Below are 52,272 nucleotides of genomic sequence, written 5' to 3'. Positions count from 1 at the left end.
CTAACGTATATTATTCCCAATAAGTGGGGATAATATACATATAGGGTAATATTTAAAATGTCAATAAAACCTATATTTAGACAAAACTAAATAAAATTTAGATTTTGAAAATCACTCATTATTTCCAAGAGGAAAATGAAATATTAAAAAAAGCTATGGCCATATTCAAATAAAAAAGTTTGACTTTTTGTGTCCAAGATATTGATATAAGACCAAAATCAAATAAATAAGTCTGAGATTTAGTAGGACAAACTGCCCAATATTTAAACCTAGAAGCTGATAATATTAAGCTACCAACATTAAAAATAAATTCTTCACCGTTCCTGAAAGAAAACTTTAAATCTTCTTTCCAATCAAACTGTGCTTGCTTTCCAAATGGAGTTTCTGATTTTACAGCATTTCTTTTTTTCTTTGGCTTAAAGTATTCTGCAAAATTTTCATGTTTTAAAATATAATAATTAAAATCGCTCCTAGAGCAATTTAACCCCTTTTCTCTAACCCAATATCTATAAAGATGAGATTTATAATAAAATATTTGCTGTAAAATTTTTAATGCACTGTAAAGAGTTTGGAGTTATAATAGTACTAAAACAAATCGAATGGAGAATGATTATGGGGGAAGATAGATTTTACATTGTAAATGAAAGGTCATTACCAGAGATATTTAAAAAGGTAATTGAGGTAAAGGAGCATATTGAACTTGGCAATGCAAAGGATATAAGTGATGCCATAAAATTAGTTGGAATTAGTAGAAGTACATATTATAAATATAAAGATGATGTATTTCCAATGGCACAAGATATGCAATCTAAGAAGGTAACTTTAATATTATTAATGACACATAAGTCAGGAACTTTATCTAAGGTGTTAGATTGTATTGCATTTTATAAAGGTAATATATTAACAATAAATCAAGATATTCCAATAAATTTATCGGCTAATGTCACTGTTACTATTGATATTTCTCATATGGAGAAAAGTATTAGTCAATTAGCAGCAAGGTTAAACTCTTTACCCAATGTTAGAAGTGTCAAGTTATTAGCAGCAGAATAATAAAAAGTAATCCTAAGATATTATAAGAGGAGATAGGGCTATGAATAAAAATATTTATAAATTAAATAGAGATAATCTTTTAAATAATATTAAAGACAATTCAATTGTAATTTTATTTGCAGGAAAGGCAGTTCAAAAAACTGGAGATCAAACTTATCCATTTACTCCAAATAGAAATTTTTATTATTTAACAGGAATAAAAGAGGAAGAACATATATTGGTTATGTCAAAAATTAATGGAATAAAATCCTCTAAGCTTTATATAAAAGATATTGATTTAGAATTAGAAAAATGGGTTGGAAAAAGCATTAGAAAAGAAGAGGCTATTGAACTTACAGCAGTAGATGAAGTTAAGTTTAAGAGTGAATTTGATGCTGATCTTCATTCAGCAATTGTAATGAAAGAAGAAATAAAGCTTTATTTAGATTTAGAAAAAATGAGTGTAAATAGAGAAGGAACAATCTCACATAGATTTGCTAATGACATAGTAAATAGGTATCCACAAGTTAGAATAAATAATATTTATAGTAAAATTGGTGAATTAAGATTAAAGAAATCACCTGAGGAAATAGAAAAAATTAAAAAGGCTATTGATATAACAAAGAGTGGTATTGAAAGATTAATGACTGAAGCACGTGTTGGAATGAAGGAGTATGAATTAGAAGCATATTTTGATTTTAATTGTAAAGTGAAAGGTGCAACTGGTTTAGCTTTTACAACAATAGCTGCGGCAGGAAAAAATGCTACAACATTACACTATGTTGATAATAATTCAGAACTTAAGGAAAATGATTTGATTCTTTTTGATTTAGGAGCAGAATATAATTGTTACAATGCTGATATATCAAGAACTTTCCCTGTTAATGGTACGTTTACTGAAAGGCAAAAGGAAGTTTATAATTCAGTTTTAAAGGTAAATGAAGAAATTATTAAATTAATTAAGCCTGGTATGAAATATAAAGAGGTGAATGAAAAAGCAACTGATTTAATAGCAGAGGAATGTATAAAATTAGGGCTTATTTATGATAAAAAGGATGTTAGAAAATATTATTATCATAGTATAGGTCATAGTTTAGGAATGGATACACATGATATTGAAACTCCACATAGAGATATAACTTTTGAACCTGGAGTTGTATTTACTGTTGAGCCAGGAATATATATTGAAGAAGAAGGTATAGGAATTAGAATAGAAGACGATATATTAGTAACAGAGGATGGAGTTATTAATTTATCAAGTGATATAATAAAGAGTGTAGATGAAATTGAAGAATTTATGAAGAAGGCACAAAATAAATAAAATTTTATATAAGATAATAGTTAATAAATAAAGTCAGCTTAAGAGCTGACTTTATTTATTAACTATTTATGCGGTGGTGGTGTTATTAGTTTGTTTACTAATATTGAAATTACTATTCCAAGTAGTGTTTCTATTATTCTATTAGTTGCATAAAATAATGGATCACTATAAGCATGGGTTGTAGTAACGCCTAGAAATGCTATACAAGTTATGTTTATTGCTCCTGGTCTTTTAAGAATATTACATAAATAAATCATTAAAATAATTCCTGATGCAATTATAATATATATTACTACTTTTGATATGTATTGATTTGATATATGAGTTTCCAATGATCGAAATAAGAAAAGAAATATTAAACCAAAGCTGGCTCCTAGTATTGTCCCTGCACCTCTATTTATTCCTGTATGAATTGAGTTATAAACAGTATCTTGCAAACAAATTACAGCTGTAAGACAAGCAAAAAAAGGTTCATTAGGTAGAAGCAATAAACATAAGAATACAGCTATACCCGATTTTATTGTTCTAAGTCCAATCTTAGGAAATTTAAAATTCTCCATAATTAAGCCTCCTTTCTCTATGATATTATATCTAATAAATAGTCAAAATTCATTATTCTATATAATATTTTTATATGAAATTATCAAACTTATTGACAGTTTTTACATTTTAGAATATTATAAAACTAATAAATGCATAGAAAAGAAGAGTAATTTAGGAATGTATCTAAAGAGAGCTAGGTTTGGTGAAAACTAGTGATATTGAACTTTATGAAGATGGTCTTGGAGCAGATTATCTGAGCTTTTATAGTTAGGGTAATACGGTAGCAACCGTTATATTGCAAGGTGATGATAGTCACCTAGTGAGATATTTATTGTGAAATAAATATAAAATAGAGTGGTAACGCGTATATAACGTCTCTATATGGGTATATAAGCCTATATAGAGGCTTTTTTAGTTAGTAGGTAAGTTAAAAATTAATCTATAAGCTAATAAGTATAAATTTTTAGCTTGAAGTTACAAAAATAGGAGGAAGAAAAATGACAAAAAAACCATATTATATAACTACGCCAATTTATTATCCATCAACTAAGTTACACATCGGTAACACTTATACAACAGTAGCAGCAGATGCTTTAGCTAGATTTAAAAGATTAAATGGATATGATGTAATGTTCTTAACAGGGACTGATGAGCATGGTCAAAAAATTCAAAGAATAGCTGAGGAAAAAGGAATAACTCCAAAGGAGCATGTTGATGAAATAGTTGCTGGTATTAAAGAGCTATGGGGCATGATGGATATTAGCTATGATAAGTTCATAAGAACAACTGATGACTATCATAAGGCAACTGTTCAAAAAATATTTAAGAAATTATATGATCAAGGAGATATATATAAATCTTCATATGAAGGATTATACTGTACTCCATGTGAATCTTTCTGGACTGAAACTCAATTAGTAAATGGAAATTGTCCGGACTGTGGAAGACCAGTTGAAAAATCAAAGGAAGAAGCTTACTTCTTTAGAATGAGCAAATATGCTGATAGATTAATGGAGTATATTGAAGCTAACCCAGAATTTATTCAACCAGAATCAAGAAAAAATGAAATGGTTAATAACTTCTTAAAGCCAGGATTACAAGATCTTTGTGTATCAAGAACTAGCTTTAATTGGGGAGTTCCTGTAACATTTGATGAAGGTCATGTAGTTTATGTTTGGATAGATGCATTATCAAACTACATATCTGCTTTAGGATATGGTAGCGATAATGATGAATTATACAAAAAGTATTGGCCGGCAGATGTTCACTTAATAGGTAAGGATATATTAAGGTTCCATACTATTTATTGGCCAATTATGCTAATGGCATTAGGTCAAGAGTTACCAAAGCAAGTATTTGGTCACGGATGGTTACTTGTTGATGGTGGAAAGATGTCAAAATCAAAAGGAAATGTTGTTGACCCAGTAGTTTTAGTAGATAAATTTGGTGTTGATGCAGTTAGATATTATTTATTAAGAGAAATTCCATTTGGAGCAGATGGATTATTCAACAATGAAATATTTATAAAGAAGATTAATTCAGATCTTTGTAATGACCTTGGTAACTTATTATCAAGAACAGTAGCAATGATTGAAAAGTACTTTGGTGGAGTAGTACCAGCACCAACAGCTAAAGAAGATATTGATAATGAATTAATAGGTTTAGCTTTAGAAACTCCGGTTAAAGTAACAAAAGCAATAGATAATTTAAGAATTCCAGAAGCTTTAGAAGAGATATTTGCACTTATAGGAAGAGCAAATAAATATATTGATGAAACAACTCCTTGGATACTTGCTAAAGATGAAGAAAAGAAAGAAAGATTAGGTACAGTTTTATATAACTTAGCTGAAAGTTTAAGATTTGCATCTGTATTATTATCTGCTTTCTTACCAAGTACAAGTGAAAAAATTAATACTCAATTAAATATAACTACAACATCTTGGGATTCACTATCTGGATTTGATGGAACAACTCCAGGAACTGAAGTTAAAAAAGGCGAAGCTTTATTCCCAAGAATAGATGTAGCTAAGACTTTAGAAGAGTTAGAAGCTATGAGATTGGCTCAATTAGAAGCTAATAAACCAAAAGAAGAGTATAAAATGCAACCAATTAAAGAAGAAATAACTATTGAAGATTTTGAAAAAATAGATTTAAGAGTAGTTAAAGTATTAGAATGTGAACCAGTTAAAAAGGCTAAAAAATTATTAAAATTAAAAGTTGATTTAAATGGAGAAGAAAGACAGGTTATTTCAGGAATAGCAATGCATTATAAACCTGAAGAATTAGTTGGTAAATATGTAGTTTTAGTTGCTAACTTAAAGCCTGTTACTCTAAGAGGAGAGTTATCACAAGGAATGATTTTAGCTGCAGCTACAGATGATGATAGTGTATTAAAGCTAGTAAATCCAGGAGAGTTACAAACAGGAAGTCAAGTAAGATAAGTGAAGCTCTAAATCTTCGATTTAGTTAGCTGAACTTACACCTACGACTGAAAGGAGTAGCGTGTTTCCTTATAAATTAAGAGTAACAAGCGAAGCAAGTTAAGAGTGACAAGTGTCAAGTGTAAAATTAAGGAATAAAGTCGCCTTAGGGAGACTTTAGAAATTATAGTAAAAAAGTCAGCTATGCTGACTTTTTTACTATAATTTGTTACTTATAACTTGTCACTGATTAAAGGGGGTTTTTTAATGAATATTATTATAGGGAATGCATGGCCATATGCAAATGGTCCGTTGCATTTAGGAAGAATTGCAGTTTTGTTGCCAGGAGATATTTTAGCAAGATATCATAGGATGATGGGAGATGAAGTTGTTTTTCTTTCAGGAACTGACTGTCACGGTACTCCGGTTACTATGAAGGCGAAAGAAGAGGGAATTACACCTTTAGAAGCTGTAGAAAAATATCATGATGAATTTCAAAGGTGTTTTAAATTATTAGGTTTTTCATTTGATATTTTTGCTAAAACTCACTCTCATTACCATGAAGAGAAGGTAAAAGAATTTATCTTAGAGCTATATAAAAAAGGATATATATACGAAAAAGTAATAGAACAAACTTTTTGTGAAAATTGCAATGAATATTTATCAGATAGATATATTATAGGTATATGTCCTGAATGTGGGGAAGAAGCTACGGGTGATGGCTGTGAAAATTGTAATGGAGAGTTTGATTCTAGTGAATTAATAGATATGAGATGTAAAATTTGTAATTCTAAGCCTACATCAAAAGAAACAAAACATTTATTCTTTATGTTATCTAAATTTGAAAATGATATTAAAAGATTATATATAAGGCAGTATGGATGGAGAGAAAATGCACAAAAAATATTAAAAAGATATTTAGATGAAGGTTTAAGGGATAGGGCTGTAACTAGGGATTTTAATTGGGGGGTAGATGTTCCCTTGAATGGATATGAAGATAAAAAAATATTCGTTTGGATTGAAGCTGTTATGGGATATTTAACAGCTAGTATGAAATGCTTAGAAGAACGTGGAGAAGATTATAAGGAATACTGGGAGGGCGAAGATTCAAGAATTTATTTTATTCATGGAAAAGATAATATTCCCTTTCATACTGTAATATTTCCAGCTATACTTGTAGGTCTTGGAATAAAAAATCCAAATCTACGTATAATATCCAGCGAACATTTAAAATTAGAAGGAAAATCATTTTCGACTATTAAAAATTGGGCTTTGTGGGCAGACTATGTTTGTAATAAATATAATGTTGATAGTTTTAGATATTACTTAACTTTAAATTCTCCTGAAGATAAAGATACTGATTTTACATGGAGAGAATATATAAATATACACAATAATGATTTGGTTAATGAATTATCTAGTTTTATAAATAAGGTATTAGTTTTTTCAAGAAAAAACTATTCAAATAGAATACCAAATGGGAAAATTAAGCAAGAATTTAAAAATGATATATTAAATTTATATTTTGATATTGGGGATAAAATAGAAGAAGGTCGCTTTAACGAGAGTTTAGTTGATATAATGAATTTATGTAAAAAAGGAAATAAGTATTTTGAAAATAATAAGGTCTGGAATTTATTAAGTCAAGATCCTTTGAAGTGCAAAGAAGTTATATATAATTGTATTCAAATAATAATTAATCTATCTAATTTACTGTACCCATTTATGCCTAATACATGTAATAAGATAAAAGCTTCTCTAAATTTAGATGAAGGAATTTGGAGTTTTACAGAAAAAAAAGAAGGCGTAATTAGAGAATGCAATATTTTATTTAATAAAATTGATAAAAAGAAAGCTAATGAAGAAGTAATTAGGTTAAAAGAAAAGAAATTTTAGAAAAAAAAACCTAGAGTCATTTCATTTGGGGGACGAATAACTCTAGGAAACCAATTTAAAAAGTAACTTCTTAACCACAATATAGGCTTGAAGCTCTGTTTAAAAGATGGTTTTAGGGGTAAATAATAATGCTTTAACTACTTTACATATATTATAATAAACCTTAATTGTGTCAGTTAGGTGTCAAAAATCTGAAGAAAATCTTAACTATTAATAAAAATTTCCAATTTTAAATTATTTTGTTTTTAGAATAATTCTTATTAAGGTATTCTAAAGACAAAATTTTTTTTATTTTATGTGAACTAATATAAAATTTCAAACGTCTTATTAATGAATATAATTACAGGGGTAAATTAATTCGTTAATAGATTTGGATTTTAAATAGTTAAATTTTTATTTAATTTTAAGGAGCAATAAAGGGGGATAGTTTGGTGGATGAGAAAAGTTTAGTACTTAAGGCTCAAGAAGGTAACAAGCATGCAATGAATAGATTATTACAAGATAATTATAAAGCTTTATATGGATTTACGTTAAAGATGACAGCTAATCAACACTTAACTGAAGATATTGTTCAAGAAGTATGTTTAAAAGCTGTTATAAATATAAAAAAATTAATGGTACATTAAATGTAGAAAATGGATATGGAACAAAGATAGAAATTGAATATATAAATTTTAAGGGGAGCTTTTTCTTTGATTTCTAAATAGATTAAAATGTTTATATTAATAAAAAACTCGGCATAGTCTGAGTTTTTTTGCTTTAATTTGATATAATAAAAAATAAGATTATTTTTTATAAGAGGAGAAAAGTTATGGAATTTAAATATGAAATATTTGACACACATTCACATTATGATGATGAAGCTTTTAATGAAGATAGAGAAGAAGTATTAGCTCAAATAAGAGAAGAAGGGGTAGTTGGTATTTTAAATTGTGCTTGTTCTAAAGCAAGTTTAGAGACTACAAATAAATTAACATTAGATTATAATTTTATATATGGAGCTCTTGGAATTCATCCAAGTGATGCTAATGATTATGATGAAAATGTAAAATCTAGAATAATTGAATTAGTTAAAAGTAATAAAAAAATTATAGCTATAGGAGAGATAGGATTAGATTACTATTGGGATGAAAATCCTGATAAAGAAGTTCAAAAAAGGGTATTTAGAGAGCAAATGAGTTTAGCAGAAGAGTTAGGATTACCAGTAGTAATTCATGATAGAGATGCACATAAGGATACATTAGAAATAATGAAAGAGTTTCCAAATGTTAGAGGAACAGTACATTGCTTTTCCGGAAGTGTAGAGTTTGCTAGAGAGTGCGTAAAATTAGGTTATTACATAGGAATTACTGGAGTAGTTACATTTAAGAATGCAAAGAAAATTTGTGATGTGGTAAGAGAAATTCCACTTGAAAGATTATTAGTAGAAACTGATTGTCCATATATGACTCCATCCCCAAATAGAGGAAAAAGGAATAAATCGGATTATATTAGATATATAATAGAAAAAATAGCTGAGATAAAAGAAATTAGCTCAAAAGAAGTAAATTTAGCTGTAAATGACAATTTCCATAGCTTGATTCACAATAAAAAATAAAGTAAAATTAATATTAACAATTGTAAAAAACTAGAAAAATGTTTTACTCTATATTAACCAAACTTTAAACTGTAAAAAAACGCCATTATTTTTTTAATTTAATTAATATTTATAGTGCAAATAAATGCATTTTAAACAGTTTCATTAAAACAAGAGTTGGAAATTTGACAAAAATAAGAATTATTTATATAATTCAATGGTCACTCTTGCCAGGGGAGGTTAAATGTAGATGATTGAAAAATGGAAAGAAAATTTAAAAAACAATTTTTCTAATAGTCCTAAGGCAAAAATAATGGTAGGTGTTATCGGAGTATTAATAATAGCATTAACGATAACATTTGCATGCATAAGAAAAAACATAGTAGTAAATATAGACGGAAAAGAAGAAGCACTTATAACATATAAAGGGACTGTTAAAGATGTACTTGAGGAAAATGGGATAGAAATAGCTCATAAGGATAAAGTACAACCAGCTTTAAATGAAAAAATATCATCAAATGATGTTATTACAATTAAAAAAGCTGTAGAAGTAGAGGTGGTAGTTGCTAACAAAACAATTGTTATAAAAACTGCTGAAGATACTGTGGAAGATATGATAAAAGCTGAAGAGAATGAATTAAAAGCTGAAGGAGTTGAATTTGTTGAGGGAGTTGATGAAATAACCCCTTCACTAGATACTAAAATATCAGATGATCTTACAATTCAATTAGTTAAAGTTGAGGTATTAAATGAGGTTGCTATAGAAAGTATCGACTATGAAACAATACTTGAGGAAGATGAGAGCCTAGATATTAATACGGAAAATGTAAGACAAGCTGGTGAGGCAGGAGAAAAGGAAATAACTTATAAAGTTATTAAGAAAGATGGAGTTGAAGTATCTAGAGAAATAGTTCAATCTAAGGTTATAAAGGAACCTGTAAATGAAATTATAGCTCAAGGAACTAGAAGAGTATTTGCTAGTAGAGATGGTGAAATGGAATATAGAGATTTAATCTATTGTGAATCTACTGCTTATGCAGGAGATACAATTACTGCTACTGGAACAGTGCCGGTTTACAATCCAGGTGGAATAAGTACAATAGCAGTTGATCCAAGAGTGATACCATTAGGATCGTTAGTTTACGTAGAGAATTACGGGAAAGCAGTTGCTGCAGATACAGGTGGGCTTATAAAAGGAAATATTATAGATGTATTCCTTAATTCAGAATCAGATTGTAGATCATGGGGAAGAAAATATAACGTACCAGTATATATTTTAGCATACCCAGGAGAATGGTAAAGTAAAAAGGGCAATATCAAAACATTAAAGTTTTGATATTGCCCTTTAGTTTTAGCAGATATTAGTTTATAACTAATTAAAGGTTTGACATAATAGAAATATGGGGATAAATTAATAAGAGATAATAGAGGAAAGGAAGAGAAGGCTTTTGATTAAAGAGGTTATAGTTGTTGAAGGAAAAGATGATGTAGCTGCAGTTAAAAAAGCAGTGGATGCGGAAATGATAGCTGTTGGTGGATTTGGAATAAACGCAAAAGTTATTTCAAGAATAAAAGAAGCACAAAAAAGAAAAGGCGTTATAGTTTTAACTGATCCAGATTTTGCTGGGGAGAAAATAAGAAAAATAATAGCAAAGAGAGTACCAGGGATAAAGCATGCATACATTGCTCAAGAAGATGGAATTAAAGATGATGATATAGGTGTAGAAAATGCTACACCAGAAGTTATAATAGAAGCTTTAAAGAGAGCTAAGGTTACTATTGAAGTAAAGGAAAAGACATTTGATGTGCAAGATATGTTTTATTTTAGATTAAACGGAGATCCAAATGCAAAGGAAAGAAGAATAAAGCTTGGAAATAAGTTAGGTATTGGTTATGGCAATGCAAATCAAATGTTATCTAGATTAAATAATTATGGCATTACAAAAGAGGAGTTTATAGAAGCTATTAATTATGTTGATAAAGAATTAGAAGGGAAGAAATAGATGGATATAAAAGATGTAAAAACAGCAGAGTTAGTTAAGAAATATAATTTTAAATTTTCAAAAAGCTTGGGGCAAAACTTTTTAGTTGATGATTCTGTTCCTAGAGATATAGTTTCAGGTGCAGATGTTAATAAGGAAGATTTAGCTATAGAGATAGGACCGGGTGTTGGAACATTAACTGCTCAATTATTAAAAACTGCTAAGAGGGTAGTTGCTATAGAGTTAGATAATGATTTAATTCCTATATTAGAACAAGAATTAGGAGATAATCCTAATTTTACTCTTATACATAATGATGCTTTAAAAGTAGATTTTAATGAAATTATAGGTGATGAGAAGAGTGTAAAGTTAGTTGCAAACTTACCTTATTATGTTACAACACCTATAATAGTTAAATTACTTAAAGAAGGATATAATTTTAAATCATTAACAATAATGATTCAAAAGGAAGTTGCAGAAAGGATGAATGCAGATCCGGGTAATAAAGATTATGGAGCATTATCTTTATTAGTTCAATATTATTGTAACACTAGTATAGTAAGAAGAGTTCCGCCTAATTGTTTTATTCCTAGACCTAAAGTTGATTCAATTGTTATCAGACTTGATAAGTTAGATTCACCAAGAGTTAAGGTTGATAATGAAAAGTTATTCTTTGATATAATAAGAAATTCTTTTAATATGAGAAGAAAAACTTTATGGAACGGAGTTAAGAGTATAGGACCAGCTAAGGAAAAGCTTGAAGAGGCATTTGAAAAAGCTGGGGTTGATCCTAAGAGAAGAGGAGAAACTTTATCTATAGAAGAGTTTGCGACTTTATCTAATTGTATTAACGAAATTTTATAATTTAGATATTATTAAGAATATTTGCCATTAAAAATAATAACATATTTCAATATATAGAACATATAATATATGGAATTAATATAAAGTGGGGGTTCTGGAGAATGGCAAGTAATAATAGGTTGTATAGAAACTTCGTAATATTACAAGAGGATGAACGTGGGTACTCAAATTCCAGTGATAAAACATTATCTGGATATTCTAAGATAGAAGCAAAGGGAGATAAATGTAAAATATCTTTTTATGCTCAAAATCTTAAAAAAGATAATGAAAATTATTATATGATGATTATTTGTTGTAAGAAAGATATGAAGCAAATAATTAATTTGGGCCCAATAGAATTAACTGATACAGGTAAAGCTGAAGCAACAAAGGAATATAATGTATCAAATGTTGGTGGCTTAGATATACAATTTGATAAAATATCTGGTACGGCTATAGCGAAATTTAAAGATGGAATACCTATATTTGTAATGTGTGGTTTCTTAAATGGACAGCAACCATCTGAAAATTGGAAGAATTATACCATAGTTAAAGCTAAGGAAGTTAGGTTAAGGTCAACTGAAAAAGTTGCGGAAAAAGAACATAAAAAAGAACCAAGAAAGCCAGAAATTAAGGTAGAAAAATCTAAAGATAAGCCTATAGAAAAACCTATAGTAGAAGCTAAAGTTGATGAAAATATAGTTATAGAAGATATTAAAAGGGCTGAGGAAGAAAAAGAAGAAGTTTCTAAAGAAGTAGTTAACGAGGTAGTTGAAGAAGTAGTTGAAGTAAAAGAGGTTCAAGAAGTTGAGAATCTTGAAGAAGCTAGAATGAGATATTTTCAAAGAGAAAATTTAAGAGGAAAATTTGAAGATTATGAAGAGGGAATAGAGGCCAGTAAAGAATTTGATCCTGTTAATAGCAAGATAAGAGGTAGCATAGGAGAATATTTTGAATCAATAGTAGAAGGATTCAATAGGGATTATGACAGTATAAATGATTTAAAATATACTAAGTGGTATAAAATACCGGTAAATGATTTGCATGAGATGTGCAATATGTCAAATTATAATAAGTATACATTAGCTTATTATCCAATGTTAAATTACTATCCTTATATAAAGAAGTATGGATATTTTATGCTTGGATATAAGTGTGATTCGAAAGGAAATCTAAAACATATAATTTATGCAATTCCGGGTAAAAAGGATAAGGATGAACAACCTTATGATGGAAGAACTGGCTTTGTTACATGGGTTAGTTTGAATGGTAAAGATAGAGAGGGATGTTGGTTAATGTTTTATGATTTTAAAAATTCTACTGTTGTTGTTCCAATGCAATAGTATAAAGTTAGACAAAAAACATATATTGAACTAAATGAAAATATAAGATAATAGAGAAAGTAAATTGCTAATATTGGAATAAAGTATTATAATTATCTTTATTAGGAGAAGCACAAGCTTCTCCTATTATTAGTATAAAGGTAAAAAGGAGAAACGAATGTTAAGAGTATTAAAAAGATATATCCTACTAGGGTTTTTAATAATAGGTATATTTAATTTCTCTGGATGTACAGTAATAGAAAGTATAGAGAAAAAGTTAGGTTTAAAAAATGATTATTTTGATTATGTAAACTCAAATGATGTAGAGCAAATAAGTATACAGAGCACTAGAGATTTATCATTTAAGTTTATAGTAACAGACGAAAGTGCAATTAATGAGATGGCGAATTTACTATCAAAGTCAAAAATAAGTGAAAATAAGTCTACTTTAGAGCCAGATTATAAGGTTGAATTTGATTTAGGCGATGAGGTAAAAGAGTTTTACTATGTTGTAGGAAGTGATGAAGGAAATTTTTATAATGATGAAAATATATTTTCAGTTTCAAAGAGATTAGATGAGGGAATTATAAAAAATCTTTCAGTTATAAGAAAGCCTAGAGACTTTGATTATATATATTATCAATCTATTTTAGATGTACTACAAACAGCTAATAAAAAGAGTGATATGAGCAATTATAAAGTTGGCATTAATATAAATGGAGATGTAGATTGCTTAAAGTATGTATTTTCTACTGATTTAAATACATTTATAGAAGAAGCAAAGAAAATTGTATCAAATGTAGAAATATCAGATAATAATGAGAGTGATTTTGATGTTGTAGTTACTGTAAAAAATAGAGGATATGATACTACTAATTTTAAAACATTAATTACAGTAACTAATAAGGATAAAAATACAGAAAGTAAATATTATGTTGTTGCAGTTAATGAGTTTAAAGAATGGAATATAGATGTTTCAGAGAGTAAACCTGATAATTGGTAAAATAAAATTTTTTTAACTTACATAACATACTAGAATTTTGTAAATAATAGTATTGAAGTTTGTTAAAGGGGTTGAAGTTATGAATGCATCTGTAGATAAAGATACTTGTATTGGATGTGGATTATGTCCATCAATATGTCCAGAAGTTTTTGAAATGGATGATGATGGTAAAGCAGTAGCTAAAACTAATCCTGTTCCAGATGGAAATGAAGATGATGCAAGAGATGCAGAATCAAGTTGTCCAGTAAATGCAATAAGTCTAGATTAAAAAAATATACCATATAGCATTAAGCTATATGGTATATTTTTTTAACAATTATTAATGAATTACCAGTTTTAAATTCGCTTATCTAAATAAATGATTTAGAATTTACTTATGTTAATGATATATTTGCTTTTAATGTTTTAATTAATTTTTCTATAGGTAAAAATGCTAATAATACTAAGCAGATTAATAGTTCTCCACCTACTGCAAATCCATTTACTGCTAGAGAATATACTATAGGAGACATTCCTGCTGGTGCATAGGAGCCAAAGAATATTACACCAGAAATAAAATGGCATGAAAATCGTAGGAGCATTCCTAATGTAGCACCTAAATATTTATTTTTAAAGAATCCTGCAATTCCAACGGCCATAAAAGGTAAAGGATAATCAAATAAAACTTGAATTGGATTTAGTATATATGGATCAATAATTAATTTAAGTACTCCAAATAGAAATCCTGTAAATAATCCTATTGATGGACCGTAAATAAATGAAATTAACAATATTGGAATCATACTTCCTAATGAAATGCTTCCACCGCCATTTGGTAATGTATAAATTTTTAACATATCCAAAATGAAAGCAAGAGCAATAGCTAGTCCTATTCTAGCCACTAATTTTGAATCAAACTTTAATGATTTAAATTTTATAAAGGCAATTAGTAAAATTGCACAACCTATTAAAGTAATTAGTGTAAGTGGACTGCTAAAAAGTGTTTTAAAATTTTCTCCCATTGTTGCTAGAAAATTTGACATAAAAAAATACCTCCTTATTTTGCGTAAGAGGGTACCGTAGCATGAGAATATAGAAACTCTATTATGGCTTTCCTACGCTGGAATTATCCAGATCAGGTTAAAAGGGTTGATGAAAATTCATCTCTCAGCCTTGGGGCACCCCTAGCAACTAAATATAATTTAATTTTAGGCAAAGATTTACAAAAAGTCAATGCTTTTATTTATCATTTGGCAAGGTTTATAATTTGTATTTGAAGAGTTCTTATATAAATTAGCTAAACTTATGTTACTACCTATTGGCATAAGTGTTTCAAAAGAAGTTAAAGGCATTGTTATAATAGAGTCATCTTCTAATAAAATAAAAGCATCATTGCCAGTATAATCTAGTATCATTCCTTTCATATTTAACACCGTCCTAAGTAAGTTTATATTAGTTTACACATAAATAATGATAAAAATACATCCAAGAAATTTTCTTGGATGTATTTTTTATAAATAAAGATCTTTATAAACTATTTGGAAGACTTTTAATGACTCTTCTATTTTATGTTTAAGCAATTTTTTTCTATTATTAAATTCAACCTCACCTAGAGGAGTTAGAGAATAAAATTTTTGAAACTTCTTCTTAGGATCATCCCATTGACCGATAACTAAACCTTCTTTTTCTAATTTTTTTAATAATGGATATATTCCACCAGTGCTAGGAGTCCATAGTCCATTAGTTCTTTCAGAAATCTTAGTGGAAATTTCATTACCGTTTGTTGGACCGGATTTTAATATATGAAGAACATAAATAGGTAATAATCCTTTTGTAAATACTTGCCCAACTGCTTCTTTTTCTTTTTGAACTTTTTTTAGTTCTGCAAGTTTAGCTTTATATTCATCATATAATCTTTTTTCCTCAGCCTTTAAATCTTCAATATTGTTAAAATCAAAATCGCTCATAAATTATTTAACCATTTTTACAGAAAAACCAATTAATCCAGGACCACCATGAATACCAAGAGCAGGACTTATTTCTGCTATTTTTATAGATATAACATTTGTTAAATCTTTAAGTGAATTCATATATTTAATAGCTTCATCCTCACAACCAGCGTGTAATACAGCAATTTCACATTTACTCTTAGCTAAGTATCCTTTTAATAATTCAGTCATTTTTGATAAAGATTGCTTTCTACCTCTTACTTTTGCAACATTATAATAAACTCCATCTTCATCTGTAGTTATTATAGGTTTAAGATTTAGTAATTCACCAACAGTTCCAGCAAGTCTACCAATTCTTCCTCCTCTTTTTAAATACTCTAATGTATTAATAGTAAAGTATCCAATAACTCTTTTTCTTATTTCAGGTATTTCTTTGATTATTTCTTCATAAGTTTTACCTTCTTTTATAAGTTTAGCAACTTCTAAAACTATTTCTCCTTGTGGATAAGCTAGTATTTTAGAGTCGTAAACAAAAGAAGTAAGTTTTGGGTGATCTTCTAAAGCTAATCGTATTGCATTAAAGCTTCCAGAAAGACCACTAGAAATTGAAATACAAATTACGTGAGTATATCCTTCTTGTTCTAATTTGCTTAAAATTTCCTCAGTTTCTTGAGCACTTGGTAAAGAAGTTTTAGGAACTTCTTTTTCTAAGTTATCATATACTTCTTGAGGGGAAATATCTATTCTATCTCTATAATCACCATTAGAATAAATTATTCTAAGTGGTAATAAATTTATATTATTTTCTCTTAATGTATTTAAATCAAGATCACATGCACTGTCAGTTATTAAAGCAATTTTTTGCATAAAAAATCCTCCGAAAATTTAATTATATAAACTTAGTATATCATATAAGATATCATTATCAATAGTGATAAATAAAAAGTATTATCACTATTGATAATATTTTGTTATTAAAATTTTATCAAAAATTTGAAGGGTAATAAAAGTTTAAATAGAATTATATACTATATATTGTATTTAATACATAAAATATACAATATATAGTGTGAATTTGTAGGAGGCGGTTATTTTGCTATATGTAGTAAAACGAGATGGAAGAGAGGTTGAATTTGATAGTAATAAAATTGTGAATGCAATAAAAAAGGCAAGTGATGAAGTTGGAGAGTCATTAAGAGAAGATCAAATATTAGAATGTATACAAAAGATTATTAAATATATTGAACTTGAACAAAAAGAAAAAGTATCAGTAGAAGAATTACAAAATCTAGTTGAAAAATCTCTAATTGATAGTAACCATAAAAATATTCAAGGAGTGTATTCTTCCTATAGAAGAGAAAGAACTAGAATTAGAGGAATTAAGTCAGATTTAATGAAGGCAATTGAAAAAATAGGAATAGAAACTGATAGGGATAATGCAAATGTTGGAAATAATTTTAGTGCTAAGTTATTAAGAATAGCTTCAGAGTCTAATAAATGGCATAATCTTTATAATATGCCTAAATATTTAGCAAAAGCTCATGAAATAGGTGAAGTTTATTTTCATGATCTAGATTCTTATAACTTAAGTATAAATTGTCTTCATATACCTACGGGAGAGATATTAAAAAGGGGATTTAACACTGGATATGGAACAATAAAGCCACCTAAGCGTATAGAAACAGCTGCAGAATTATCTTGTATATTACTTCAGTCTACGCAAAATGATATGTTTGGTGGACAGTCTCATCCAGATTTTGATAATGATATGGCTGAGTTTATTGAGCCAACAAGGGTAGAAATAAGGGAAGAATTAATTTCTTATGGAATTGAGGGTGAAAAGCTAGAAAAAATAGTAGAAGAAAAATTAAAATCACGAGTACATCAAGCCATGCAAGGAATTGTATATAATTTAAATACTATGCATTCACGTGCAGGTTCTCAAGTACCTTTTTCTTCTATAAATTTAGGTATACCAAACTCTATGGATGCAGCATTAGTATGTGAGATATTTTTAAAAGAATATGAAAAAGGATTAGGAAAAGGTGAGCAGCCAATATTCCCTAATATAATTTTTAGAGTGAAGAAGGGGGTAAATAGAGAAATAGAAGATCCTTATTATTATTTATATAAATTAGCTTGTGAAGTAGCATCAAAAAGAATGAATCCTACATTTATGAATATAGATGCAGACTTTAATAAGGAATATTATGATCAAGGATATATACCAGCAACAATGGGATGCAGAACATATTTAATGAAAAATATTAATGGTGAACCTGGATGCAAAGGAAGAGGAAATATAGCACCTGTAACTATTAATCTGCCTCGTATAGGAATAGAAGCAAATAAAGATATAGATAAATTTTTTGATATATTAGAAAAAAGATTAGTATTAGCAAGAGAGGCTTTACTTCATAGATATAGTGTACTTAAAAATTTAAGAGTTAAAGATTTACCTTTTGTAGCAGGACAGGGACTTATGAAAGGTTCTGAGGGGTTAAAAGCTGAGGATTCAATTGAACCAATACTTAAACAAGGAACATGGGGAGTTGGATTCATTGGATTAGCAGAAACTTTATATTCTTTATTAGGATGTCACCATGGAGAATCAGAAGAAGCTAGGCAATTAGGGTTGAGAATAGTTGGTTTCATAAGAGCGTATGTAGATAGATTAGTAGAGGAAACTAAGCTTAATTGGAGTTGCTATGCAACACCGGCAGAAGGGTTATCAGGAAAATTTATAAAGAATGATAAAAAGATATTTGGAATAATAAAAGGTGTAACAGATAAGGAGTACTATACAAATAGCTTTCATATTCCTGTAAATTATAATATATCAATAAAGGATAAAATCGATATAGAAGCACCTTATCATAAGCTTTGTAATGCAGGGCATATTTCATATATAGAAGTAGATGACTCACCTTCACCTGAAAACATAATGGATATAATAAATTATGCATATAAATACACTAATATAAGCTATATAGGTGTAAACTTTCATATTAGGTATTGTAAAGATTGTGGAGAATCATTAACAAGCAATGAGAGCAAATGTCCTAAGTGTAATAGTAGGGATATACAGGGAATTTCAAGAGTAACTGGATATTTGAGTCTAGACGAAAGATTTGGGCCAGGAAAGTATGAAGAAAGAATTGATAGAAGGTCTCATACAGGAAGTTATAGAAATAATTATGAATTATCATAGATTGATGTGAGGTCTTCATATAAGTTATAGTGATATAACTTATATGAAGATTTACCATATGGAAATGAAGGTATATTAAAAATAGTTGCAAAATTTAAATGTATAATAAGGAAAAGTGTAATTATATCTTGATAAAATGAAATAAAAAATAAAAAACTTGCAATTTTTAGAAAAAATTATTGGTTTTTTATTGAGAAAGTATTATAAATATGATATTATGGTAAAAAAAGGTATAAACAAAATAGAGAGGTACACACACTTACCTCTATTTTTTATAAATCAAATTATAAAAACATTTTAAAGCGATATACAAAAATAAAGGGGGCAAAAAAATGGCTATTAAAAATGTCAATGGGGATAGAAAAATCTATATAGTCGATACAACTCTTAGAGATGGGGAACAAACTGCAGGAGTTGTTTTTGCAAATGAGGAAAAATTAATTATTGCAGATATGCTAAGCGAACTTGGGGTTGATCAACTAGAAGTAGGAATTCCTACTATGGGTGGAGATGAGAAAGAAGCAATTAAGCAAATTGTAAAAAGAAATAATGGTAAAAAAAGTATAATGGCTTGGAATAGGGCTGTTATTAGTGATATTGAAGAATCTATAGATTGTGGAGTGGATGCAGTAGCAATTTCAGTATCAGTATCTGATATTCATATTAAGCATAAGCTTAAGACATCAAGAGAATGGGTATTAGAAAGTATGATTAAATCAGTTGAGTTTGCAAAGAAAAATGGTTTATATGTATCAGTAAATGGCGAAGATGCTTCAAGGGCAGATAATGAATTTTTAATAGAATTTATTGATGAAGCTAAGAAAGCGGGAGCTGATAGGTTTAGATATTGTGATACAGTTGGAATAATGGAGCCATTTTCTATAAGAAAAAATATCGAGGAATTATATAAAAGGACAGGCTTTGATATAGAAATGCATACCCATAATGATTTTGGAATGGCTACAGCAAATGCTATTGCAGGAATATTAGGAGGAGCAAGTCACGTTGGTTTAACTGTAAATGGACTTGGAGAAAGGGCTGGAAATGCTGCATTGGAAGAAGTGTTAATGGCTCTTATATACGTTTATGGATATAAAGCTGATATAAATACAAAGATGTTTAGGGAAGTTTCAGAATATGTTGCACAAGCATCAGGAAGAAAACTTCCTATTTGGAAAGCTATTGTTGGAGATAATATGTTTGCTCATGAGTCAGGGATACATGCTGATGGTGCAATAAAGAATCCAAAAAATTATGAGGCATTTGATCCAGATGTTATTGGATTACAAAGACAAATTGTTATAGGAAAGCATTCAGGGAAAGCTGGGATAATAAATAAGTTTAAGGAGTACAATATTGAATTAAATGATGAAGAGGCAAAAGGAATACTAGAAATGGTAAGAGCTGCTTCTGTTAGATTAAAGAGAACACTATTTGATAAGGAGTTAGTTAAACTTTATCAAGAGTACAAGCGATTAAATAAAGAAAATCATAAGGAGAATTAAAGATGATAAAATTATTTTCAAATGGCGTTTATCTTATTAATAATACCGATATAGTAGAAGATTGTAATGAAATTAATTCAATATTAAAAAATAAACTTGGAGATAATTATCCAAGTAAAGAAAATGCTAAAAAAAATACAATAGCTTACAACATATTAAAGGAACATAATACATCAGAAAATATGGACAAACTAAAAATAAAATTTGATAAATTAGCATCTCATGATATTACTTTTGTAGGAATAATTCAAACAGCAAGGGCATCAGGATTAGAAAAGTTCCCAGTTCCGTATGCTTTAACAAATTGTCATAATAGCCTATGTGCAGTTGGAGGTACAATAAATGAAGATGATCACATGTTTGGACTTTCATGTGCAAAGAAGTATGGGGGAATATATGTACCACCACATCAAGCAGTAATTCACCAATTTGCTAGAGAAATGTTAGCAGGTTGTGGAAAAATGATATTAGGTTCTGATAGTCATACTCGTTATGGTGCTTTAGGAACTATGGCAATTGGAGAAGGTGGACCTGAAATAGTTAAACAATTATTATGCAAAACTTATGATATCAATAGACCAGAGGTAGTAGGTGTATATTTAACAGGTTCACCGCAAAAAGGAGTTGGGCCACAAGACGTTGCTTTAGCTATAATTGGAGCTGTTTTTGCAAATGGATATGTTAATAATAAAGTTATGGAATTTGTAGGTGATGGAATTAATAATTTAAGTGCTGATTTTAGAATTGGTATTGATGTTATGACTACAGAAACAACATGTTTATCATCTATATGGAGAACTGATAATAAGATAAAAGAATTCTATGATATTCATGGAAGAATAGATGAATACAAGGAATTAAATCCAGGAAGCGTAGCTTACTATGATGGAATGATTTATGTTGATTTAGCTAAAGTTAAACCAATGATAGCTATGCCATTCCATCCAAGCAATGTTTATAGTATAGAAGAATTAAATTCAAATCTAAATGATATATTAGCTGATGTTGAAAAGAAAGCGGGAATTAGTTTAGATAATAAAGTTAAATTTACATTAAGAGATAAGATTCATAATGGTAAGCTTTATGTTGAACAAGGTGTAATTGCAGGATGTGCAGGTGGAGGATTTGAAAATATATGCGATGCAGCAGATATTTTAAGAGGAACTTCAATAGGTAGTGATGAATTTTCATTAAGTGTTTATCCAGCATCACAGCCAGTATTTATGGAGCTTGTTAAGAATGGTAGAATTGCAGATATTATGGCTACAGGTGCGACTGTGCGTACAGCTTTCTGTGGACCTTGCTTTGGAGCGGGAGATGTTCCAGCTAATAATGGATTAAGTATACGTCATTCAACAAGAAACTTCCCTAATAGAGAAGGATCAAAGATAACTAATGGACAAATTGCATCAGTTGCATTAATGGATGCTAGATCTATTGCAGCAACAGCTGCTAATAAGGGATATTTAATAGCTGCCACTGATATAGATGTTAACTTTACAAATCCAAAATATTATTTTGATAAGTTTATATATGAAAATCGTGTTTATGATGGTGTAGGAAAAGCAGATTCATCAGTAGAAATTAAATTTGGACCTAATATAGTAGATTGGCCAGAAATGTCAGCTTTAACTGATAATTTATTATTAAAAGTAGTTTCTGTAATTCATGATCCAGTTACTACAACTGATGAACTTATTCCATCAGGTGAAACTTCATCATATCGTTCTAATCCATTAGGTTTAGCCGAATTTACTTTATCACGTAAAGATCCAGCATATGTTGGAAGAGCTAAGGAGATTCAAAAGGCTGAAAAAGCAAGAATAGAAAATGGATCACCAATTGAGGCTGTTAATGAATTAGGTCCTATATTTACTTCAATCAAAGAAATATTTACTGGTGTTAATAATAAAAATACAGGAATAGGAAGCACTATTTATGCTGTTAAGCCAGGTGATGGATCAGCACGTGAGCAAGCTGCATCATGTCAAAAAGTATTAGGTGGATGGGCTAATATAGCTAAAGAATATGCTACAAAAAGATATCGTTCTAATTTAATAAATTGGGGTATGCTACCTTTTGTTCTTAAGGAAGAGATATGCTTTAACAATGGAGACTATTTGTTTGTACCTAATATAATAGAGGAAATTAAAGAAAATAAGACCTCTATAAAGGCATATGTAGTTAATAAATCAATGAAGGAATTTGAATTAAAATTAGGTGAACTTACAGATGATGAAAGAGAAATTATATTAAAGGGATGTTTAATTAATTATTATAAAGCATAAAACTATAATGCTTTTGGAGGTTTGTTAAAAATGAATAAAACTGTGAGGTTAGCAGGAATAGCTTATGAAAGCTTAGCAAATGGACCTGGAATAAGAAGAGTATTTTTTGCACAAGGATGTAAACATAAGTGTGAAGGTTGCTTTAATCCAGAAACGCATAGTTTTGATGATGGTAAAATTATGGATATGGATAAGTTAATAAAGGATGTTTTAGATAATCCTATATTACAAGGAGTAACATTCAGTGGAGGTGATCCAATAGAGCAAGCTCACAGTTTTGCTTATATGGCAAAAGCATTTAAGAATTCTAATTTAAGTGTATGGTGTTATACAGGATATACATTTGAAAAACTTTTAGAAATTATGAAAGTAGATACAGCAATAAGTGAACTTTTAAATAATATAGATGTATTAGTTGATGGAAGATTTGAAATAAATAATAAAAAGGAAGGATTAAGGTTTAGAGGATCTACAAATCAAAGAATAATTAATGTTAAGGAAAGTATTGATAAGAATAAAGTAATAACAATAAACTTTTGATGGCGTAAAAAGCTAGATAATATGGTAATTATATAACTTGGATGGAATTATTATATAAGTATATATCTATAATATTAAGATAAAAATATTATTGTAAAATAAATATTTATCTTAGGAGGAATGAAAAATGTCATCAAATAATAGTAGTTATAATAGAAATTTAGTTCCAGAAGCTAAGCAAGGATTAAACAGATTAAAAAATGAAGTTGCATCTGAAGTTGGATTACAAAATTATGAAAATATAAATAAAGGAGATCTTACTTCAAAGCAAAATGGTAGTGTTGGTGGCGAAATGGTTAAGAGAATGGTTGAAAGCTACGAACAAAGCATAAAATAATAAAAGCTAAACGATAAAAAAGGAAATTATTTTGGTAATTTCCTTTTTTATCGTTATATAGAAATAAAAAAACTGCTTTGTAGACTTTGTGTTTCTACAACTTCTAAAGTTTATCCACAATTCTTTAACAAATATAATTTCCTAAATAATAAAAAAAGCGCTTACGCGCTTTTTAAATAATGGGGGGATGGGAACCTGTGTATTACAGGTTTTATATTTACATTATAATTATGTACTTAATCTTAAACTTTTATTCAGATAAATATAAAAAATTTGAAAATAATTTTAATTAAATAAAGAGCTAGCAAGATTATTTTGCTAACTCTTTTGAAAGTTTTAGAAATCAGATTGCCCAGTAGTTCTTGGGAATGGTATAACATCCCTGATATTTGACATACCAGTGATGTACATTATTAATCTTTCGAATCCTAAACCAAATCCAGCATGTTTAGTTTCTCCATATTTTCTAAGTTCTAAATACCACCAGTAATCTTCTTCTTTAAGATCTAATTCAGCCATTCTAGCTTTTAAAACATCAAGTCTTTCTTCTCTTTGGCTACCACCGATAATTTCACCTATACCAGGAACTAAGCAGTCAGTTGCTGCAACAGTCTTCCCATCATCATTAAGTCTCATATAGAATGCCTTAATATCTTTTGGATAGTCAGTAACGAAGACTGGTCTCTTAAATATTTCTTCAGTTAAATATCTTTCATGTTCAGTTTGAAGATCTATTCCCCACTCAACTGGATATTCGAATGTCTTACCACAGTTCTTTAACATTTCAACTGCTTCAGTATAAGTAACTTTTCCGAAGTCAGATGTTACAATGTGATTTAATTTATCCAATAATCCTTTTTCAACGAATTGGTTGAAGAATGCCATTTCTTCTGGGCATTCATCCATAACGTATTTAATTACGTATTTTAACATTCCTTCTGCTAATTCCATATCATCTTGTAAATCAGCAAATGCTATTTCAGGTTCAACCATCCAGAATTCAGCAGCGTGTCTAGCTGTATTTGAGTTTTCAGCTCTGAAAGTTGGACCAAAAGTATAAACATTTCTAAATGCTAAAGCAAATGTTTCTGCATTTAATTGTCCAGAAACTGTAAGGTTAGTTTCTTTTCCAAAGAAATCTTCTTTATAGTTAACAGCTCCATCTTCAGTTCTTGGAACATTGTCAAAGTCTAAAGTAGTAACTTTGAACATTTCTCCAGCACCTTCACAGTCACTTCCAGTTAAGATTGGTGTATTTGTATATACAAACCCTTGGTCTTGGAAGAATTTGTGAATAGCATAAGCAGCTACAGAACGAACTCTAAATACTGCTGAGAAAGCATTACTTCTTGGTCTTAAGTGAGCAATTGTTCTTAAATATTCAAAAGTATGTCTTTTCTTTTGTAATGGATAATCAGAGTCTGACATACCTTCAATAATAACTTCTTTTGCTTGAATTTCAAATGGTTGCTTAGCTTCTGGTGTTGGAACTAAAGTACCAATAACTTTTATTGATGAGCTAATTGGTAATTTAGAAACATCCTTAAAGTTTTCTAATTTGTTATCAAAAACAACTTGAATATTTTTAAAGAAAGAACCATCATTTACTTCTATAAATCCAAATGCATTAGAAGCTCTTAAAGTTCTTATCCATCCTGAAATTGCAATTTCTTTAGATAAGTATTCATCAGTGTTTCTATAAATTGATTTTACTAAAACTACGTTTTTCATAATAACCTCCTGCTAAAAATATTTTTTATTATTATCAAATTTAAATAAAAACAATAAAAAAACCTTTCATCCCATATAAATGGGACGAAAGGAATTACTTACGTGGTACCACCCAAATTGCCTAATAAAAAAGGCCACTTAGTAAATTAATAACGACATTTAGCCGTCTAAGCCTACTTAAGTGAGGGTCCAAATATAAACTTGGTTAGTCGAACTTACATCTTTACCATGGGAAAAGATGATTTCTTTTCACTTGTTCAGTTAGAAACTCAGAGATGTTCTTCACAATTGATATCGTATAAGGCTTACACCATCCCTTACTCGCTTAAACTACCTTCAAAAGTTACTCTTCTCGTCATAGTCAGTAAATATTTGTGATTTTATTAATACGATTTTACAACACTTTGCTAACATTTGCAACTCAATTTCATAATATATATTTAAAGAATGTTTTTTGGAGGAAATAATGGCTAAAAAAGATTTCTTGCAACAAAAATATTGTGAAATTAACCAGTTAAAAAATTTGTTGCAAACATATCCAAAAGAGTATTGTGAAACAATAATTAAGGTGATGGAAAAGGTATTTGATGAAATAACAGAATACTTAGATGAGGAAAAGAGTAAGTTAAAAACTGCAGTAAAAAAAGTACAGAATAAAAGGGTATTCACAGTAGATGAATTAGCTAAATACAATGGAAAAAATGGAGCAAAGTCATATATTTCAGTTGGTGGGATAGTATATGATGTAACTGGTGTATCAAAATGGAGTGGTGGCAATCATTATGGTATAACAGCTGGAAAGGTACTTGATAAAGAGTTTGCACAAGGTCATGGCAATAGATTATCTATAATGGAATATGCTCCAGCTGTAGGAGTATTAGATGCAAATAATAAACGAGAAGAGTTTAATAGTGATGATAAAAATCCAGAGCTTAATTCTAATATTAGAGAAGAGTTAAGATATTATAGGTTAGAAGATATAAGTAATTTTGATGGAAAAAATGGAAATTTAGCTTATGTAGTTATTAATGGAACTGTATATGATGTTACATCCATGAGACATTGGCTTGATGGAAATCATTATGGATTAAGTGCAGGAAAAGATTTGACAGAATATTTTGAAACATGTCATAAAGATGAAAAAGATATCTTGAAAAAACTACGAATCGTTGGAACAATAATTGAATAATATTGTTCGTCACATGAAGCCGAAAAATTAATGATATAACCTCCAGGAATTGTGTAATTTGCGTTAAGAATTTATTATGTAGCAAAAATGATTAACTATAAGGTGCAGGTTTACAAGTAGTTACGTGGAGATAGAAAAAATGAAATATTAATTTAAAAGGAAATTTTCACGTTTCATGGAAAATTAATATTTCATTTTTTCGCTTCCACGTAAGGCTATTCTTTGCCGGTTTCGTAGGAAGATGTAATGGCTGCTGGGAAGTTTAACATAGTACAATCTTTAACTATTCTTTTAAATTCGTATTCTAAATATCTAAATGTAACTTTAACTTCGCCATTATCTTCAATTTCAATTATTGCATATGTAGGATTAGGTTTTCCTATTTTAGGTTTTCCAACGCTACCAACGTTAATTAGTAATTTATTTCCGTATTTTTTTGCACAAGGTATATGAGTGTGAGCACATACTAAAATATCATCCTCTAATTGATTCATAACTTCTATTGTGTTAGCTGCATCTTCAAATAAATAATCGTTAATTGCATTAGGACTTCCATGGGTAAATAGAAAATTTACTCCATTAAATGTATATTTAAGGGAGGTTGGTAATGAATCTAAAAAGTATTTGTTTGCAACCCTAACCTCGTTACTTGCCCAAGGTAATGCAAATGAGTTTATTGATGTATTTCTAATATAGGTATAGTCACCATCTACTACTGATGCATCATAGTTACCTTTTATACATGGAATTTCACGTCTTTTAATCAATGCTACAACTTCATTTGGGTGAGGACCATATCCAACTAAATCACCCAAGCAAATTATTTTATCAACTTTTTGTTCATCTATATCTTCAAGAGCTTTCATTAATGCATAAATATTTCCGTGAATATCTGATATAACTGCTAATTTCATTTTGCTATCCTCCAATTACTTAAAATTAGACTATTTATATTATTATTAAAAAATAGATATAAATTTTATAAAATAATTATATCATTATAAATAAAAAAAACGATAAAAGTAACAAATTAAATTATGGATAATATGAAAATTTTAAGTTATCATAAAGACAAGAAGATAAAAACAATATACGGAGGTGTTACATATGAAGGATTCTAGAATTAAAAATGTATTAATAAAAATGGAAGAAAATAAAATTCCACAATTAATAGTTACTTCTGCAGAGTCTATATTTTATTTAACAGGAAAGATGATTCATCCTGGTGAAAGATTAATAGCTTTATACTTAGATTCTAAGGGAAATCATAAATTTATAGTAAACAAGTTGTTTCCTATACATGAGTATTTAGGCGTAGAAATAGTTTGGTATGATGATATAGAAAATCCAATAGATAGATTAGCTAATGTAGTAAGAAAAGGTGAAGTATTAGGTGTAGATAAAAATTTACCAGCACATTTTTTAATAGATCTTATGGGGAGAAATGTTGTAAAAGCTTTTGTTAATTCATCACCTATTATAGATACTTTAAGAATGATAAAAGATGAAGAAGAGATTCAAATAATGAGAGAATCTTCTAGAATAAATGATGCAGTAATGTTAAAGCTTTGGAAAAACTTAAAGGCAGGATTCTCAGAAAAGTATTATGCAAATCTTTTACATGAAATTTATGAAGAAGAAGGGGCATCAGGCTTTTCATTTTCACCAATAATAGCAACAAGTCCTAATGGGGCTGATCCACATCATGGAACAGGTAAAGATAAAATAAAAGTTGGAGATAGTGTAGTTTTAGATATTGGGGGAAGGTATAAAAATTACTGCTCAGATATGACTAGAACTGTGTTTATAGGTAAAGAGCCAAGTAAAGAACATGCTGAAGTTTATAATATAGTAAAGAGTGCAAATGAAAAGGCAATTTCTATAATTAAAGAAGGAGTTAAGTTCTCTGATATAGATAAGGCAGCTAGAAATCTAATTACTGATGCTGGATATGGAGAGTATTTTACTCATAGAACGGGTCATAGTATAGGTATTGAATGTCATGACTTTGGAAATGTTAGTTCTGTTAATAATGATGAAGTTAAGGCTGGCATGATATTCTCTGTTGAGCCAGGAATTTACTTAAAGGATAATATAGGGGTTAGAATCGAAGATTTAGTTCTTGTAACTAAAGATGGATGTGAAGTATTAAACTCTGTTACAAAAGAAATCACAGTATTATAGTACTAGAATAATGAAAAGTTAGTGATATAACAAGTAATTTATATATTTAATGATATTAAGTTTTTTAATCAATTTACACTTAATAAATTGATATAAATATAAACACGGTATATATTTTAAAAACATATACTATAATAATTATGATATTTATAGTACTGGAGAGTTTATAGTATGTGTACTGCTATTACATTACAATCTATGCAAGGTGAGAACTTTTTTGGAAGAACCATGGATTTTTCTTATCCAATTGAAGCAGGACTTTATGTAATACCTAAAAATTATGAATGGTATAGTACTGCAACAAAGGAAAATTATACTGATAACTATAGTTTTATCTGTATAGGGCAGGAAATCGATGATATGTTAGGGGTGTTCGATGGGGTAAATGAAATGGGGTTTGCTGCAGCAACTTTATATTTTAAAGGTTATGCTTATTATGATTTACCAATGAAAGATAAAAAAGCAATTAGTTCTTTAGATTTTATACATTATATTTTAGGATGTTGTAGTTCGATAGATGATTTAAGGACATTATTAAAAAATGCAGGTATCATAGGTCAACCAGATCCTGTTACAAACACAGCTGCTCCATTACATTGGATTGCTACAGACAGAAGTGGTAAGTGTGTTGTTATTGAGCAGACCCAAACAGGGCTTAAGATAATTAATAATCCAATAGGAGTTATGACTAATAGTCCTGATTTTTGTTGGCATATGACTAATCTAAGAAATTATATGGATGTATCAGTTCATCAAAAAGAGGAAGTTTATTGGGGTGATGTATCTTTAACTCCTTTTGGTCAAGGTACAGGAAGTATGCCCCTTCCGGGAGGGTTTACATCTCCTGAGCGTTTTGTTCGTACAGCATTTCTAAAAACTCATGCACAAGTTCCCAAAAGTCGTTCAGAAGCAATTATGACATGCTTTCATATTATGAATAGTGTTTCTATTCCAAAGGGGATTGTGGTAACAGATAGAGGAACATATGACTATACGAAATATACTGCTTTTATAAATACTAATACATGTGAATATTATTTTAAAACCTATGAGAACGATCAAATTATAACGGCAAGTCTTGGAGATTATTGTATTAATAATAAAGATATGATATTCATAGGAAGTATTATACGGCTTCCTATATTATTAGAATGTTTTTAGTTAAAAAGCTAAGTATCAAGTATTTAACTTTTATATCAACTGATAATATTATTAAAGCTACACGCCAAAAGTGTGTAGCTTTAACTAGTTTTATATTATTTCAATTACTCTATTCATTAATTTTATAAAATCATTCTTAACTTTCGCAGAAGTTTCAATAACTTCTTCATGGTTTAAAGGTTGATCTAATATTCCAGCAGCCATATTTGTTAAGCAAGAAATACCAACTGTTTTAATACCGCAGTGGTTTGCAACAATTACTTCTGGAACAGTTGACATACCAACAGCATCCCCACCCATAATTTTTGCAAATCTTACTTCAGCAGGAGTTTCGTAAGTAGGCCCAGAGAACATTACATATACTCCTTGTTGTAATTTTATTCCTAATTCCTTACCAGCTTCTAGAACTTTATTTCTAAGTTCTAGGTTGTAAGCTTCAGACATGTCAGGGAACCTAGGTCCAAATTCATCAATGTTATGTCCAAATAAAGGATTTGATCCAGAAAAATTAATATGGTCAGTAATAATCATTAAATCTCCAGCGTTAAAATCTTTATTAACAGCTCCAGCAGCATTTGTAACTACAAGCTTTGAAATTCCTAATAGCTTCATTACTCTTACAGGGAAAGTTACTTTATCTAAAGAATATCCTTCATAGTAATGGAATCTTCCTTGCATAGCAACAACTTGTTTATCTCCAAGTTTACCAATAACTAATCTACCAGCATGACCTTCTACAGTTGATGTAGGGAAATTAGGAATATCAGAATAGTTATAATATTCTGCATCTTCTATAGTATCTGCTAATGAACCTAATCCAGATCCTAGTATTAATCCTATTTCTGGTTTATATTTACTTTGTTTTAAAATAAAATCAGCTGAAGCCTTAATTTGAGTTAATAAATTCATAAAATCACCTCGTTATTTTTCTTTTGCTCTATTTAAAAGTATATCGCCAACTTTAACAACATCTCCAGCACCTACTGTAAGTATTAAATCTTTAGGTTGAACTTTTGATGCTAAGTAATTAGCAACTTCTTCATGGTTATGAAGGTTTATACAACTTAATCCAGTTTTTCTTATGGCATCTCCAAGTTCATTAGAAGACACTAAACCTGTATCTTTTTCCCTTGCAGCATAAATATCCATTAAGATTAATTCATCAGCAGAAGAGAAACAAGTTGTAAACTCATTAAAAAGTGTTTTTGTTCTAGTATAAGTATGTGGTTGGAATACACAATATGTTTTATTGTGTTCAATAAGTTTTGCTGTATCTAATGTTGCTTTTATTTCAACAGGATGATGAGCATAGTCATCTATTATAGTAGTTCCTTTAAACTCTCCTTTATATTCAAATCTTTTATGAGCTCCCTTACATTCAGCTAATCCAGCAATTATAGCCTCTTTAGGAATATTTAATATTAAAGAACTACATATAGTTGCAAGAGCATTAAGTATATTATGCTTTCCGGTTGTGTTTAATGTTACATCAAATAAATTTTCACTATCTTTACAAACTGTAAATTTAGCACAACCTTTATTATTAAAAGAAATATTAGTTGCAGTTACATCACCTTTAGTAAAGCCATAACTCATAGTATTACATTTTGCGTAATTTATAACTTCTAATACTCTATCATCCTCTGCACAACCAACTAAATAACCATCAGGTGGAATTAAATCAGAGAACTTTTTGAAAGTATCTTCAATGTGATTTATATCTCTATAGTAATCTAAATGATCTGCATCTATATTTAATATTATTCCTATATAAGGATAGAATTTTAAAAATGAAGCTTTATATTCACAAGCTTCTGTCACAAAATACTCACTTTCACCAATTTTATAATTACCATTAATGGCATCAACATCGCCACCAACTAAAATTGTAGGATCTAAGTTTGCATTTAATGTTATATGAGATAACATAGAAGTTGTTGTTGTTTTTCCATGAGTTCCAGCAACAGCAACGTTGTATTTATGGCCTTTCATTATATAGCCTAAAAATTCAGCTCTATCCATTAATTCTATATTTTTATTTTTTGCTTCAATTATTTCAGGGTTAGTAGAAGGGATAGCAGCAGTATATACTACTAAATCAACATTTTTAAGGTTTGCACCTTTATGCCCTATGTAAATTTCAGCACCAGATGCTCTAAGTTTATTTATAACTTCAGATTCTTTAGCATCAGAGCCAGATACTTTATAACCTTTTGTTAATAGAACGGCAGCAAGTCCACTCATACTTACTCCACCAATTCCAATAAAATGTACTTTTCTATTTTTACTTGAATTTAGATCGAAAGACAATATATCAACCCCTTTATTGTATAATTATAATATGAGATTTTTGTTTCTAATATTTAATGAGTATGTTCTATGTAACTTTAATTAATTAAATTAAAGCTTAGATTATCATTTAATATATATTTATAATTATATACAAATTTGCTAGGTTGAACACAAAAAATAAAAAATATATAAAATATTTTACAAAAAAATAGCCAAATTATATACATTAAGAAAAGTGTTTATAATATGGAAGAAAAAAGATAAATTTTTATAATTAAACAAAGAAAATAATTTATATAAAAGAATTACTGATAAATAACTTAAAAAAGTATTGATAATGTAATGAATATAGAATAAAATATGAATATTCGGGTGAAATAAATTGAAAAAAATTCGTGTTTTTGAGAAAATAAGGAAGGTGAGTAAAGTGGAAAAATTAAGTAGAAATAATAGAGTTGTAGCCATTACAAAGATATTAATAGAAACTCCTAATAAGGTTATAGGATTAAATAGATTTTCGGAACTTTTAAATGCAGCTAAATCAACTATTAGTGAAGATATAGTAATAGTTAGAGAAGTATTGGAAAAATTAGAGATGGGATCTATAGAGACTATTTCTGGAGCAGCAGGAGGAATTAAGTTTATTCCTTCAATGGGTAAACAAGACAAAGAAGAGTTTGCAAATGAACTATGTGAAGCATTATTAGAAGATGGTAGAATTGTACCAGGAAACTTTGTTTATTTGACAGATATAATGTATAATCCACAAATAGTAAGTAAAGCTGGGGTTATTTTAGCTTCGCATTTTCAAAATATGAATATAGATTATATAGTTACTGTTGAAACAAAAGGAATTCCTTTAGCATACGAAGTTGCTAAGAGTCTTGGTATAGAATTAGTAATAATAAGAAAAGATAATAAAATTACAGAAGGCCCTACGGTCACAATTAATTATGTATCTGGTACAAGTGGAAGAATTCAACAAATGGCATTAGCTAAAAAATGCATGAAACCATCAAGTAAGTGCGTATTTATAGACGATTTCTTAAGAGGTGGTGGAACAGCTGAAGGAATTAAAGATCTTTTAAAAGAATTTGATAGTGAATTAGTTGGAACAGGAGTGCTTGTTGATAATGTTGGAATAGAAAATAAGAGAACATCTGATTATATTTCAATTATTGATTTAGAATACAATAAAGAAGAGGAAAAACTTAACGTTAGACCATCTGCTTTTATAAAATAATAGACAATCTAGTTGCTTTAAAAATAAATAAAATAAATTATAGGAAAATTTTAAAAAATCTAAGTAAAAAAAAGGATTTTTAAACTTTTTATAGAAATAGTATTATTATAAAGCAACTGGAGGTGTAGTGAAATGACAATCACAGACGTTAGAATCAGAAAAATAGCAGCAGAAGGAAAAATGAAAGCTATAGTTTCTATAACATTTGATAATGAATTCGTTGTTCATGATATTAAAGTTATTGAAGGACAAAATGGTTTATTTATTGCAATGCCAAGTAGAAAAACACCAGATGGAGAATTTAAGGATATTGCTCATCCAATAAATACAGACACTAGGGAGAAAATTCAATCATCTATATTAAAGGCTTATCAGGCTGCAGTAGAAGAAGAAGAAAACGTTGTTATAACTGAATAATAGTTTTAAATAAGAGGAATATATGAGTAGATATATTCCTCTTATTTTATAATTTTATTGAGGTGTTGAAATACTTTAGTTAATGAAATATAATATATAAGAAATTACACGAACATTTTAGGATAAAATTAAGGTTTTATCCTTAAGTTTTATAGAGAGGTGAATTTATGTATAAATGTGCTCTAATATTAGCAGCAGGTCAAGGAAAGAGAATTAAATCAGATTTACCTAAAGTCCTACATAAGGTTTCTGGTAAAGAAATGGTTAATCATTTAATTGATACATTAAGAAAAGGGAATGTAGAAGATATAAATGTTATCATAGGTAAAGGTGCAGAATTAGTTAAAGAAAATACTAAAGCAAGAAATGTTAGTTATTCATTACAAGAAGAACAATTAGGTACAGGTCATGCTGTTAAGTGCGCTATAGATTTCTTAAAAAATAAAAATGGAACAGTTGCAGTTTTTAATGGAGATGCTCCTTTAATAAAAGAGGAAACTATAGAAGAATTATTTAAGGTACATAAAGAAAGTGGAAATAGTGCAACTATACTTACTTCTATTTTGAATGATGCTTCAGGATATGGAAGAGTTATAAGAAATGAAAATGAAGTATTAAAGATAGTTGAGCATAAAGATTGTAATGAAGAAGAAATAAAAGTTAGAGAAATAAATTCAGGAATGTACTGCTTTGAAATCGAGAGCTTAGTTAAATGCTTAAACAACCTTTCTAATCATAATTCTCAAGGAGAATATTATTTAACTGATGTAATTGGAATGATGAAGGAAAAAAATGAAAAGGTTGGGGCACTTGTAATAAATTACGAAGAAACGTTAGGGGTAAACTCAAGAGCTCAACTTGCAGAAGTTGAAGCTATTTTAAGAAAGAGAATAAATAATAAACACTTAGAAAATGGAGTAACTATAATTGATCCTAATATGACATATATAGGGATTGATGTAGAGATAGGGCAAGATACTATAATATATCCAGGCAATGTTATTGAAGGAAACACAGTAATAAGTAAAAACTGCATGTTATATCCAAACTCAAGAATTAATAATAGTTTTATTGGAGAAGGTGTAGAAATACAATCATCTGTAATACTAGAAAGTGAAGTTGGAAGCAACACTACAGTTGGTCCATTTGCTTATATTCGTCCACAATCTATAATTGGGAAAAATGTAAGAATTGGTGATTTTGTGGAAATAAAAAAATCTACAATAGGTAATAATACTAAAGTATCTCATTTAACTTATGTAGGAGATGCTGAAGTAGGAGAAGGTTGCAACTTTGGTTGTGGAACTGTTACTGTTAACTATGATGGTAAAAATAAGAACAAAACTATTATAGGAAATAATAGTTTTATTGGATGTAATACAAATTTAATCTCACCTGTTACAGTAGAAGATAATACTTATATTGCAGCTGGTTCGACTATTACTAATGATGTAAAAAGTGGAGAGTTAGCAGTTGCTAGAGCTAAGCAAAGGAATATTGAAGGTTGGGTAGATAAAAAAGGTCTTATTAAGAAAAAATAATATAATATATATTAAACTATAAGATAAATATGGCAAGATTTATTGCAAATTAAGGAGGGTCTCATAATTATGATATCTCATGGGAAAAAAATAAAAATATTTACAGGGAATTCACACCCTGAACTAGCAAAAGAAATTGCTGACTTACTTGGAATACCACTAGGAAGTGCAAAAGTTTCAACTTTTAGTGATGGTGAAATATCAGTAGATATTAATGAAACAGTAAGAGGAGTAGATGTATTTATAGTACAATCAACTAGCTCACCAGTTAATAATAACTTAATGGAATTATTAATAATGATAGATGCCTTTAAGAGAGCATCAGCTGGTAGAATAACAGCGGTTATTCCGTATTATGGATATGCTAGACAAGATAGAAAGGCAAAATCAAGAGATCCGATTACTGCAAAATTAGTTGCAGACATATTAACAGCAGCAGGAGCAGATAGAGTATTAACAATGGATTTACATGCTTCTCAAATTCAAGGATATTTTAACATACCAGTGGATCATTTATTAGGTTCACCAATATTAGCTAAGAGTTTTGTTGATAAAGGGTTTAGCGATCAAGAGGATGTAGTTGTTGTATCACCAGATTTAGGTAGTGTTACTAGAGCAAGAAAATTTGCTGATAAATTAAATGCACCAATTGCAATTATTGATAAGAGAAGACCAAAGGCAAATGTATCTGAGATAATGAATATTATAGGAGATATTGATGGGAAAAGATGTATATTAATTGATGATATGATTGATACTGCTGGAACTATAGCAAATGCTGCAAATGCATTAAAGGAATTAGGAGCAAAGAATGTTTATGCTTGTTGCACTCATGGAGTATTATCAGGACCAGCATTTGAAAGAATAAATAATTCTGCAATTGAAGAGTTAGTAATGTTAAATACTATTCCACTTCCAGATCAAGAAGGATTAGATAAATTTAAATCCATTTCTGTTGCACCATTATTCGCAGAAGCAATTAAAAGAATATATGATGATGAGCCAATAAGTAAATTATTTGAAAATTAATAATTTGTGACTGCTACGGATGTAGCAGTCTATTTTTATGTTTTTAAATATTGTGTTACAAATGTAAATTTTATAAAAACTCTATTATTGTTTTTTTAAATATAGTATAAAATAATAAATAAGGAAGGTGGATGAAGGATGAAAGAGAAATTAGAAAAAGTTTTAATAGTAGATGATGATGTTCATATTAATGAACTTATAGATATGTATTTAAAAAGTGGAGGATATAGCACTAAAAAATGTTTTAATGGAAATGATGCTTGTAACATAGTGGCATCAGAAGATATAGGATTAGTAATATTAGATGTAATGTTACCAGGAAAAGATGGAATAGAGGTTCTTAAATATATAAGAAAAAGTAGCGATATTCCAGTAATAATGTTAACAGCAAAGGGTGAAGTATTTGATAAAGTACTTGCATTAGAGCTGGGGGCTGATGATTATATGGTAAAACCATTTGATCCTAAAGAATTATTAGCAAGAGTTAAAGCTGTAACAAGAAGATATACAGTTGATAATCAATCAAAAGATGTAATTAAATATTCAGACTTAACAATTGATATTGGAGGATATGAGGTAACATACAAAGGAAGCACTGTGAAATTGGCACCTAAGGAATTAGAGTTACTTCATTTTATGGCAAGCAATCCTAATAAAGTTTTTACTAGAGAACAACTTATGTATGAAGTATGGGGATATGATTATCCTGGAGATTCAAGAACTGTTGATGTTCATATAAAAAGATTAAGAGAAAAGGTTAAAGGTGGAGAAAATTGGGAACTTCAAACAGTATGGGGTGTTGGTTATAAGTTTGAGGTGAGATAAGTGAAGAAAAATAGTATAGTACGAAAGTTAATAATTACCTTTTCTTCAATAACAGGTGGGGTTTTAATACTTGTTGGATTAGTGTTAAGTGTAGGTTTTTACAGAATTAGTAATGATGAACTTGTAGATACACTAAATAAACAATTAGATGTTATTTCAGAAGCATTAGGCAGTTATTTAAATTATCAAGATGGTACTTACGATGAAGTTAATAGATTATTAAAGATAGCGTGTTTAACAAGGGATATGAACGGAATTATAGTAGATAGATTAGGCTATGTCTATATGGTATCTAGCAATGATTACAGTAGTCTTAAGTACACAAATATAGATATAAGTAGCCTTAATATGCCAACTAATGAAAATATAGTTTATAAGAAAATTTCAATAAAAAATGATAATAATTCAATAGTTGGTGCATTTATTAAGCCTGTCTATTCTAATAAACAATTAGATGCTTACATAATAATGGTTGAGAATGAACCAGTAAATGAAAAGAATACAATATTTATAATATGGATATCTATTATATTAGCAGTAATAATTGCAGGAGCAATTGTAAAATATTTTGCACAATTATTAGTAGTAGAACCAATAGAGCAGATTAATAATGCTGCAAAAAGGCTAGCAAAAGGTGATGTTCAAGAAAGAGTTAAAGTTGTTGGGAATAATGAAATAGGAGAATTAGCTCAATCATTTAATAGAATGGCAAAATCTATAGAACAATCTGATAATATTAGAAGAGAGTTTATTTCAAATGTTTCTCATGAATTACGCTCGCCTATAACTTCAATAAAGGGATTTATTGGTGGAATATTAGATGGGGTTATTCCAAGAGATAAGGAAAATTATTATTTAAAAATAGTTTATGATGAAATTGATAGATTAGCTAGGCTTGTTAATGATTTATTAGATATTTCAGCTATGGAGTCAGGAAAATTTAACTTAAATATTTCTGAATTTGATATCAATCAAACAATAAGTTTGTGTATATTAAATTTAGAAAATAAGATACAGACAAAGGGACTAAATGTTAAAGCAATATTCCATGAGAAAAGATGTTTCGCAATAGGTGATAGAGATAGAATACTTCAAGTTATGACGAATTTACTTGAAAATGCTATTAAATATAGTGATGACAATGGTCAAATAGAAGTTAATATATCAACAAAGGGTGAAAAAATATTTGTAAGTATATTTAACTCCTGCGATATTCTTTCAGAAAATGATTTAAACCATATTTGGGATAGGTTTTATAAGAGTGACAAGTCAAGAACTAATAAAATTAGTACAGGACTTGGACTGTCTATAGTAAGATTAATATTATCACAACACAATCAAGATATATGTGTAGAGAATGTAGAAGATAAAGGTGTAAGATTTATATTTACATTACAAAGGAACAGCTAAAAATAAGCGGTAAGATAATATCAAAAATTAGATTTTGATATATGATTAGAAATATTGAAGTTATTTTTTATATACAATATTTCAATAGTTGGAGGTAGATATGAGTAATAAAGAAGACAGAAAAAGAAAAATATCGAACAATCCACAAGATAGGATATCTAATATAATTTTTGAAAAGAAAAATACTACTAGAACAAGAGTGAAATTTGGTGCTAAAATAATTCTATATGTAGTAATAGCAGGGGTTTTAGGTTCAATTATATCTAATATAAATATTAAAAATAAGTATGGCGGAGCTATACAACAGATTAAAGAAATTAAAGAAAGCACAGATATGGTCATATTAGATTATACAAAAATTATAAAAGAAGTATCACCGTCATTAGTTAGCATTAGTGATTCGGCAGAAAAACTTACTGAAGATGAATATTTTGAAGGAAATACGACTGGAGTTATAATAGATTCAAGTGGAATAATATTAACAAACTATTCTGGAATCAAAGGAAAAAGTAATGTATATGTAAAGTTATCATCAGTAGCAGCAACACCCATAAAAGCACAAATACTAGTTGAAAATGAGGCTAAAAATTTAGCCATAATAAAAATAGAATTTGATGGAGAGCTACAACCTATAAAAATAGCAGACTCAGAGAGTATAAAAGAAGGGCAAGGAATAGTTGTATTAGGAAATGCTATAGGTGATGACTATATAGGAAGTTCAATTCCTGGCATAATTACATCAAAAAATGAAAAGATAACTATAGAAGATGGGAAAGAGCAATCACTTTTACAAATAAATGCACCTATAAACGAAAAAAATACAGGTGGTGCAATTTGTAATTCAAATGGAGAATTAGTTGGAATTGCTGATTTATCTATTACTAATGAACGAAATGAAGATGGTCTTTATTACGGGTTACAAATGGAAGAATTTAAAGATATTATAAATTCAACAAATGCATTTAAAAGGCTTTTAGGAATAATTGATGGTGGAATAGTTGTTGATGAAGTAAAAGATTTTAGTGGGTTATACATACAAGAGTTAGATAAAGATGGAAGTGCATATTTAGCTGGTATTAAACCTACAGATATTATTATAGAAGTAGATGGATATAATGTTGAAAATGCTGATGATTTAATACAATTATTACAAAACAAGAAAAAAGATGATATACTACATTGTAAAGTTTTAAGTGAAGGTGAAATGAAGAGTGTAGATATTAAAATATACTAAATATAAATGAATTTAGACTAATTCTACTTAAGAATTGGTCTAAATTTTTCTTTTAAAATTCAATTTAATATAATAATATAAAACTTTTATTATTGAAAAATGGTATAATATAAAATAGTCACTTTAAAAGTAACGGAGGAATAAAGAATGTTTTTAATAGTTGGATTAGGAAATCCGGGGAAAGAGTATGATGGAACAAGACATAATATAGGATTTGCAGCTATAGACTATATTGCTGATAAGTATAATATAGAATTAAATAGGATAAAATTTAAAGGTGTGTTTGGCGAAGGATTTATAAATGGAAAAAAAGTAATTTTATTAAAGCCAACTACTTATATGAACTTAAGTGGGGAAAGTATTAGAGAAGTAATTAACTTTTATAAAATACCCAATGAAGAAGTTATTGTAATTTATGATGATATTAGCTTGGAAGTAGGAAGATTAAGAATAAGAGAAAAAGGTAGTCATGGTGGACATAATGGAATAAAAAGTATTATAGCTAACTTAGGAACTGACATATTTCCAAGAGTTAAAATAGGAGTAGGAGCACCAAAGGGTAATTTGGTTTCACATGTATTAGGAAAATTTAGTGAAGATGAAATTGAAATTTTAAGAGAAACAATAAAGGCATCAAGTGATGCAGTAAGTATAATATTAAAATCAGATACTAAAGAAGCGATGAATAAGTTAAATGGATTTAATGCATGTAAATAAAGTTAAAGAGAAGTTGTGGAAGGTGATAAAATGAGGCTACAGGGGCTATTAAAACCCTTACAAGAAAATGATAAGTTTATTACAGCGATAAATAGTATAAAAAATAAAAAATTCCCAATAAACATATCTGGATTATCGGATTCGGGAAAAAGTTATATAATAGATGGAATATTTAATGAAATAGAAAATTCTTTAGTTGTAGTAACACATAATGAAATTGAAGCTAAAAATTTATATGAGGACTTAAGTCTTTATGCGAATAATGTATACTTTTTACCCATAAGAGAAGTTGTATTTTATAATGTTGATGCAATTTCAGGAGATCTTAGATGGGCAAGATTAAAGGTAATAAAAGAAATACTTAATAATAAAAATAAAAAAATAATAGTTACATCAGTTGATGCATTGACTGCATTATACACACCTAGAAAAAAATACTTTAATTATAGTATTACTATAAAAAATGGTGATGAAGTAGATTTAAAAGATATTTCAAAAAAATTAGTTGAGTGTGGATATGAAAGAGTTGAGGTAGTAGAAGGTAAAGGTGAATTTTCATTTAGAGGAGGGATACTGGACGTTTTCCCTCCTACAGCTGTTTATCCATATAGAATCGAGCTTTTTGGAGATGAAATAGATTCAATTAGAACTTTTAATATAGAATCCCAGAGAAGTATTGAAAAAGTTGAATCTATGGAAATTTTTCCGGCAAAAGAAGTAATAGTTGATGAAGAAGCAAAAAAGAGTGCAAACGATAAAATAATTAGTGAATTAGATTCAATAATTGAAAAATCAAATAAAAAAGATAGCGAACAAGTTGATAAGATAAGAGGAATAATTAATAAGAATTTAGAGATGTTAAATGAAAATTCAACATTTGAAACAGTTGATAGCTATTTACCTTTCTTTTATGAAGAAATGGAATCACTTTTTGATTATTTAGAAGGATATACATTTATTATTGATGATTTAAAAAGATGTCATGGAAAAATTGAAAGTATATACTATGAATTCAATGAAAATTATTTAGCTTTTTTTCAAAGAGGTGATATATTACCTTCTCAAAACAAATTGTTAATAGATAAAGAAGAATTATTAATGAAGCTGGAGAAATCTGATGTCATAACATTAAATACATTTGACACAAGAGCAGATATGTTATTTCCATTAACTAGTATAGAGTTAAATCAAATTACATCTAATAATTATAATGGACAATTAGAGTTGCTTATTGAAGATATAAAATCAAGGAAATCAAATGGATTTAGAACTTTAATATTAGCAGGTACTAGAACTAGAGGAGAAAGGTTAGTAAAGACACTTAGAGATAGAGAAGTTGAAAGTGTTTATAAGGATGAAGTAGATAATATTGAATTAGGTCAAGCGGTAGTTACATTTGGGAATCTAATGAAAGGATTCGAATATCCTGACTTGAAGGTATGTGTAATATCTGATAAGGAAGTGTTTGGTGAAGCTAAAAAATCTTTACCTAAAAAGACTAATAAGAAAAAAGGCGTAGGAAAGATAACGAGTTTTGCAGAGTTAAAACCAGGAGATTATGTAGTACATGCAAATCATGGTATAGGTGTATTTAAAGGAATTAAACAAATTGATATAGCAGGTAATACAAGAGATTATTTAGATATTGTATATGATAAAGGGGATAAGCTTTATGTTCCTGTTGATCAATTAGATTTAGTTCAAAAATATATCGGAAGTGAAGGAAAGGCACCTAAAGTTAATAAATTAGGTGGAAATGAGTGGCAAAAAGCTAAGGCCAAGGTTAGAAAATCAATTAATGAGATTGCTGAAGATTTAGTAAAGTTATATGCAGCTAGAGCAGCATTAAAAGGATATAAATATTCTAAAGATACAGAATGGCAAAGACAATTTGAGGATGAGTTCCCGTATGAAGAGACTCCTGACCAATTATCATCATTAGAAGAAATAAAGCATGATATGGAATCAGATAAGCCGATGGATAGATTACTTTGTGGAGATGTTGGATATGGTAAAACAGAGGTAGCCATAAGAGCTGCTTTTAAAGCTGTTATGGATGGAAAACAGGTTGCATTCCTTGTTCCAACAACTATATTAGCTGAACAACATTATAAAAATTTAAAAAAGAGATTTTCAGATTTTCCAGTTAAGATAGATATGATTAGTAGGTTTAGAACTACAAAGCAACAAAAGGCTACTTTACAGGCTTTAAAAGAAGGAAATGTGGATATTTTAATAGGAACTCATAGATTAGTATCAAAGGATATTTCATTTAAAGACTTAGGGTTACTGATAGTAGATGAAGAACAAAGATTTGGAGTTGCTCAAAAAGAAAAGATAAAGTCTTTAAAGAAAAATGTAGATGTACTTACATTAAGTGCAACACCAATTCCAAGAACCCTTCATATGTCACTTACAGGTGTTAGAGATATATCAGTTATAGAAACTCCACCTGAAGAAAGATATCCTATTCAAACATATGTTGTAGAACAAAATGACCAGCTTATTAGAGATGCAATTTTAAGAGAAGTTGCAAGAGATGGGCAAGTTTATTTTGTATATAATAGAGTAGAAAGTATACAAAGTGCAGCAAATTATATAAAAGAGTTGGTTCCTGAGTGTAAAGTTGGAATTATTCATGGTAAGATGACAGAAAAAGAGCTTGAGACTGAAATGATTAATTTTATGCAAAAGGAATATGATGTTTTAGTATGTACAACTATTATAGAAACAGGTATTGATATACCAAATGTAAATACGATGATAGTAAATAATTCAGATAAAATGGGGTTATCTCAATTATATCAATTAAGAGGAAGAGTTGGACGTTCAAATAAAATAGCCTATGCATATTTTATGTATACTAAAGATAAGGTACTAACTGAAGTTGCTGAAAAGAGATTAAAGGCTTTAAAAGATTTTACTGAGCTTGGTTCTGGTTTTAAAATTGCTATGAGGGATTTAGAAATAAGAGGTGCGGGGAACATGATGGGGTCATCTCAACATGGCCATATGGCAGCTATTGGATACGACTTATATTGTAGAATGTTAGAGGATACTGTTAAGCTAATTAAAGGTGAGATAGATCAAGAGCCTATTGAAACTACTGTTGATATTAAAATGAATGCTTATATTCCATCTTCTTATATTGAAGATGAAATACAAAAGATAGAGGTTTATAAGAAAATAGCAGCAATTGAAAATATGAATGATTATAATGAGATAAAAGAAGAGTTGGAAGATAGATACTCTGCTATTCCGGAAGCTGTTTATAACTTAATGGATATAGCTTATATTAAGAGTTTAGCAAAGGTTCTATTAATTGAAGAAATAAAGGAAAATCAAAAAGAGATACGATTTAAATTCTCAAAAGGTTTTAAGAAAGTTAATGAAATATATAGTGTGCTATTGAGTAAGTATAAAGATAATGTGGTTTTATACTTTGGAGAGACGCCGTTTTTTGCTGTAAGAATTAATACTATAAAAAAAGAGGAAATGTTGAATTTCTATAAGACAATTCTTAAAGAATTAATTGAAAATTCACGTAAAAAATAGACAGTAAATTTGAATAAAAATGATATTACTGATATACTAATTGTATGTAACAAATTATTATTTAAGTAAAGTGAGGGAAATGAATTGAGAAAAATAAAAAATATAGTGGTGGCTGCAGCCATAACGACAATGGCTTTTTCAATAACAGGATGTAAAATGATAGAAAAGACTCCGGAAGCTATACAAAAAACTGTTTTAGCAAAAGTTGGAGAAGAAAAAATTACTATGGCTGATGTAAATAGTGAAATACAAGCTAATATAGACTATTTAATAGAAACATATGGTGAGGATTATGAAAATAGTATTGATGATACTTTAAAAGAACAATTAAAAACACTTAGAACACAAGTGTTAGAGCAGTTAGTTAATGATAAAGTGTTAATAACTAAGGGTACAGAGCTTGAATATATGCCATCAGATGAGGAGTTAGCAACTGCTATAGAAGAAGAAAGAGCTAATTTTGTAGAAGCATATGGTGGAGAAGAGGGATTAAAAGAAGCTTTAGAATATTATGGAATGACAGATGAAAAATTTAATTCATTTTTAGAAAACATGGTTAAAACTGAAAAGGTTAAAGAAGCTATGACAAAGGATGTAACTGTAAGTGATGAAGAAGTTGAGCAATATTATAATGATAATATTGATAAATATACAGCTAAGCCTGGAGCAAACGCTAAGCATGTTTTATTTGAAACTGAAGAGGAAGCACAAGCTGCCAAGAATAAAATAGATTCAGGAGAAACTACTTTTGAGGATTTATATTCACAATATGAAGCTAATAAATCATCACAAACAAAACCTTTATCAGAGGATTTAGGATATGTTGAAAATGAGCAAGATGGCTTTGATACAGATTTCTTAGCTGGGTTTAAGACTTTAAAAGAAGGTGAAATTTCAGCACCAATTAAAAGTTCATTTGGTTACCATATAATTAAAGTTGAAGGTGTTCAAACAGAAGAAAAGGTAACTTCACTTGATGAAGTTAAGGATACTATAAAATCTACTTTATTAAGTAAAAAGCAACAAGAAACATATGATTCAACATTAGAGAAATGGAAAAAAGACTTAAATGTTAAGTTATATGAGAATAGATTATAGTTCTTAATTAAAAGTTAAGCAAAATTCACAATTTTGCTTAACTTTTTTTATTTTAAATATTTTTGTCTTATTACCATAGACTTCAAAGAATTCCTCAATAAATAGTAAAGGATAAATATTGGGTATATGTGTATAAAATTTCTAATAGTTCAAATAATAATACTGCAGTTAATTATATAAACTTAATTAAGGAGGTAACTCATAATAATGAAAGCTACAGGAATAGTTAGACGTATTGATGATTTAGGAAGAGTAGTTATACCAAAAGAAATAAGAAGAACTTTAAGAATTAGAGAAGGAGATCCATTAGAAATATTTACAGATAGAGAGGGTGGGGTAATATTAAAAAAATATTCTCCTATTGGAGAGCTAACAGACTTCTCTAAAGAATATGCAGAAAGTCTACAACAATCAATTGGTCATATTGTTTTAATTGCGGATAAAGATGCTTTTATATCTATAAGTGGAGCAACAAAAAAGGATTATTTTGAAAGAAAGATAAGCTCAGAATTAGAATCAATTATGGATGGAAGAAAAGCTTCTATAATAACAGACGAAGGTAAAACAATACCACTACATAATGATGAGGAGCAAGGAGAATATACAAGCCAAGTAATTGCACCAATAATAGCAGAAGGGGACGCTATTGGAGCTGTGCTTATAGTCTCAAAAGATTCAGGAGAACAATTTGGTGATTTAGAATTAAAATTAGCAGAAACTGCAGCAGCTTTCTTAGGAAAGCAAATGGAACAATAAGTAATTGAATATATATTACAATATTTGTTAAATAAACACAGAATATATGTAATAATACCTCTAAGCTTTAAATAAAAATTAGTATTAGTCAGTAATTTGAGTTTGGAGGTATTTTATGAAAAAGCAGTCTCTTATAAAAGGAAGCTTAGTTTTGGGATTAGCAGGAATGGTTGCAAAGGTATTAGGATTTTTCTTTAGATGGCCATTAATTATGCTAATAGGTGATGAAGGAATAGGGTATTATCAGTTATCCTATCCTTTATATATGTTTTTTGTTGCAATGGCAAGTGGAGTGCCTGTGGCAGTTTCGAAAATGATTTCTGAAAAAAATGCAATGAGTGATGTTGAAGGTAGTTATGAAGTTGTTAAGGAATCAGCTTATTTAATGATGACATTAGGAATTGGAACATCATTAATATTATTCTTTTTTGCAAAACCAATTATTAATTTTTTGAAATGGGATATGAAATCATATTATGCATTAATAGGAATATCTTTTGCACCTATGATGGTTTCATTTGTGAGCATATTTAGGGGGTTCTTCCAAGGACTACAGAATATGACACCATCAGGGACATCACAAATAGTAGAACAAATTGGTAGAGTTATAATCGGAGTTGGACTAGCTTATATACTTTTACCAAAAGGTATTGAGTATTCAGCTGGTGGTGCTGCATTTGGTGCAGCTGGTGGTGCTTTTATAGCATGTATATATTTATGGTTTAAATATTTACGTGTAAGAAGAGAGATGGGAATTAAAAAAGTAAAGACTAACACAGAAGTATTAAATAAAATATTAAAAATATCAATTCCTATTTCTTTAGGAGCTACAGTTGGTACTATAATGAATTTAATAGATTCTATTTTAGTTCCACAAAAGTTGATGGAGTCAGGAGTTGCAAATGCAACAGCATTATATGGACAACTTACTGGTAAAGCAGCTGTATTAGTAAATATACCATTAACTTTATCTATGGCAATATGTACGTCATTAATTCCAATAATTTCAGAACATTATATACTAAACAGAAAAGAAGAAATGCAAAGCAAAATAAATATAGCAATGAAATTATCTGCCGTTATAGCATTACCATGTACTTTAGGAATGTTCTGTTTAGCAGGACCAATAATGAAATTAGTGTTTTTTGATAAATATGAAGGTATAGAGATATTAAGATATCTTTCAATATCTATTCCTTTCATAATAGTAACCCAAACAACTACTTCTATATTGCAAGCAACTAATCATTATATAAGGCCGGTTATTAATTTAGTAATAGGATGTGTTGTAAAGATTGTTTTAACAGCTATGTTAGTTCCTATACCAAGTATAAATGTTTTTGGTGCAGTAATAGCAAGTATCTCTGCTTATGTTGTGGTTACTATATTAAATCTTATAGCACTTAAAACTAAAACTAAATGCAGAGTAAGTATATATGAGTCTTTTGTAAAGCCTGGTTATGCTGCAATTTCCATGATAATTGTAGTTTTATTTAGTTATAATTTTATTATGGAAAGGTTAGATAGTAATAGTATTTCTTGCTTATTATCAATATTTATGGGTATTATTATATATATGATAGCTATTTTAATCTTTAAAGTATTTGAAGTTGATGAAATAAAGAATAGATTAGCAAGAAAATGATGTAAGGAGAGTACTATATGATAAAAATAGTTGGATTAGGACCAGGTTCACCAGATGCACTAACTATAGGAGCTGTTGAAGCTTTACAGGGAAGTAAAAATTTATATTTTAGAACAGAAAAGCATCCTACAGTTGATTATTTAAAGAATAGATTAGAGTCTTTTAAAACTTGTGATACTTATTATGAAGAAGGAAGCAGTTTTGATGAGGTATATTCTAATATTGCTAGAAATATGATAGAAGAATATAAGGTAGCTGGAGAGTTAGTTTATGCAGTTCCAGGACATCCCTTAGTTGCAGAAAGATCGGTTTTAAACTTAATTAATCTATGTAAAGAAAATGATATTGAGTATAAGATATTACCAGCAGTTAGTTTTGTTGATGCTATGATGGATAGGTTACAAATAGATCCAATAGAAGGATTAAAAATTATAGATGCATTTGATATTAGCAATCAAATTTTGGATAAAAGAATTGGAACTATAATAACACAGGTATATAATCCATTAATAGCATCAGAAGTTAAGCTTGAATTACTAGAGTATTATCATGATGAAACTGAAATTTATTATGTTAGAGCAGCAGGAATAGAAGGAGAAGAGTCTATAAGAAAAATTCCAATATATGAACTTGATATGCAAGAGGATATAGATTATCTAACTTCTGTATATATTCCTAAAGATATAAAAAATAAAAAAGATTTCTATGATTTAGTTGATACAATAGAAATTTTAAGAAGCGAAAATGGATGTGCATGGGATAGAGAGCAAACTCATGAAAGTATAAAAAATGCACTTTTAGAAGAAGCCTATGAAGTGATTGAAGCAATAGAAGATGACAATATAGATGGATTAATTGAAGAACTAGGTGATGTTTTACTACAAGTTGTATTCCATTCAATCATAGGTAAAGAAGATGGATATTTTAATATATCAGATGTAATAGAGGCAATTACTTCTAAAATGATTTATAGACATCCTCATGTTTTTGGTAATGAAACTGCTAATACTTCAGACGAAGTATTAGCGAGTTGGGATGAGCTTAAAAAGAAAGAGAAAAGTTATGAAACTCTTACTGAAGAAATAAATGGAATAGCAAAAACATTGCCAGCTTTAATAAAGGCTCATAAAGTACAAAAAAAGGTTTCTAAAGTAGGATTCGATTTTGAAAGTGTAAATGAAGCAGTTAAAAAGATTGAAGAGGAAATAAATGAAGTATTAGATGTATATAAAACCAATAACAGGGAAAAAATAATAAATGAAGTTGGAGACTTGCTATTTGCTTGTGTTAATGTATCTAGATTATTAAATGTAGATGAAGAAGAAGCATTAAACAAATCTACTAAAAAGTTTATAAAAAGATTTAACTTTGTTGAGGAAAATATATTAAGACAAGGTAAAAATTTAAAAAGTGTTACATTAGATGAAATGAATGATTTATGGGAAGATTCAAAAAAATACGATTAGTAAAGAAAAAAGTGAATTTTCTGCATGTATAGAAGGAATTTTAAAGTTTATGCAGAATATTTTTTAAGAGGAATAATAAATTAATGACTATACTACAAGAAAAAGTTGTAATAAATATATTTTTATAGAAAAATACCCATATTAGTATAGACTACTGAATAAAGTGGATATATAATAAGGTAATGTAGTTATAGTACATAATTAAAAATAGTTAACTACAATATTTTTAACTGTTTATTTAAGGAGGATGTAAAATCGTGAATAAAGCAGAATTAATTACTAGCATGGCTGAAAAGAGCCAATTAACAAAAAAAGATGCAGAGGCAGCTTTAAAGGCATTCATTGATTCAGTTCAAGAAGCTTTAGAAAGTGGAGAAAAAGTTCAATTAGTTGGATTTGGTACTTTCGAAACTAGAGAAAGAGCAGCTAGAGAAGGAAGAAACCCAAGAACTAAAGAAACTATAAACATTCCAGCTTCAACTGTTCCAGTATTTAAAGCAGGGAAAGAGTTTAAGGAAAGAGTTAATAAGTAATTATAAATGTAGGCCCGAGTTATCTCGGGTTTTTTAATACACAAAAATAATTTTAATGTAAGGAGAAGTATAAATGAGACTAGATAAATATTTAAAGGTTTCAAGAATAATAAAAAGAAGAACTGTTGCTAAGGAAGCTTGTGAAGGTGGAAGAGTATCTATAAATGATAAAGTAGCAAAGCCATCAACTGATGTTAAAGAAGGAGATATAATTGAAATTACATTTGCAAATAGAAAGTTAAAGGCGAAGATAGTAAATATAGCAGAGCATGTAAGAAAAGAAAATGCTAAAGAAATGTATGAAATATTAGAAGGGGTAGAAGATCAAGAATAATTTTTAAATATACTTCATATATTTAATCAAGAAATATATGGAGGAATAGATAATGGAGAAAAAAATAGATAATAAAATTGAGGATAATAGAGGGAACATTATACTAGAAAATAGAAAGAAAATGACATTAACTGGAGTAGAAGAGGTTATTAGTTTTGATGATGAAAAGATATTACTCAATACTAAATTAGGTGCATTGACAATAAAGGGCTTAAATTTAAAAATGAACAAATTAGACGTTCAAAATGGCGATGTAATGATAAATGGAGAAATATATTATATTGTTTATAGTGGAAAAGAAATAAAGAAGGAGAAGGAAAGTATAATAGGAAGGCTTTTCAAATAGGAGGTTATTATGCCATTAGATACTAATATACAATTTAGCATCATATTATATGCATTATTAGCAGGTATATTAACCGGCTTGATGTTTGATTTATATAGGGTAATTAGAGGAAGCAAAGTACCTCAAATTATAATAGTAGTAGAAGACATATTATTTTGGGTATTATCTGCTATGGTTATTTTTACATTTCTCCTTTACACTAATTATGCATTTTTAGGAGTATATGTTTATGCATTCATGTTAATATCCCTAGGTTTGTATATGAAATTTATTAGTAATAAATGTATAAGATTTGAATTAGAGGTAGTTAACGGAGTAGGCAAGATGCTTAGAGTTATTTTTAAAAATATTATATATCCATTTAAAGTTATATTTTATAATATTACTGGAAAAAATAATTAGTATAAAAAATATCTTGAATTAAATATGTAGAGTGTTTACAATATATTTATAGAATGATATAAAAGAAGGGTACTATATATTTATGAAAAAGAACATAAACCTTAAGGGAATTATTGTTGTTTTAATTATAGGAGTTTTTAGTATATGCTTAATAAAACAATTAACTGTACTAAGAAAGATAAAGAGTGATATTGCCACTCAAACTCAAGAATTACAAGAGTTAAAGGAAAAAAATATTAAGTTGCAAGCAGAGTTAGACAGAGCTCAAAGTAATAATGAATATTTAGAAAAGTTAGCAAGAGAAAGATTAGGTCTAATAAAAGAGGGCGAGCAACAAGTTATTTCAGATAACAATTCAGAATAGAATTGGTTTAGTTTAAATTTCTATTAATGTGGTTATTATTATTAATAACATAGATTATTTAATTTTAAGGAGGATTCTTTGTAAAATGACCTTAATGGCAGGAAACATATTAGAAGGTACAGTGGTAAATATTACGAACTTCGGAGCTTTCGTAGAGATAGAAGGTAAGACAGGATTAGTTCATATTTCAGAAGTTGCAGATTCTTTTGTTAAGGATATAAGACAGCATCTTAATGAACAAGATAAGGTTAAGGTAAAGGTTATATCAATAGATGATAATGGAAAAATCAGCTTATCTATAAAACAAGCTAATGTTAAGAAAAAATCAGTTAAGCCAGCGGAAATTGAATGGAAAACTGAAAAGAAAGCTGCTCCAGCAAATTTTGAAGATATAATGTCTAGATTCTTAAAAGATAGTGAAGAAAGACAACAAGACTTCAAAAAGCATCAAGAATTTAAAGCAAGATCAAGAAAAAGTTTTTAGATTTTAAACATAATATAGTTTTATATATAAGAGAGAGATGGTATATTTGAATTTATCATTCTCTTTTTTTATTTATATTTTATGATTTTAATTATAGAATTTAAATAAAAAGTGTTAGAAATGGCTATTTTACTAGTGTTTATAAAAAAGTATAAAAAAATATAAAAAAAAAGAGAAAAAATGTTGACAGTATTATGTTCATCATATATAATTAATTTTGTCGTCAGATGACGGCGATAAACAATACGCTGAAGTGGCGGAACAGGCAGACGCACAGGACTTAAAATCCTGCGGTAGCGATACCGTACCGGTTCGATTCCGGTCTTCAGCACCAAACTAAATTCAACTTAATAACGCGGGGTGGAGCAGTTGGCAGCTCGTCGGGCTCATAACCCGAAGGTCGTAGGTTCAAGTCCTGCCCCCGCAACCAAACATGGCGGAATAGCTCAGCTGGCTAGAGCACTCGGTTCATACCCGAGGTGTCGTAGGTTCAAGTCCTATTTCCGCTACCATATACGCTGAAGTGGCGGAACAGGCAGACGCACAGGACTTAAAATCCTGCGGTAGCG

The 52,272-nt window shown here is 28.8% G+C and carries 48 protein-coding genes, 3 tRNA genes, 1 riboswitch and 2 other annotated features; of the genes, 42 read left to right on the top strand and 9 right to left on the bottom strand.

Features of this window, described 5'->3' with window-relative positions:
• Nucleotides 1-612 precede the first annotated feature (612 nt).
• Nucleotides 613-1,053 carry an ACT domain-containing protein gene (locus tag Q0Y03_RS08315; protein ID WP_363318729.1) on the top strand — a complete coding sequence of 147 codons (441 nt, stop codon included), beginning with the start codon at nt 613-615 and terminating at the stop codon, nt 1,051-1,053.
• 40 nt (nt 1,054-1,093) lie between these two features.
• Nucleotides 1,094-2,353 carry an aminopeptidase P family protein gene (locus tag Q0Y03_RS08310; protein ID WP_297713373.1) on the top strand — a complete coding sequence of 420 codons (1,260 nt, stop codon included), beginning with the start codon at nt 1,094-1,096 and terminating at the stop codon, nt 2,351-2,353.
• A gap of 62 nt (nt 2,354-2,415) precedes the next feature.
• Here the strand turns inward: Q0Y03_RS08310 and Q0Y03_RS08305 are convergent, their stop codons facing one another.
• Nucleotides 2,416-2,913, bottom strand: coding sequence for an aromatic acid exporter family protein (locus tag Q0Y03_RS08305; RefSeq protein ID WP_297713372.1), 498 nt, complete (start codon nt 2,911-2,913; stop codon nt 2,416-2,418).
• Between the two features lie 128 nt (nt 2,914-3,041).
• Nucleotides 3,042-3,278, top strand: a binding site (T-box leader).
• A gap of 115 nt (nt 3,279-3,393) precedes the next feature.
• Here Q0Y03_RS08305 and metG (Q0Y03_RS08300) point away from each other — a divergent pair.
• The 10 genes from metG (Q0Y03_RS08300) (at nt 3,394) to Q0Y03_RS08255 (ending at nt 14,206) form a co-directional block, all read left to right on the top strand.
• Nucleotides 3,394-5,337, top strand: a complete 1,944-nt coding sequence (gene metG / locus Q0Y03_RS08300) for a methionine--tRNA ligase (RefSeq protein WP_297713371.1) — start codon at nt 3,394-3,396, stop codon at nt 5,335-5,337.
• Between the two features lie 246 nt (nt 5,338-5,583).
• A complete protein-coding gene (gene metG, locus Q0Y03_RS08295) occupies nt 5,584-7,212 on the top strand; it encodes a methionine--tRNA ligase (RefSeq protein WP_297713370.1) in 1,629 nt (542 codons plus the stop codon).
• A 431-nt stretch (nt 7,213-7,643) separates the two neighbouring features.
• Complete coding sequence (locus tag Q0Y03_RS08290; RefSeq protein ID WP_297713369.1) at nt 7,644-7,838, top strand: sigma factor; 195 nt, start codon at nt 7,644-7,646, stop codon at nt 7,836-7,838.
• 185 nt (nt 7,839-8,023) lie between these two features.
• Entirely contained in the window at nt 8,024-8,809 is a 786-nt protein-coding gene (locus tag Q0Y03_RS08285; protein ID WP_297713368.1) for a TatD family hydrolase, read from the top strand.
• Nucleotides 8,810-9,038: 229 nt separating this feature from the next.
• Nucleotides 9,039-10,088, top strand: a complete 1,050-nt coding sequence (locus Q0Y03_RS08280) for a G5 and 3D domain-containing protein (RefSeq protein ID WP_297713367.1) — start codon at nt 9,039-9,041, stop codon at nt 10,086-10,088.
• 148 nt (nt 10,089-10,236) lie between these two features.
• Complete coding sequence (gene rnmV, locus Q0Y03_RS08275) at nt 10,237-10,791, top strand: ribonuclease M5 (RefSeq protein ID WP_297713366.1); 555 nt, start codon at nt 10,237-10,239, stop codon at nt 10,789-10,791.
• Entirely contained in the window at nt 10,792-11,634 is an 843-nt protein-coding gene (rsmA, locus tag Q0Y03_RS08270) for a 16S rRNA (adenine(1518)-N(6)/adenine(1519)-N(6))-dimethyltransferase RsmA (protein ID WP_297713365.1), read from the top strand. It begins immediately after the preceding gene.
• 101 nt (nt 11,635-11,735) lie between these two features.
• Nucleotides 11,736-12,956, top strand: coding sequence for a hypothetical protein (locus Q0Y03_RS08265; RefSeq protein ID WP_297713364.1), 1,221 nt, complete (start codon nt 11,736-11,738; stop codon nt 12,954-12,956).
• A 157-nt stretch (nt 12,957-13,113) separates the two neighbouring features.
• Complete coding sequence (locus Q0Y03_RS08260) at nt 13,114-13,938, top strand: hypothetical protein (protein WP_297713363.1); 825 nt, start codon at nt 13,114-13,116, stop codon at nt 13,936-13,938.
• 79 nt (nt 13,939-14,017) lie between these two features.
• Complete coding sequence (locus Q0Y03_RS08255) at nt 14,018-14,206, top strand: ferredoxin (RefSeq protein WP_294140952.1); 189 nt, start codon at nt 14,018-14,020, stop codon at nt 14,204-14,206.
• Between the two features lie 106 nt (nt 14,207-14,312).
• Here the strand turns inward: Q0Y03_RS08255 and thiT are convergent, their stop codons facing one another.
• From thiT to Q0Y03_RS08235, 4 genes are all read right to left on the bottom strand, one after another.
• The gene (thiT, locus tag Q0Y03_RS08250; protein WP_297713362.1) at nt 14,313-14,960 is read right to left on the bottom strand and encodes an energy-coupled thiamine transporter ThiT; all 648 of its coding nucleotides are present in this window, start codon (nt 14,958-14,960) and stop codon (nt 14,313-14,315) included.
• A gap of 52 nt (nt 14,961-15,012) precedes the next feature.
• Nucleotides 15,013-15,113, bottom strand: a riboswitch (TPP riboswitch).
• A gap of 24 nt (nt 15,114-15,137) precedes the next feature.
• Nucleotides 15,138-15,341 carry a hypothetical protein gene (locus Q0Y03_RS08245; RefSeq protein WP_291677084.1) on the bottom strand — a complete coding sequence of 68 codons (204 nt, stop codon included), beginning with the start codon at nt 15,339-15,341 and terminating at the stop codon, nt 15,138-15,140.
• An 87-nt stretch (nt 15,342-15,428) separates the two neighbouring features.
• Entirely contained in the window at nt 15,429-15,884 is a 456-nt protein-coding gene (locus Q0Y03_RS08240) for a PadR family transcriptional regulator (RefSeq protein WP_297713360.1), read from the bottom strand.
• Nucleotides 15,885-15,887: 3 nt separating this feature from the next.
• Nucleotides 15,888-16,733 (bottom strand): DegV family protein, encoded by an 846-nt coding sequence (locus Q0Y03_RS08235; RefSeq protein WP_297713359.1) that lies wholly within the window; start codon nt 16,731-16,733, stop codon nt 15,888-15,890.
• A 226-nt stretch (nt 16,734-16,959) separates the two neighbouring features.
• Here Q0Y03_RS08235 and nrdD point away from each other — a divergent pair, with 226 nt between their 5' ends.
• From nrdD to Q0Y03_RS08210, 5 genes are all read left to right on the top strand, one after another.
• The gene (nrdD, locus tag Q0Y03_RS08230; RefSeq protein WP_297713358.1) at nt 16,960-19,077 is read left to right on the top strand and encodes an anaerobic ribonucleoside-triphosphate reductase; all 2,118 of its coding nucleotides are present in this window, start codon (nt 16,960-16,962) and stop codon (nt 19,075-19,077) included.
• Between the two features lie 332 nt (nt 19,078-19,409).
• Entirely contained in the window at nt 19,410-20,582 is a 1,173-nt protein-coding gene (gene nifV, locus Q0Y03_RS08225) for a homocitrate synthase (RefSeq protein WP_297713357.1), read from the top strand.
• Nucleotides 20,583-20,584: 2 nt separating this feature from the next.
• Complete coding sequence (locus Q0Y03_RS08220; protein WP_297713356.1) at nt 20,585-22,870, top strand: hydratase; 2,286 nt, start codon at nt 20,585-20,587, stop codon at nt 22,868-22,870.
• Nucleotides 22,871-22,900: 30 nt separating this feature from the next.
• On the top strand, nt 22,901-23,410 hold the full coding sequence (gene nrdG / locus Q0Y03_RS08215; RefSeq protein ID WP_297713355.1) for an anaerobic ribonucleoside-triphosphate reductase activating protein: 510 nt from the start codon (nt 22,901-22,903) through the stop codon (nt 23,408-23,410).
• 127 nt (nt 23,411-23,537) lie between these two features.
• Nucleotides 23,538-23,747, top strand: coding sequence for an alpha/beta-type small acid-soluble spore protein (locus Q0Y03_RS08210; protein WP_297713354.1), 210 nt, complete (start codon nt 23,538-23,540; stop codon nt 23,745-23,747).
• 336 nt (nt 23,748-24,083) lie between these two features.
• Here the strand turns inward: Q0Y03_RS08210 and asnS are convergent, their stop codons facing one another.
• On the bottom strand, nt 24,084-25,478 hold the full coding sequence (asnS, locus tag Q0Y03_RS08205) for an asparagine--tRNA ligase (protein ID WP_297713353.1): 1,395 nt from the start codon (nt 25,476-25,478) through the stop codon (nt 24,084-24,086).
• 77 nt (nt 25,479-25,555) lie between these two features.
• Nucleotides 25,556-25,846, bottom strand: a binding site (T-box leader).
• A 98-nt stretch (nt 25,847-25,944) separates the two neighbouring features.
• On the opposite strand from asnS, the gene Q0Y03_RS08200 reads away from it, so the two are divergent.
• Nucleotides 25,945-26,667 carry a cytochrome b5 domain-containing protein gene (locus Q0Y03_RS08200; RefSeq protein WP_297713352.1) on the top strand — a complete coding sequence of 241 codons (723 nt, stop codon included), beginning with the start codon at nt 25,945-25,947 and terminating at the stop codon, nt 26,665-26,667.
• 215 nt (nt 26,668-26,882) lie between these two features.
• Here Q0Y03_RS08200 and Q0Y03_RS08195 read toward each other — a convergent pair whose 3' ends face one another.
• On the bottom strand, nt 26,883-27,581 hold the full coding sequence (locus Q0Y03_RS08195) for a metallophosphoesterase family protein (protein WP_297713351.1): 699 nt from the start codon (nt 27,579-27,581) through the stop codon (nt 26,883-26,885).
• A 193-nt stretch (nt 27,582-27,774) separates the two neighbouring features.
• Here Q0Y03_RS08195 and Q0Y03_RS08190 point away from each other — a divergent pair, with 193 nt between their 5' ends.
• Both Q0Y03_RS08190 and Q0Y03_RS08185 read left to right on the top strand, forming a co-directional pair.
• Nucleotides 27,775-28,851 (top strand): Xaa-Pro peptidase family protein, encoded by a 1,077-nt coding sequence (locus Q0Y03_RS08190; protein WP_297713350.1) that lies wholly within the window; start codon nt 27,775-27,777, stop codon nt 28,849-28,851.
• Nucleotides 28,852-29,022: 171 nt separating this feature from the next.
• Nucleotides 29,023-30,012 carry a choloylglycine hydrolase family protein gene (locus Q0Y03_RS08185; RefSeq protein ID WP_297713349.1) on the top strand — a complete coding sequence of 330 codons (990 nt, stop codon included), beginning with the start codon at nt 29,023-29,025 and terminating at the stop codon, nt 30,010-30,012.
• 90 nt (nt 30,013-30,102) lie between these two features.
• On the opposite strand, the gene Q0Y03_RS08180 is transcribed toward Q0Y03_RS08185, so the two are convergent.
• Together Q0Y03_RS08180 and murC are read right to left on the bottom strand one after the other, a co-directional pair.
• Nucleotides 30,103-30,921, bottom strand: coding sequence for a purine-nucleoside phosphorylase (locus Q0Y03_RS08180; RefSeq protein WP_297713348.1), 819 nt, complete (start codon nt 30,919-30,921; stop codon nt 30,103-30,105).
• Between the two features lie 12 nt (nt 30,922-30,933).
• Complete coding sequence (murC, locus tag Q0Y03_RS08175; protein ID WP_297713347.1) at nt 30,934-32,322, bottom strand: UDP-N-acetylmuramate--L-alanine ligase; 1,389 nt, start codon at nt 32,320-32,322, stop codon at nt 30,934-30,936.
• 409 nt (nt 32,323-32,731) lie between these two features.
• On the opposite strand from murC, the gene purR reads away from it, so the two are divergent.
• The 22 genes from purR (at nt 32,732) to Q0Y03_RS08065 (ending at nt 52,215) form a co-directional block, all read left to right on the top strand.
• Entirely contained in the window at nt 32,732-33,547 is an 816-nt protein-coding gene (purR, locus tag Q0Y03_RS08170) for a pur operon repressor (protein WP_297713346.1), read from the top strand.
• Nucleotides 33,548-33,679: 132 nt separating this feature from the next.
• Nucleotides 33,680-33,964 carry a septation regulator SpoVG gene (spoVG, locus tag Q0Y03_RS08165; protein ID WP_297713345.1) on the top strand — a complete coding sequence of 95 codons (285 nt, stop codon included), beginning with the start codon at nt 33,680-33,682 and terminating at the stop codon, nt 33,962-33,964.
• 167 nt (nt 33,965-34,131) lie between these two features.
• Nucleotides 34,132-35,505, top strand: a complete 1,374-nt coding sequence (gene glmU / locus Q0Y03_RS08160) for a bifunctional UDP-N-acetylglucosamine diphosphorylase/glucosamine-1-phosphate N-acetyltransferase GlmU (protein ID WP_297713344.1) — start codon at nt 34,132-34,134, stop codon at nt 35,503-35,505.
• Nucleotides 35,506-35,574: 69 nt separating this feature from the next.
• The gene (locus tag Q0Y03_RS08155) at nt 35,575-36,534 is read left to right on the top strand and encodes a ribose-phosphate diphosphokinase (RefSeq protein WP_297713343.1); all 960 of its coding nucleotides are present in this window, start codon (nt 35,575-35,577) and stop codon (nt 36,532-36,534) included.
• A 138-nt stretch (nt 36,535-36,672) separates the two neighbouring features.
• Nucleotides 36,673-37,359: a response regulator transcription factor gene (locus Q0Y03_RS08150; protein ID WP_297713342.1), complete on the top strand. Its 687-nt coding sequence runs from the start codon at nt 36,673-36,675 to the stop codon at nt 37,357-37,359.
• Complete coding sequence (locus Q0Y03_RS08145) at nt 37,360-38,769, top strand: HAMP domain-containing sensor histidine kinase (RefSeq protein WP_297713340.1); 1,410 nt, start codon at nt 37,360-37,362, stop codon at nt 38,767-38,769.
• A 100-nt stretch (nt 38,770-38,869) separates the two neighbouring features.
• A complete protein-coding gene (locus tag Q0Y03_RS08140) occupies nt 38,870-40,003 on the top strand; it encodes a S1C family serine protease (protein WP_297713339.1) in 1,134 nt (377 codons plus the stop codon).
• 147 nt (nt 40,004-40,150) lie between these two features.
• Complete coding sequence (gene pth / locus Q0Y03_RS08135; RefSeq protein ID WP_297713338.1) at nt 40,151-40,720, top strand: aminoacyl-tRNA hydrolase; 570 nt, start codon at nt 40,151-40,153, stop codon at nt 40,718-40,720.
• A 30-nt stretch (nt 40,721-40,750) separates the two neighbouring features.
• Nucleotides 40,751-44,275, top strand: a complete 3,525-nt coding sequence (gene mfd, locus Q0Y03_RS08130) for a transcription-repair coupling factor (RefSeq protein ID WP_297713336.1) — start codon at nt 40,751-40,753, stop codon at nt 44,273-44,275.
• Nucleotides 44,276-44,359: 84 nt separating this feature from the next.
• On the top strand, nt 44,360-45,373 hold the full coding sequence (locus tag Q0Y03_RS08125; RefSeq protein WP_297713335.1) for a peptidylprolyl isomerase: 1,014 nt from the start codon (nt 44,360-44,362) through the stop codon (nt 45,371-45,373).
• 207 nt (nt 45,374-45,580) lie between these two features.
• Entirely contained in the window at nt 45,581-46,129 is a 549-nt protein-coding gene (gene spoVT, locus Q0Y03_RS08120) for a stage V sporulation protein T (RefSeq protein WP_297713334.1), read from the top strand.
• Nucleotides 46,130-46,244: 115 nt separating this feature from the next.
• On the top strand, nt 46,245-47,774 hold the full coding sequence (locus Q0Y03_RS08115; RefSeq protein ID WP_297713333.1) for a polysaccharide biosynthesis protein: 1,530 nt from the start codon (nt 46,245-46,247) through the stop codon (nt 47,772-47,774).
• Between the two features lie 17 nt (nt 47,775-47,791).
• Complete coding sequence (gene mazG / locus Q0Y03_RS08110) at nt 47,792-49,240, top strand: nucleoside triphosphate pyrophosphohydrolase (protein ID WP_297713332.1); 1,449 nt, start codon at nt 47,792-47,794, stop codon at nt 49,238-49,240.
• Between the two features lie 257 nt (nt 49,241-49,497).
• Nucleotides 49,498-49,773 carry an HU family DNA-binding protein gene (locus tag Q0Y03_RS08105; RefSeq protein ID WP_297713331.1) on the top strand — a complete coding sequence of 92 codons (276 nt, stop codon included), beginning with the start codon at nt 49,498-49,500 and terminating at the stop codon, nt 49,771-49,773.
• Nucleotides 49,774-49,846: 73 nt separating this feature from the next.
• Nucleotides 49,847-50,107, top strand: coding sequence for an RNA-binding S4 domain-containing protein (locus tag Q0Y03_RS08100; RefSeq protein ID WP_195468726.1), 261 nt, complete (start codon nt 49,847-49,849; stop codon nt 50,105-50,107).
• Between the two features lie 52 nt (nt 50,108-50,159).
• Nucleotides 50,160-50,453: a sporulation protein YabP gene (gene yabP, locus Q0Y03_RS08095; protein ID WP_148323359.1), complete on the top strand. Its 294-nt coding sequence runs from the start codon at nt 50,160-50,162 to the stop codon at nt 50,451-50,453.
• A 9-nt stretch (nt 50,454-50,462) separates the two neighbouring features.
• Complete coding sequence (gene yabQ, locus Q0Y03_RS08090; protein ID WP_297713330.1) at nt 50,463-50,855, top strand: spore cortex biosynthesis protein YabQ; 393 nt, start codon at nt 50,463-50,465, stop codon at nt 50,853-50,855.
• 82 nt (nt 50,856-50,937) lie between these two features.
• Nucleotides 50,938-51,219 carry a septum formation initiator family protein gene (locus Q0Y03_RS08085; protein WP_297713329.1) on the top strand — a complete coding sequence of 94 codons (282 nt, stop codon included), beginning with the start codon at nt 50,938-50,940 and terminating at the stop codon, nt 51,217-51,219.
• Nucleotides 51,220-51,304: 85 nt separating this feature from the next.
• Entirely contained in the window at nt 51,305-51,703 is a 399-nt protein-coding gene (locus tag Q0Y03_RS08080) for a S1 domain-containing RNA-binding protein (protein ID WP_133014606.1), read from the top strand.
• 247 nt (nt 51,704-51,950) lie between these two features.
• Nucleotides 51,951-52,037: transfer RNA gene (locus Q0Y03_RS08075), tRNA-Leu, on the top strand.
• 20 nt (nt 52,038-52,057) lie between these two features.
• Nucleotides 52,058-52,133 (top strand) — tRNA-Met (locus Q0Y03_RS08070).
• 5 nt (nt 52,134-52,138) lie between these two features.
• A tRNA-Met gene (locus tag Q0Y03_RS08065) sits at nt 52,139-52,215 on the top strand.
• The last annotated feature ends 57 nt before the right edge of the window (nt 52,216-52,272 follow it).

Source organism: Clostridium sp. (assembly GCF_026168755.1).
Taxonomy (GTDB): Bacteria; Bacillota; Clostridia; order Clostridiales; family Clostridiaceae; genus Clostridium.
Note: the sequence above shows the minus strand (reverse complement) of the source record. Positions and strands in the feature narration are given on the sequence as shown.

Coding starts and splice junctions, on each gene's coding strand:
- Q0Y03_RS08240 (WP_297713360.1), bottom strand. CDS start 15,884: ATGAGCGATTTTGATTTTAACAATATTGAAGATTTAAAGGCTGAGGAA.
- yabP (WP_148323359.1), top strand. CDS start 50,160: ATGGAGAAAAAAATAGATAATAAAATTGAGGATAATAGAGGGAACATT.
- asnS (WP_297713353.1), bottom strand. CDS start 25,478: ATGAAAAACGTAGTTTTAGTAAAATCAATTTATAGAAACACTGATGAA.
- Q0Y03_RS08200 (WP_297713352.1), top strand. CDS start 25,945: ATGGCTAAAAAAGATTTCTTGCAACAAAAATATTGTGAAATTAACCAG.
- Q0Y03_RS08315 (WP_363318729.1), top strand. CDS start 613: ATGGGGGAAGATAGATTTTACATTGTAAATGAAAGGTCATTACCAGAG.
- mazG (WP_297713332.1), top strand. CDS start 47,792: ATGATAAAAATAGTTGGATTAGGACCAGGTTCACCAGATGCACTAACT.
- Q0Y03_RS08115 (WP_297713333.1), top strand. CDS start 46,245: ATGAAAAAGCAGTCTCTTATAAAAGGAAGCTTAGTTTTGGGATTAGCA.
- Q0Y03_RS08100 (WP_195468726.1), top strand. CDS start 49,847: ATGAGACTAGATAAATATTTAAAGGTTTCAAGAATAATAAAAAGAAGA.
- mfd (WP_297713336.1), top strand. CDS start 40,751: ATGAGGCTACAGGGGCTATTAAAACCCTTACAAGAAAATGATAAGTTT.
- Q0Y03_RS08305 (WP_297713372.1), bottom strand. CDS start 2,913: ATGGAGAATTTTAAATTTCCTAAGATTGGACTTAGAACAATAAAATCG.
- Q0Y03_RS08185 (WP_297713349.1), top strand. CDS start 29,023: ATGTGTACTGCTATTACATTACAATCTATGCAAGGTGAGAACTTTTTT.
- metG (WP_297713371.1), top strand. CDS start 3,394: ATGACAAAAAAACCATATTATATAACTACGCCAATTTATTATCCATCA.
- Q0Y03_RS08180 (WP_297713348.1), bottom strand. CDS start 30,921: ATGAATTTATTAACTCAAATTAAGGCTTCAGCTGATTTTATTTTAAAA.
- Q0Y03_RS08155 (WP_297713343.1), top strand. CDS start 35,575: ATGATATCTCATGGGAAAAAAATAAAAATATTTACAGGGAATTCACAC.
- Q0Y03_RS08245 (WP_291677084.1), bottom strand. CDS start 15,341: ATGAAAGGAATGATACTAGATTATACTGGCAATGATGCTTTTATTTTA.
- Q0Y03_RS08195 (WP_297713351.1), bottom strand. CDS start 27,581: ATGAAATTAGCAGTTATATCAGATATTCACGGAAATATTTATGCATTA.
- Q0Y03_RS08080 (WP_133014606.1), top strand. CDS start 51,305: ATGACCTTAATGGCAGGAAACATATTAGAAGGTACAGTGGTAAATATT.
- Q0Y03_RS08190 (WP_297713350.1), top strand. CDS start 27,775: ATGAAGGATTCTAGAATTAAAAATGTATTAATAAAAATGGAAGAAAAT.
- Q0Y03_RS08310 (WP_297713373.1), top strand. CDS start 1,094: ATGAATAAAAATATTTATAAATTAAATAGAGATAATCTTTTAAATAAT.
- pth (WP_297713338.1), top strand. CDS start 40,151: ATGTTTTTAATAGTTGGATTAGGAAATCCGGGGAAAGAGTATGATGGA.
- Q0Y03_RS08260 (WP_297713363.1), top strand. CDS start 13,114: ATGTTAAGAGTATTAAAAAGATATATCCTACTAGGGTTTTTAATAATA.
- Q0Y03_RS08255 (WP_294140952.1), top strand. CDS start 14,018: ATGAATGCATCTGTAGATAAAGATACTTGTATTGGATGTGGATTATGT.
- Q0Y03_RS08285 (WP_297713368.1), top strand. CDS start 8,024: ATGGAATTTAAATATGAAATATTTGACACACATTCACATTATGATGAT.
- nrdG (WP_297713355.1), top strand. CDS start 22,901: ATGAATAAAACTGTGAGGTTAGCAGGAATAGCTTATGAAAGCTTAGCA.
- yabQ (WP_297713330.1), top strand. CDS start 50,463: ATGCCATTAGATACTAATATACAATTTAGCATCATATTATATGCATTA.
- Q0Y03_RS08085 (WP_297713329.1), top strand. CDS start 50,938: ATGAAAAAGAACATAAACCTTAAGGGAATTATTGTTGTTTTAATTATA.
- Q0Y03_RS08235 (WP_297713359.1), bottom strand. CDS start 16,733: ATGCAAAAAATTGCTTTAATAACTGACAGTGCATGTGATCTTGATTTA.
- Q0Y03_RS08265 (WP_297713364.1), top strand. CDS start 11,736: ATGGCAAGTAATAATAGGTTGTATAGAAACTTCGTAATATTACAAGAG.
- nifV (WP_297713357.1), top strand. CDS start 19,410: ATGGCTATTAAAAATGTCAATGGGGATAGAAAAATCTATATAGTCGAT.
- Q0Y03_RS08140 (WP_297713339.1), top strand. CDS start 38,870: ATGAGTAATAAAGAAGACAGAAAAAGAAAAATATCGAACAATCCACAA.
- spoVT (WP_297713334.1), top strand. CDS start 45,581: ATGAAAGCTACAGGAATAGTTAGACGTATTGATGATTTAGGAAGAGTA.
- spoVG (WP_297713345.1), top strand. CDS start 33,680: ATGACAATCACAGACGTTAGAATCAGAAAAATAGCAGCAGAAGGAAAA.
- Q0Y03_RS08210 (WP_297713354.1), top strand. CDS start 23,538: ATGTCATCAAATAATAGTAGTTATAATAGAAATTTAGTTCCAGAAGCT.
- thiT (WP_297713362.1), bottom strand. CDS start 14,960: ATGTCAAATTTTCTAGCAACAATGGGAGAAAATTTTAAAACACTTTTT.
- Q0Y03_RS08280 (WP_297713367.1), top strand. CDS start 9,039: ATGATTGAAAAATGGAAAGAAAATTTAAAAAACAATTTTTCTAATAGT.
- Q0Y03_RS08150 (WP_297713342.1), top strand. CDS start 36,673: ATGAAAGAGAAATTAGAAAAAGTTTTAATAGTAGATGATGATGTTCAT.
- metG (WP_297713370.1), top strand. CDS start 5,584: ATGAATATTATTATAGGGAATGCATGGCCATATGCAAATGGTCCGTTG.
- glmU (WP_297713344.1), top strand. CDS start 34,132: ATGTATAAATGTGCTCTAATATTAGCAGCAGGTCAAGGAAAGAGAATT.
- rsmA (WP_297713365.1), top strand. CDS start 10,792: ATGGATATAAAAGATGTAAAAACAGCAGAGTTAGTTAAGAAATATAAT.
- Q0Y03_RS08220 (WP_297713356.1), top strand. CDS start 20,585: ATGATAAAATTATTTTCAAATGGCGTTTATCTTATTAATAATACCGAT.